General features: G+C 56.6%; 36 protein-coding genes and 1 tRNA gene (1 of these 37 cut by a window edge). 20 read left to right on the top strand and 17 right to left on the bottom strand.

Annotation, left to right across the window (positions count from 1 at the left end; all coding sequences use genetic code 11):
* Positions 1 to 140 precede the first annotated feature (140 nt).
* From cirA to yieE, 3 genes are all read right to left on the bottom strand, one after another.
* Positions 141 to 2,111 (bottom strand): catecholate siderophore receptor CirA, encoded by a 1,971-nt coding sequence (gene cirA, locus FHC48_RS12920; RefSeq protein ID WP_025913183.1) that lies wholly within the window; start codon positions 2,109 to 2,111, stop codon positions 141 to 143.
* 224 nt (positions 2,112 to 2,335) lie between these two features.
* Positions 2,336 to 3,805 (bottom strand): amino acid permease, encoded by a 1,470-nt coding sequence (locus FHC48_RS12915; protein WP_008500931.1) that lies wholly within the window; start codon positions 3,803 to 3,805, stop codon positions 2,336 to 2,338.
* 158 nt (positions 3,806 to 3,963) lie between these two features.
* The gene (gene yieE / locus FHC48_RS12910; protein ID WP_008500932.1) at positions 3,964 to 4,830 is read right to left on the bottom strand and encodes a DNA-binding transcriptional regulator YeiE; all 867 of its coding nucleotides are present in this window, start codon (positions 4,828 to 4,830) and stop codon (positions 3,964 to 3,966) included.
* A 97-nt stretch (positions 4,831 to 4,927) separates the two neighbouring features.
* On the opposite strand from yieE, the gene FHC48_RS12905 reads away from it, so the two are divergent.
* The gene (locus FHC48_RS12905) at positions 4,928 to 5,974 is read left to right on the top strand and encodes a YeiH family protein (protein ID WP_023294037.1); all 1,047 of its coding nucleotides are present in this window, start codon (positions 4,928 to 4,930) and stop codon (positions 5,972 to 5,974) included.
* A gap of 64 nt (positions 5,975 to 6,038) precedes the next feature.
* Positions 6,039 to 6,896 (top strand): deoxyribonuclease IV, encoded by an 858-nt coding sequence (nfo, locus tag FHC48_RS12900; protein WP_023294038.1) that lies wholly within the window; start codon positions 6,039 to 6,041, stop codon positions 6,894 to 6,896.
* Positions 6,897 to 6,942: 46 nt separating this feature from the next.
* On the opposite strand, the gene fruA is transcribed toward nfo, so the two are convergent.
* The 3 genes from fruA to fruB are packed head-to-tail and all read right to left on the bottom strand — an operon-like array spanning position 6,943 to position 10,713.
* Positions 6,943 to 8,628 carry a PTS fructose transporter subunit IIBC gene (gene fruA / locus FHC48_RS12895; RefSeq protein ID WP_021241512.1) on the bottom strand — a complete coding sequence of 562 codons (1,686 nt, stop codon included), beginning with the start codon at positions 8,626 to 8,628 and terminating at the stop codon, positions 6,943 to 6,945.
* A gap of 16 nt (positions 8,629 to 8,644) precedes the next feature.
* Complete coding sequence (fruK, locus tag FHC48_RS12890) at positions 8,645 to 9,583, bottom strand: 1-phosphofructokinase (protein ID WP_008500936.1); 939 nt, start codon at positions 9,581 to 9,583, stop codon at positions 8,645 to 8,647.
* Positions 9,583 to 10,713 (bottom strand): fused PTS fructose transporter subunit IIA/HPr protein, encoded by a 1,131-nt coding sequence (fruB, locus tag FHC48_RS12885; protein WP_008500937.1) that lies wholly within the window; start codon positions 10,711 to 10,713, stop codon positions 9,583 to 9,585. Before fruB ends, fruK begins: the two co-directional genes overlap by 1 nt.
* Before the next feature lie 361 nt (positions 10,714 to 11,074).
* Here fruB and setB point away from each other — a divergent pair, with 361 nt between their 5' ends.
* On the top strand, positions 11,075 to 12,256 hold the full coding sequence (gene setB / locus FHC48_RS12880; RefSeq protein WP_059363840.1) for a sugar efflux transporter SetB: 1,182 nt from the start codon (positions 11,075 to 11,077) through the stop codon (positions 12,254 to 12,256).
* Here setB and FHC48_RS12875 read toward each other — a convergent pair.
* The gene (locus tag FHC48_RS12875) at positions 12,253 to 12,507 is read right to left on the bottom strand and encodes a YkgJ family cysteine cluster protein (RefSeq protein WP_021241515.1); all 255 of its coding nucleotides are present in this window, start codon (positions 12,505 to 12,507) and stop codon (positions 12,253 to 12,255) included. The two genes, setB and FHC48_RS12875, sit on opposite strands and share 4 nt — an antisense overlap.
* Before the next feature lie 164 nt (positions 12,508 to 12,671).
* Here FHC48_RS12875 and yeiP point away from each other — a divergent pair, with 164 nt between their 5' ends.
* Entirely contained in the window at positions 12,672 to 13,244 is a 573-nt protein-coding gene (gene yeiP, locus FHC48_RS12870; RefSeq protein WP_008500940.1) for an elongation factor P-like protein YeiP, read from the top strand.
* Between the two features lie 117 nt (positions 13,245 to 13,361).
* Here yeiP and uxuA read toward each other — a convergent pair whose 3' ends face one another.
* A complete protein-coding gene (gene uxuA / locus FHC48_RS12865; protein WP_025913180.1) occupies positions 13,362 to 14,552 on the bottom strand; it encodes a mannonate dehydratase in 1,191 nt (396 codons plus the stop codon).
* Positions 14,553 to 14,755: 203 nt separating this feature from the next.
* On the opposite strand from uxuA, the gene FHC48_RS12860 reads away from it, so the two are divergent.
* The 9 genes from FHC48_RS12860 (at position 14,756) to yejF (ending at position 26,346) form a co-directional block, all read left to right on the top strand.
* Entirely contained in the window at positions 14,756 to 16,222 is a 1,467-nt protein-coding gene (locus FHC48_RS12860; protein ID WP_059363839.1) for a mannitol dehydrogenase family protein, read from the top strand.
* A 122-nt stretch (positions 16,223 to 16,344) separates the two neighbouring features.
* Positions 16,345 to 17,331 carry a GTP-binding protein gene (locus FHC48_RS12855; RefSeq protein ID WP_008500943.1) on the top strand — a complete coding sequence of 329 codons (987 nt, stop codon included), beginning with the start codon at positions 16,345 to 16,347 and terminating at the stop codon, positions 17,329 to 17,331.
* 33 nt (positions 17,332 to 17,364) lie between these two features.
* On the top strand, positions 17,365 to 18,078 hold the full coding sequence (locus tag FHC48_RS12850; RefSeq protein ID WP_023618663.1) for a phosphatase PAP2 family protein: 714 nt from the start codon (positions 17,365 to 17,367) through the stop codon (positions 18,076 to 18,078).
* Positions 18,079 to 18,493: 415 nt separating this feature from the next.
* A complete protein-coding gene (mepS, locus tag FHC48_RS12845; RefSeq protein WP_008500946.1) occupies positions 18,494 to 19,063 on the top strand; it encodes a bifunctional murein DD-endopeptidase/murein LD-carboxypeptidase in 570 nt (189 codons plus the stop codon).
* Positions 19,064 to 19,190: 127 nt separating this feature from the next.
* Positions 19,191 to 20,747 carry a cyclic di-GMP phosphodiesterase gene (locus FHC48_RS12840; protein ID WP_008500947.1) on the top strand — a complete coding sequence of 519 codons (1,557 nt, stop codon included), beginning with the start codon at positions 19,191 to 19,193 and terminating at the stop codon, positions 20,745 to 20,747.
* A 73-nt stretch (positions 20,748 to 20,820) separates the two neighbouring features.
* Positions 20,821 to 22,626 carry an extracellular solute-binding protein gene (locus FHC48_RS12835; protein ID WP_008500948.1) on the top strand — a complete coding sequence of 602 codons (1,806 nt, stop codon included), beginning with the start codon at positions 20,821 to 20,823 and terminating at the stop codon, positions 22,624 to 22,626.
* A 9-nt stretch (positions 22,627 to 22,635) separates the two neighbouring features.
* Positions 22,636 to 23,730: a microcin C ABC transporter permease YejB gene (locus FHC48_RS12830; RefSeq protein ID WP_008500949.1), complete on the top strand. Its 1,095-nt coding sequence runs from the start codon at positions 22,636 to 22,638 to the stop codon at positions 23,728 to 23,730.
* A complete protein-coding gene (locus tag FHC48_RS12825; protein ID WP_032663181.1) occupies positions 23,730 to 24,755 on the top strand; it encodes an ABC transporter permease in 1,026 nt (341 codons plus the stop codon). Before FHC48_RS12830 ends, FHC48_RS12825 begins: the two co-directional genes overlap by 1 nt.
* Position 24,756: 1 nt before the next feature.
* Positions 24,757 to 26,346 carry a microcin C ABC transporter ATP-binding protein YejF gene (yejF, locus tag FHC48_RS12820; RefSeq protein WP_059363836.1) on the top strand — a complete coding sequence of 530 codons (1,590 nt, stop codon included), beginning with the start codon at positions 24,757 to 24,759 and terminating at the stop codon, positions 26,344 to 26,346.
* A 3-nt stretch (positions 26,347 to 26,349) separates the two neighbouring features.
* Here yejF and FHC48_RS12815 read toward each other — a convergent pair whose 3' ends face one another.
* The 3 genes from FHC48_RS12815 to rsuA all read right to left on the bottom strand — a co-directional run bounded on the left by FHC48_RS12815 (position 26,350) and on the right by rsuA (position 28,892).
* Positions 26,350 to 26,694: a YejG family protein gene (locus FHC48_RS12815; RefSeq protein ID WP_008500952.1), complete on the bottom strand. Its 345-nt coding sequence runs from the start codon at positions 26,692 to 26,694 to the stop codon at positions 26,350 to 26,352.
* A gap of 278 nt (positions 26,695 to 26,972) precedes the next feature.
* Positions 26,973 to 28,169 (bottom strand): Bcr/CflA family multidrug efflux MFS transporter, encoded by a 1,197-nt coding sequence (locus FHC48_RS12810; protein ID WP_059363835.1) that lies wholly within the window; start codon positions 28,167 to 28,169, stop codon positions 26,973 to 26,975.
* Positions 28,170 to 28,184: 15 nt separating this feature from the next.
* Positions 28,185 to 28,892, bottom strand: a complete 708-nt coding sequence (rsuA, locus tag FHC48_RS12805; protein ID WP_021241522.1) for a 16S rRNA pseudouridine(516) synthase RsuA — start codon at positions 28,890 to 28,892, stop codon at positions 28,185 to 28,187.
* Positions 28,893 to 29,173: 281 nt separating this feature from the next.
* Here rsuA and FHC48_RS12800 point away from each other — a divergent pair, with 281 nt between their 5' ends.
* Positions 29,174 to 30,934, top strand: coding sequence for a DEAD/DEAH box helicase (locus FHC48_RS12800; RefSeq protein WP_023325683.1), 1,761 nt, complete (start codon positions 29,174 to 29,176; stop codon positions 30,932 to 30,934).
* Between the two features lie 125 nt (positions 30,935 to 31,059).
* Entirely contained in the window at positions 31,060 to 31,344 is a 285-nt protein-coding gene (rplY, locus tag FHC48_RS12795; protein ID WP_008500956.1) for a 50S ribosomal protein L25, read from the top strand.
* Positions 31,345 to 31,394: 50 nt separating this feature from the next.
* Here rplY and yejK read toward each other — a convergent pair whose 3' ends face one another.
* Positions 31,395 to 32,402 carry a nucleoid-associated protein YejK gene (yejK, locus tag FHC48_RS12790; RefSeq protein ID WP_008500957.1) on the bottom strand — a complete coding sequence of 336 codons (1,008 nt, stop codon included), beginning with the start codon at positions 32,400 to 32,402 and terminating at the stop codon, positions 31,395 to 31,397.
* Between the two features lie 134 nt (positions 32,403 to 32,536).
* Between yejK and FHC48_RS12785 the strand changes: the two genes are divergently transcribed.
* The 3 genes from FHC48_RS12785 to FHC48_RS12775 all read left to right on the top strand — a co-directional run bounded on the left by FHC48_RS12785 (position 32,537) and on the right by FHC48_RS12775 (position 34,693).
* A complete protein-coding gene (locus FHC48_RS12785) occupies positions 32,537 to 32,764 on the top strand; it encodes a YejL family protein (protein WP_059363833.1) in 228 nt (75 codons plus the stop codon).
* A gap of 19 nt (positions 32,765 to 32,783) precedes the next feature.
* Positions 32,784 to 34,544 carry an LPS biosynthesis-modulating metalloenzyme YejM gene (gene yejM / locus FHC48_RS12780; RefSeq protein WP_023294051.1) on the top strand — a complete coding sequence of 587 codons (1,761 nt, stop codon included), beginning with the start codon at positions 32,784 to 32,786 and terminating at the stop codon, positions 34,542 to 34,544.
* 72 nt (positions 34,545 to 34,616) lie between these two features.
* Positions 34,617 to 34,693 (top strand) — tRNA-Pro (locus FHC48_RS12775).
* 37 nt (positions 34,694 to 34,730) lie between these two features.
* Here the strand turns inward: FHC48_RS12775 and FHC48_RS12770 are convergent.
* Entirely contained in the window at positions 34,731 to 35,918 is a 1,188-nt protein-coding gene (locus FHC48_RS12770) for an MFS transporter (protein WP_059363832.1), read from the bottom strand.
* A 124-nt stretch (positions 35,919 to 36,042) separates the two neighbouring features.
* Entirely contained in the window at positions 36,043 to 36,303 is a 261-nt protein-coding gene (locus FHC48_RS12765) for a DUF2534 family protein (RefSeq protein ID WP_008500962.1), read from the bottom strand.
* Between the two features lie 209 nt (positions 36,304 to 36,512).
* Here FHC48_RS12765 and eco point away from each other — a divergent pair, with 209 nt between their 5' ends.
* Entirely contained in the window at positions 36,513 to 37,016 is a 504-nt protein-coding gene (gene eco, locus FHC48_RS12760; RefSeq protein ID WP_039024004.1) for a serine protease inhibitor ecotin, read from the top strand.
* A 93-nt stretch (positions 37,017 to 37,109) separates the two neighbouring features.
* On the opposite strand, the gene mqo is transcribed toward eco, so the two are convergent.
* Complete coding sequence (gene mqo / locus FHC48_RS12755) at positions 37,110 to 38,759, bottom strand: malate dehydrogenase (quinone) (protein WP_023325740.1); 1,650 nt, start codon at positions 38,757 to 38,759, stop codon at positions 37,110 to 37,112.
* Positions 38,760 to 38,946: 187 nt separating this feature from the next.
* On the opposite strand from mqo, the gene FHC48_RS12750 reads away from it, so the two are divergent.
* Complete coding sequence (locus FHC48_RS12750; protein ID WP_059363831.1) at positions 38,947 to 40,236, top strand: SulP family inorganic anion transporter; 1,290 nt, start codon at positions 38,947 to 38,949, stop codon at positions 40,234 to 40,236.
* On the opposite strand, the gene mgtE is transcribed toward FHC48_RS12750, so the two are convergent.
* Both mgtE and FHC48_RS12740 read right to left on the bottom strand, forming a co-directional pair.
* On the bottom strand, positions 40,199 to 41,635 hold the full coding sequence (gene mgtE, locus FHC48_RS12745) for a magnesium transporter (RefSeq protein WP_021241530.1): 1,437 nt from the start codon (positions 41,633 to 41,635) through the stop codon (positions 40,199 to 40,201). The genes FHC48_RS12750 and mgtE overlap by 38 nt on opposite strands.
* A 191-nt stretch (positions 41,636 to 41,826) precedes the next feature.
* Positions 41,827 to 43,401 carry the 3' portion of a multidrug ABC transporter permease/ATP-binding protein gene (locus tag FHC48_RS12740; RefSeq protein ID WP_059363842.1) on the bottom strand. It continues 69 nt past the right edge of the window, so 1,575 of the gene's 1,644 nt are visible here — the last part of the coding sequence; its start codon lies off the right edge, out of view — the gene reads right to left on this strand; its stop codon occupies positions 41,827 to 41,829.

Genomic DNA, 43,401 nt, shown 5'->3' with positions numbered 1-43,401 from the left:
AACGGAATAACGCTTGCGTACTACGACCGAAAAACCCAGAGTGTGGTGCGGATAGAGTAAAAGTGTTACCTATGTTCCCGGTCTGATCTGTCACCTATGTATCCGGTCATACAGAAGCGCCACCGGGCATCAAGGCTACATCAGAACTTATAATCCACGCCGACAAAGTAGCGACGGCCATCTTCCGTGTAGCTGTAATCGTCGCGGCTCAGATCTTTGTCCAGCAGGTTCTGCACGCCCGCGCGCAGCTTCACGCTTTTCGTCGCCTGCCACGCGGCGCCGGTATTCCAGATAACATAGCCACCCGGCGTTGGGTCGCTGCTGGTCAGCGCGCGTTTCTCACCGGTGTAGTTGCCCTGAACATAGAACGACCAGTCCTGCGTCGCCTTCCAGTCAACGGTCCCGTTGGCGGTGTGGAACGGCAGATCGGACAGCGGTTTGTTGCCGCCGTTGCTGATATCACGACCGTCGTTGTAGGTGTAGTTCAGCGTCACTTTCCAGTCGTCCGCCAGCGGGAATTTCAGCTCGGTCTCCACCCCGCGGATGCGCGCCTTGTTGACGTTGTAGTAGCGGAAAATCGGTTCACCGTCCGCATTCAGGCCAACGTAGTTAGGGTAGCTCTGCGCCTGCTTCGCATTGGCCGTACGGCTGATGCTGATGCGGTCATCGACGTTATTCTGGAAGGTGGTCACGCTGGCCTGCACGCCCTCTAACCAGCCCTCTTCCCCGCTGTAGTACAGGCCGAATTCGAAGCTCTCGCTGGTTTCCGGCTTCAGATCCGGGTTACCGACAATCTCACAGGCACCGCGGCACGAGCCGGTGACCCAGTCCGGGCTCAGCTGCAGCAGTGACGGCGCTTTAAACGCGGTCGCCCAGCCCCCTTTCACCGTGACGGTATCGGTCGCGTTGTAGACCAGATAGGCGCGCGGGCTCCAGTGGTCGCCGTAGGTATCATGGTCGTCCATACGGATGCCGGTGGTCAGCGCCAGAGGTTCAAAAATACGCCACTCGTCCTCCAGGAACAGGGCATACTGGCTTGTCGACGTACTGCTGCTGGAGCCGCCCGTCAGGTTGACCGGATCCTTCAGCTTATCGTGACGCCATTCGCCTCCGAAGGTCATCAGCTGGTTGATGTCGCCCAGCGGCAGCACGTATTTCCCGTCTACCGCGTTGCTCTCGGAGGTGATCGGATTGCTGTTGCCCGGGTTTTTGTTATCCACCTTCTCGCCGTAAACCTTCAGCTCGCTGTTGCCGACGCCCCAGCGGCCGTTGTGGCTGAGAGAGTAGTTCTGACGTTCAAGGCGGTTTTTGTCGAGGGAATCCGAGTCACGATCCTGACGGTCGAAACCGTAGCCCGCCGTAAAGTCGTGATTTTCAGACGGCGTCCAGGCGAACTCCACATTCGCATCGCGGCTGGTGAAGCCTTCAATGCGCGGTGTTTCACCGCTCGCCGTGGTAGAGGACTTCTGCTGACCGTCTTTCTCACGCTTTGCGAGGCTACCGTAGGCTTTCAGCCCCAGCAGGCCGTCCACCAGCGGACCGCTGGTATAGAACTGGCCGTCGTACGTATCACCACGATCGCGATGTTCCTGAATTGTGGAATCAGCGCTCAGGGTGCCCGTCCATTTCTGGCCGATTTTTTTGGTGATAATGTTCACTACGCCGCCCAGCGCATCGGAGCCATAAAGCGAGGACATCGGCCCGCGCACCACTTCGATTCGTTCGATGGCGTCAACCGGCACCCAGTTGAGGTCGAAATCATTATGGCGGAACACCGCGTTACGGGAATTGACGCGCTTGCCGTCGATCAGGATCAGCGTGTAGCTGCTGTCCAGCCCGCGAATACTTACCCCTTTACGGTTGTCCCCTTCGCTCGTGAGCTGCACGCCCGGCACATCCCGTAACACATCTTTCAGGTTCTGAACGGGTTTGCGCTGCAAATCTTCCTGGGTAATCACGCTGATGCTTGCCGGTGCGTCTTTCAGGTTTTGCTCGGTCGCGGAGGCCGTAACAACCATTGTGTCGCCGGATTCCGCTGCGATAACAGGCAGGGCCAGGGACATTGCGGACGCACAAAGTCCTCCCCTGACGAAGGGATTCAACCTAAACATTCCATATCTCCATGAGGTAAATACAACTCAATCAAATCATCATTGCTCACAGCGTCTTCCTTGCCGCCCACATCTCCGGTGGGTCGGTGACACGCTTATTTTTGATAACGATAAAGCAAACGATAATTATTATCAATTAAATTGTTAAGAAATATATCTTTGTTACAGGAGGCGGAAATAAAAAAGCCCGCTCAAACGAGCGGGCTAAGAGAGAGGAAGTGCGATTATTGTTTAAATCGTTCCGGGAATTCCATTTCACTGTAGCGAACGAAGTGTGTTCCTTTCGTCAGCTTGTAGCCAAACCAGATGACGAGGAACAGCGGAATACCAATGTAGGTTGCCGTGACGGCGCCCCAGTCAATGGTGTCCGCCAGGAACGCTTCATAGTTCTGTCCCAGCGTAATAATCAGGCACAGAATGAAGGCGAAAATGGGACCCAGCGGGAAGAACCCTGAGCGATACGGCAGCTGGTTAACGTCATAACCCTGTTTGACGTAGCCACGGCGGAAACGATAGTGGCTAATGGCAATCCCCAGCCAGGCAATAAAGCCCGTCATCCCGGAGGTGTTAAGCAGCCACAGGTACACCGTCTGGTTGCCAAACATAGAGGTCAGGAAGCACAGACCGGCAATCACCGTTGTGGCGTACAGTGCGTTGCGCGGTACGCCGCCACGGGACAGTTTCGCGAAGATACGCGGCGCTTTACCGTCACATGCCAGCGTGTAGAGCATACGGGTGGACGCGTACATTCCGGAATTACCGGCAGAAAGTACGGCGGTCAGGATAACGGCGTTCATCACTGCTGCGGCTGAAAGCAGGCCGGCATGCTGGAAGACCAGCGTGAACGGGCTGACGCTAATGTCTTTGACGTCATTACGCAGCAGGCTTGGATCGGTGTACGGAATGATCAGGCTGATAATCAGGATCGCGAACACATAGAACAGCAGGATACGCCAGAAGACCTGACGAACCGCGCGCGGAATATTCTTCTCCGGGTTCTCTGACTCACCGGCAGCAATGCCAATCAGCTCGGTTCCCTGGAAGGAGAAGCCGACAATCATTGCCACGCCAATCATTGCCGACAGTCCACCGGCAAACGGCGCATCGCCTATTGTCCAGTTACTCCAGCCCGCAGGTTCAGCGCCTTTGAAAATACCAACGATCATCGCCACACCGACGACGATAAAGATGATGACGGTTGCCACTTTGATCAAAGAGAACCAGTATTCCGCTTCGCCGAAACCGCGCACGGAGATGTAGTTCAGCAGGAAGATGACGGCCAGGAACAGGGCGCTCCAGATCCAGCCCGGCGTATCCGGGAACCACCAGTTCATCACCAGCTGTGCGGCAACGAGGTCAACGGCAATAGTGACCGCCCAGTTGTACCAGTAGTTCCAGCCCAGCGCGAAGCCGAAGCCTTCTTCAACGTATTTTTGACCATAGGTCGAGAACGAACCGGATACCGGCATGTACGCGGCCAGTTCGCCGAGACTGGTCATCAGGAAGTACACCATCAGGCCAATCAGGATATAAGAGAAAAGTGCCCCACCCGGGCCGGCTGCCGAAATCGTTGCGCCAGAGGCAACGAAAAGACCTGTACCGATGGAGCCGCCAATGGCGATCATCGTCAGGTGACGCGCCTTGAGTTCACGACGTAGCGTGGGCGCTTCTGTGGTTTTAATTTCTGAAACCATATGAAAATGCTGTCCATTTAATAAATGAGGCGCGATTGTAGCAGACGATCCGCGTTCCTTCCGGCAGAAATACTCAGTTATAAGAGAGCTTCATGACGCGGCCAGGATTATAAGTAAAGCATAATTTTTCCCTCTTCCCTTTGGGGTGAGGGACGCTGTCAGATTTCGCAATAGCGCAGAAAACGCTGCAGGGAGCTGGAAAGGTGTTTCTGGCGATGATGAATGCACCACAGCGTGCGCACCAGTTTCGGGAGCGGAACGGGAATTTCCACCAGCGATCCGGTTTCCAGCTGTTCGGCAATAACGCGCCGGGAAAGACAGCTGATACCCAATCCGTGGCGCACCGCGTGCTTAATCGCCTCGGAGTTCCCCAATTCCATCCCCAGCTGGAAATGCGGCAGATGGGACAGCAGCAGGTAATCGACAATTTCACGCGTGCCGGAGCCCTGCTCGCGCAGGATCCACTGCGCCTGCGCCAGCCGCTCCAGCGTCACCTCGCCCTGCAATAACGATGAGGCCGGGGACGCAAACACCACCAGCTCGTCTTCCAGCCAGGGCTCGGCAATGATATCGACGTTGTGGCAGGGCCCCTCGATGAGGCCGATATCCACGCGGAAGTCGATCACCGCGTTGATGACGTCCTGGCTATTGCCCACGCTCATCTCCAGCGGCAGGGTGGGAAAATCCCGGCGGTAGCGGGCGATCACCTCCGGGAGAATGTAGTTCCCGATGGTGCTGCTGGCGTAGACGCGGATCGCGCCGTTATCTTCGCGGAACAGCTGTTCGATTTCGATAGCCTGCTCCAGCAGCGCCAGCGCGCGTGGATAAAGAAGACGACCGTGTTCGTTGACCACCAGACGCTTCCCTACCCTGTCGAAAAGCTGAACGCCCAGCTGTCCTTCAAGATCGGTCAACGCCGCGCTGACCGCAGACTGCGAGAGCGCCAGCATTTGTGACGCCTGGGTCGTCGAGCCGCTTTTCAGCACCTCGGCAAACACTTCCAGCTGACGCAAAGTAATGTGCATGGTTGCTTACCACTTATATAGATTGATTATAAGTATATAATCAATTTTATTTTTAAGCCAGACCGCCGTAACCTTTAGCCAGACAAAGGAGAAGGTTATGTCAGAAATCACCTTACAACATCATCGTACAGTGTGGCACTTCGTGCCGGGTCTTGCGCTCAGCGCCGCAGTGACCGCCGTCGCGCTGTGGGGCGGCAGCATCCCGGCCATCGCCGGCGCGGGTTTCAGCGCGCTGACGCTCGCCATTTTGCTCGGCATGGTCGTGGGTAACACCGTTTATCCACATATCTGGAAATCCTGCGACGGCGGCGTAATCTTTGCCAAGCAGCATCTGCTGCGTCTTGGGATCATTCTTTATGGCTTTCGTCTCACCTTTTCGCAGATTGCGGATGTGGGTGCGAGCGGGATCGCCATCGACGTTCTGACCCTGACCAGCACCTTTTTACTGGCCTGCTTTATCGGTCAGAAAGTGTTTGGCCTGGACAGGCAAACCAGCTGGCTGATCGGTGCCGGGAGCAGTATCTGTGGCGCTGCGGCGGTGCTGGCAACGGAGCCGGTCGTGAAAGCCGAAGCCAGCAAGGTAACGGTTGCCGTCGCGACGGTGGTGATCTTCGGTACGCTGGCGATTTTCCTCTACCCGGCCATGTATCCGCTGGTCGCCCACTGGTTTAGCCCGGAAACCTACGGCATCTATATCGGCTCGACCATGCACGAAGTGGCCCAGGTGGTCGCAGCAGGACACGCCATTAACCCGGACGCCGAAAACGCAGCGGTGATTGCCAAAATGCTGCGCGTGATGATGCTGGCGCCGTTCCTGATTTTCCTGGCGGCACGGGTTAAACAGCTGGCTCCGGCGGGCGGCAGCGAGAAGAGCAAAATCACCATTCCGTGGTTTGCGATCCTGTTCATCGTGGTCGCTATCTTTAACTCCTTCCACCTGCTGCCGAAAGCGGTGGTGGATATGCTGGTGACGCTGGATACCGTACTGCTGGCGATGGCCATGGCGGCGCTGGGGGTGACCACGCACGTCAGCGCGCTGAAAAAAGCCGGTGCGAAACCGCTGCTGATGGCGCTGGTGCTCTTCATCTGGCTGATTGTCGGCGGTGGCGCAATTAACCTCGCGGTCCATAGCCTGATGGCATAAACCACTACATCCTTCTCCTGTTAACCCGCTATCATAGGCATTTCGGGTTAACAGGAGTCCCTTTATGAAATATGTTGGAGCGCACGTTAGCGCTGCTGGTGGCCTTGCGAATGCCGCCATTCGCGCCGCCGAAATTGAGGCGACCGCTTTCGCCCTGTTCACCAAAAATCAGCGCCAGTGGCGCGCCGCACCGCTCACCGCTGAGGTGATTGATGATTTCAAAGCCGCCTGTGAGAAATACCGCTACGGGCCCGGCCAGATCCTCCCCCACGACAGCTACCTGATCAACCTCGGTCACCCGGTTGAAGAAGCGCTGGAAAAATCCCGCGAGGCGTTTCTGGATGAAGTGCAGCGCTGCGAACAGCTGGGGCTGACGCTGCTGAACTTCCATCCGGGCAGCCATCTGATGCAGATCGACGAAGATGCCTGCCTGGCGCGCATTGCGGAGTCCATCAACATCACTCTGGATAAAACCAAAGGCGTGACGGCGGTGATTGAGAACACCGCTGGTCAGGGCAGCAACCTCGGCTTTAAGTTCGAACATCTGGCGGCGATTATCGACGGCGTGGAGGACAAATCCCGCGTCGGCGTGTGCATTGATACCTGTCACGCGTTTGCCGCCGGTTATGACCTGCGCACCACCGAGGCAACGAAAAACACGTTTGATGAGTTCGAGCGCATTGTGGGCTTTAAATACCTGCGTGGAATGCACTTAAACGATGCGAAAAGCGCCTTTGGCAGCCGCGTTGACCGCCATCACAGCCTGGGCGAAGGCAACATTGGCCACGATGCGTTCCGCTTTATCATGCAGGACGCTCGCTTCGACGGTATTCCGATGGTGCTGGAAACCATCAATCCGGACATCTGGGCAGAAGAGATTGCCTGGCTGAAGGCACAGCAAACCGCTGAACAGGCGGCATAAAAAAAGCCGGGTTGCATCAGCACCCGGCTTTTTTATGGCTTACCGCTTACGCTGCTTTCGCCACAACTTCCGCTTCCGGACGTTTCAGCACCGCGTAAGAGAGGCCCGCCACCAGCGTACCGGCAACAATCGCCAGCAGGTAGCCCAGTACCGGGGTGATGGCGCCAGGGATCAGCAGCACGAACAGACCGCCGTGTGGTGCCATCAGTTTTGCGCCAATCGCCATGGAGATCGCCCCCGTCACCGCACCACCTGCGATACAGCACGGCAGCACACGCATTGGGTCACGCGCCGCGAACGGAATCGCGCCTTCGGTGATGAAGCACAAACCCAGCACCAGCGCGGCTTTACCACCTTCCTGCTGCGCTTTATCGAACTTACGACGGGCAATAATCGTCGCCAGGCCGAGCGCCAGCGGAGGCACCATGCCTGCCGCCATGATGGCCGCCATTGGCGCGTAGGTCTGGGTACTCAGCAGGCCCACACCAAAGGCGTACGCCGCTTTGTTCACCGGCCCCCCCATGTCGGTACACATCATGCCGCCGAGGATTGCACCCAGCAGAACCGCGTTCGCGGTGCCCATGGTCTGCAGCCAGTGGGTCAGACCCGCCAGGATGCCCGCAACCGGCTTACCAATCAGGTAAATCATCGCCAGGCCGACCACCAGGCTGGAAATCAGCGGGATGATCAGGATCGGCTTCAGCGCTTCCATACTCTGCGGCAGCTTCAGCTTCGAGCTAATCAGCTTCGCGACGTAACCGGCGAGGAAGCCCGCGATGATACCGCCGATGAAGCCAGAACCGGTGCTCACGGCCAGCATACCGCCGATAAGACCCGGGGTCAGACCCGGGCGGTCAGCAATGGAGAAGGCAATAAAGCCCGCCAGTACCGGCACCATCAGGGCGAAGGCTGAACCCCCGCCGATCTGCATCAGCGCAGCCGCCAGAGTACCTTGTTCTTTAAACGCGGTGATACCAAACGCGAACGAGAGCGCGATACACAGACCGCCCGCGACCACCATCGGCAGCATGTAAGACACGCCGGTCAGCAGGTGACGATAGGCGCCTGCGGACTCTTTCTTCCCTTCCGTCGCGGTCTGGCGGGCGCCGGTTGCCTGATACGGCTTCGCTTCCACCAGCGCTTTATCAAACTCCTGCGCGGTCTTTTTCAGCGCCAGGCCGGTGGAGGTACGGTACATTGGCTTACCGGCAAATTTCGCGAGGTCCACTTCGATATCCGCCGCCACAATCACCAGATCGGCCTCCGCCACTTCTTCAGGGGTGATCGCATTGCCGGCACCGACGGAGCCGCGCGTTTCAACTTTTACCCACCAGCCGCGTTTTTTTGCTTCGGTTTCAATGGCTTCAGCCGCCATAAAGGTGTGAGCCACCCCCGTCGGACAGGCCGTCACCGCAACAATGCGTTTCGGGCCCGTGGCCGCAGCCGGTGCCGTCGCGACAGGCGCGCTGTAGACAGACGCGTGACCTTTTGCTTCGCTCAGGAACAGTTCCGGATGTGCCACCGCGCGATTAATATCGCCCAGCCACACTTTTTTGCCGTTCAGCGCACTGTCAGCCGGGATGTTGTCGCCCAGGACAATGGCCAGTTCGGCATCGCCCGGGTTATCAGTCATCTCGAGATGTGCTTTGTTCGCCGCCGCTCCCAGCAAGGTCTTCGCCATATAGGCGCGTGCCTGTCCGAGACCGGAGTCAATGATCAGCAGCGTTTTCATTATTCCTCTCCTGCTGTTAGTTAAAAGGTTTTAAGTCAACGCGCGCCATCATCGCGGCTAACTGGGTACGATCGGTAATACCGACATTGCTCTGGCTGACGGCCAGGGCAGCAACGGCAGTGGCAAGACGTAAAGTATGTTCACTGGATTCCCGCATCAGCAGACCATAAATCAGTCCGCCAACCATGGAATCCCCTGCGCCAACGGTACTCACAACCTCCATTGACGGCGGTTTGGCGATCCATTCGCCAGACGCGTTAACCCACAACGCGCCTTCTGCACCAAGAGAGATCACCACGTGAGCGATACCCTGCTCGCGCAGCGCATGGGCAGCGTCAATCACATCTTTTAATTCTGGCAGCTTACGGCCCGCCCAGATCTCCAGCTCGCGGCGATTTGGCTTCACCAGCCACGGCGAGGCTTTCAGGCCCGCGACCAGCGCGTCACGGCTGCTGTCAAAAATAATGCATGGGCACTGGCTGCGCAGGCGCGTCATCCAGTCGGTAAACGCTTCCGGGCTGACGCCGGACGGCAGGCTACCGCTGACGCACACCATGTCGAACTGGCCCAGCCAGGTCAGCGAGTCGTTGACAAAGCGCTCCCAGTCTGACGGCGTCACTTCGAAGCCAGAGAAGTTCAGATCGGTCACTTCACCGTCTTTCTCCGTCAGCTTAACGTTGATACGGGTACGGCCCTGAACAACCTGGAAACGGTTGGCAATGCCCAGCTCGCTGAACAGCTGCTGGAAACCATCCTGGTTGTCTTTGCCGAGGAATCCGCCCACGGTGACATCGATACCGAGATCCTTGAGCACTTTCGCGACGTTAATCCCTTTGCCCGCAGCATGCAGGCCGGTGGTACGCACGAGGTTAACTTCGCCGCGCTCAATTTCCGGGCAAAACCCCACCAGGTCATAAGCCGGGTTCAGCGTAATAGTCGCAACACGTCTGCTCATTATGCGCCCTCCCCCAGACCCGCCGCGATGGCATCGCCAATCGCTTTCAGCGCCTGTTCAGCATCGGCACCCTGCGCGGTGAAACGCAGACGGTGGCCTTTCTTCACGCCCAGCGCGACCACTTTCATCAGACTACGGCCGTTGGCCGGTTTGCCCGTGCCGTCAAGATTCGCCACGGTAATCTCACTCTCAAATTGTTTAATGGTATTCACCAGCATGGTGCCCGGACGGGCATGCAGGCCGTGCTCGTTACGCACCACGAACTCCGCGGTTAGCACGTCATCCGTCAGCGCATCATCACTGGTCAGCAGTGCCAGCACGGTGGACGCATCAGCGTTCAGCAGTTTTTCAGCTTTGTTGTTCAGCAGCAGATCGCCAAGACGCTTCAGCACGGAAACCGGCTGTTCATCAGCCATCGCGACGGTCACCAGCATGGCTGCGCGCTCGCCTTCTACCTCAAACGCCGAGGCAGCACGGCTCACGGCAATCGCACTGCGCAGGTTGCCTTCAGCACTGTCGTTCAGCCAGATACCCTGACCCAGATTCAACGGCTTATCGTTAATCACGCGCGTCACAAAGGTGGCATCCGCCGCGCCGGCTTCTTTCAGACGACCCGCGTTAAGCGCCTGCAGCGTCACCAGATCGGAAGCAACCACATCCAGCGTCAGCGTTTCATTATCCAGTTTCAGCGCTTCACTCTGTTTTTCGCCCATCAGCAAGGCGCGCAGCTCTTCCGCGGTGGTGGCGGATTTAAGCTGTTCAGCCACCGCGTCATCGCTCAGAACATGCGTCAGCTGACGCAGCAGACCTAAATGTTCATCGCTGCTGGCCGCGATACCGATGGCCACATAGGCCACCTGACCGTCGCCCCAGAGCACGCCCTGCGGGAACTGATACACCTTAACGCCGGTTTTCAGCACCTGATCGCGGGTGTCGGTGGTACCGTGCGGAATGGCAATGCCATTGCCGAGGAAGGTTGAAGTCTGCTGCTCGCGGGCCAGCATGCCGTTGACATAGCCGTCCGCGACGTTACCCGCCTGCACAAGCGCAGCGGCAACCTGGCGAATAGCCTCTTCTTTATCCCCGGCCTGAGCGCCCGGGTGGATATCCTGAACAGATAACTGGAACATGGTTCTCCACTCCTGCTGAACTTGAATCGTTTCAGCTTTAATGAGAAAAAATGCGCTAGCCTGCTCCGTTTGTTAAAACAAGATAGCGCTGAAACGTTTCAAAAAGTCTTGCGCTTTCTGCTGTACCTTGCAAGTAAACTCGTCTTTCTGATATCAGAATTTAGAGATACAGCACATTTCTTCTTCATTGAGCTGAATTTTGCTGAAGTTCAGCAAGTCAGTTTCAGCTAAGGTCAGCAGCGTGAGAGGCAAGTTGAAATGCCATTTTGATTTTTCGTGGCATCATTGACCGCACCCACTGTTTATTTTTTAGCTGACGGCGTACACTCCGCCCCTCTCTGCTACTCGCTAATTATAAAACATGCATAACACCCCTGCGGCTGCCTCGCCAAAGCCCTTTGACTTGACCTCAGCGGCCTTCCTGATTGTTGCCTTTTTCACGGGCATTGCCGGTGCATTACAGACGCCGACGCTGAGCTTATTTCTGACCAATGAGGTTCATGTTCGTCCGGCGCTGGTTGGCTTCTTTTTTACCGGAAGCGCCATCATCGGCATCCTGGTCAGTCAGTTTCTGGCGGGGCGATCCGACAGAAAAGGCGATCGTAAAAGCCTGATCGTTTTCTGCTGCCTGCTGGGGGTCATGGCCTGCGTTCTGTTTGCCTGGAACCGCAACTACTTCATTCTGCTTTTCGTCGGGGTATTCCTGAGCAGCTTTGGCTCGACGGCTAACCCACAGCTGTTTGCGCTTGCCCGCGAACACGCCGACCATACCGGACGTGAAGCGGTGATGTTCAGCTCTGTCCTGCGTGCGCAGGTGTCGCTGGCGTGGGTGATTGGCCCGCCGCTGGCCTACGCGCTGGCGATGGGTTTTGGCTTTACGGTGATGTACCTGAGCGCGGCAGTCGCGTTTGTGGCGTGCGGCGCGCTGGTGTGGTTCTTCCTGCCGTCCATGCGCAAAGAGCCCAAGGTGGCAACGGGTGTGCTGGAAGCGCCGCGCCGTAACCGCCGCGATGCCCTGCTCCTGTTCGCGATCTGCACGCTGATGTGGGGCACCAATAGCCTGTATATCATCAATATGCCGCTGTTTATCATTAATGAACTGCACCTGCCGGAGAAGCTGGCGGGCATCATGATGGGCACCGCAGCCGGGCTTGAGATCCCGACCATGCTGATCGCGGGCTATTACGCCAGGCGCTTCGGGAAACGTTTTTTAATGCGCATCGCCGCCGTCGCCGGTCTGCTGTTTTATATCGGCATGCTGACGGTACATACGCCGGGGCTATTGCTGGCGTTACAGCTCCTGAACGCTATCTATATTGGTATTCTCGCCGGGATAGGCATGCTTTATTTCCAGGATCTGATGCCGGGCCAGGCAGGCTCCGCCACCACCCTTTATACTAATACCACCCGCGTGGGCTGGATTATTGCCGGTTCAATGGCCGGTGTCGTGGCCGAAATCTGGAACTATCACACGGTGTTCTGGATTGCGCTGGTGATGTGTACGCTGACGATTGGCTGCCTGGCGAGGATTAAAGACGTTTAAGGCGCGGTTAGCGCTTCCAGCTCAAGAAGGTACGTTATCGCCTGCTCTCGCGTGCTGCCGCACATTTCAGCCGTGGGCTGAAGCCCGGAGCAGACCTTCGGGCGCAACGGTGAGCCAAAGATCATGCACAGGTTCGTTTCCGAGAGCTGAACGCAGCGGGTATTGGCAGGTTTGCCCTCGGGCATTCCTGGAATGGGGCTTGAAATGGACGGTGCAGTACAGCACGCGCCACAATCGGGACGACAATCCATAAATGCTCTCTTTCGCTGGCGAATGCCCGTACGGTCGGGCATCGCGCGCACAGTAACACCTTTTGTGTATTGATAGCAAAAGCCACGAATTCCTCTTGCCTGAAAGGCCGCGCGCGAGTAATTTGGCGCGATATTTTTTACCTCCCGTAAACAGGATTACTGCAATGCCAAGAGCGAACGAAATTAAGAAAGGTATGGTACTGAATTACAACGGCAAATTGCTGATTGTGAAAGATATCGATATTCAGGCACCAAGCGCCCGTGGTGCAGCTACGCTGTACAAAATGCGTTTCGCCGATGTGCGTACCGGCCTGAAGGTGGAAGAGCGCTTTAAAGGTGACGATATCGTCGATACCGTGACCCTGACCCGTCGCTATGTTGATTTCTCCTACATCGACGGCAACGAATATGTGTTCATGGACAAAGAAGATTACACCCCGTATATCTTCACCAAAGACCAGATTGAAGAAGAGCTGCTGTTCATCCCTGAAGGCGGTATGCCTGATATGCAGGTTCTGACCTGGGACGGCGTGCTGCTGGCGCTGGAACTGCCTCAGACCGTCGATCTGGAAATCGTTGAAACGGCACCAGGCATCAAAGGCGCATCCGCCAGTGCCCGCAACAAACCGGCTACCCTGACCACCGGCCTGGTTGTGCAGGTGCCGGAATACCTTTCTGCTGGCGAGAAAATCCGCATCCATATCGAAGAAAAACGCTATATGGGTCGCGCTGACTGATCGCGGCGTTTGTCGGGTGGCGCTACGCTTACCCGACCTACGACAAAACCGGCCCAGAAGCCGGTTTTTGTGTTTTTGTAGGCTGGGTAAGGCGAAGCCGCCACCCGGCAATTCCGGTTACAGCAGCTCCGGATACTTCGTCATCTTCAGCGCCAGCTCAACGCCGCGCACTTCCGCCATCCCTTTAAGACGGCCAATCGCCGAATAGCCCGGGTTGGTTTTCTTACGCAGATCGTCCAGCATCTGGTGTCCGTGATCCGGACGGAACGGGATAGGACGCACATCGCCAGCCTGCTTGCGACGCGCCTCTTCCGCCAGAATAGCGTCTACCACCGCGACCATATTCACATCACCGCCCAGGTGCGCCGCCTCGTGGAAGGTTTTTGGATTCTCTTCACGGCAGGTCGCGCGCAGATGCGTAAAGTGAATGCGATCGCCGAAGGTTTCAATCATCCGCACCAGATCGTTATCGGCCCGCACGCCGTAGGAGCCGGTACACATGGTAAAGCCGTTGTGGATGCTGTCGACCGTCTCTTTCAGCCACTGCATATCTTCAATCGTAGACACGATACGCGGCAGGCCGAGGATAGGACGCGGGGGATCGTCCGGATGTACCGCCAGGCGAACCCCCACCTCTTCCGCAACCGGCACAATTGCGCGCAGGAAATACGCCATGTTTTCACGCAGCTGCTGCTTATCAATATTGCCGTACTCCGCCAGGCGGGCGCGGAACTGATCCAGCGTATACCCCTCTTCGGCACCCGGCAGGCCCGCAATAATATTACGGGTCAGCTTTTCGATATCCGCGTCGCTGGCGGCATTGAACCATTGGAGCGCCTGCTGCTGCTCTTCAGCGGTGTAATCCGCTTCTGCGCCAGGGCGTTTCAGAATGTGCAGTTCGAATGCCGCAAAGGCAATCTGATCGAAACGCAGCGCTTTTGAGCCGTCCGGCATTTGATATTCGAGGTCTGTACGCGTCCAGTCCAGAATGGGCATGAAGTTGTAGCAAACGGTATCAATACCGCAGGCCGCGAGGTTACGGATGCTCTGCTGATAGTTGGCAATCCAGGTCTGATACTCGCCGGAATGGGTTTTGATGTCTTCGTGAACCGGAATGCTTTCTACCACAGACCAGGTTAATCCCTTCTCCGCCAGCAGCGCCTGACGCGTCTGGATTTCCTCTACCGGCCAGACCTGACCGTTAGGAATATGATGCAGCGCCGTGACGACACCCGTTGCGCCAGCCTGACGCACATCATCAAGAGAAACCGGATCGTTCGGCCCGTACCAACGCCAGGTTTGTTCCATTGCCTCACCCTCTCAAGTTGTTATACCAATATGCGTTACTACAATGACGACTACCATACATGTTTACCGCGAAGGGTCAATACACCGCCACACATTGATTGATCAAACTCACATAACGGGGATATTTACGGCTCACCAATTTTATTTGCTGTCATATAACTTTACACTGGCATTGTTAATTAATGGTTAATCAGGTGTATCTCATGAAGACAATTGCCTCCACCGCCCTTCCTGCCCGGGTTCAGCAACCGCGCTACGATCGTCAGCAACTGCGCTCCCGCATCGTCCACTTTGGCTTTGGCGCGTTTCACCGTGCGCACCAGGCATTGTTAACAAATCGGGTGCTGAATGAAAAAGGCGGCGACTGGGGGATTTGTGAGATTAGCCTCTTCAGCGGCGATGTGCTGATGAGCCAGCTGCGCGCGCAGGATCATCTGTTCACCGTGCTGGAAAAAGGGGCTGAAGGAAATGAGGCGATTATCGTCGGTGCCGTCCATGAATGCCTGAACGCAAAGCTGGACTCCCTGCCCGCCATTATTGAGAAATTTTGCGAGCCTCAGGTCGCGATTGTCTCGCTCACCATCACAGAGAAAGGCTATTGCATCGATCCCGCGACCGGGAAACTCGACCTGAATAACCCCCGGATCGTCCACGACCTTGAAAACCCCTCAGAGCCACATTCCGCCCCTGGGATCCTGGTCGAAGCGCTCCATCGCCGCCGCGAGCGCGGCCTGCCTGCCTTTACCGTGCTCTCCTGCGACAATATCCCGGACAACGGGCACGTGGTGAAAAACGCCGTGCTGGGCATGGCGCAAAAACGTTCCGCAGGGTTATCTGAATGGATCGATACCCACGTAAGCTTCCCCGGAACGATGGTCGACAGGATTGTTCCCGCCGCGACGGAGGCCTCGCTGGCGGAAATCACCGACGCGCTCGGCGTGGAAGATCCGTGCGCCATCAGCTGCGAGCCGTTCATTCAGTGGGTAATAGAAGATAATTTTGTCGCCGGCCGTCCCGAGTGGGAAGTGGCGGGTGTCCAGATGGTGCAGGATGTTCTGCCGTGGGAGCAGATGAAATTACGCATGCTCAACGGCAGCCACTCTTTCCTGGCGTATCTCGGGTATCTTGCCGGCTACGCGCATATTAATGAATGCATGGAGGACACAGCGTTCCGCGAAGCCGCCCGTCGGCTGATGCTGAACGAGCAGGCCCCCACGTTACGGATTAAGGATGTCGACCTCACCGCGTATGCCGATAGCCTGCTCGAACGCTTTGCCAACCCGGCCCTCCAGCATCGGACCTGGCAAATCGCGATGGACGGTAGCCAGAAGCTTCCGCAAAGAATGCTGGACGGGATCCGCGTTCATCTTGAGCGAAACACGCCGTGGCCGCTGCTGGCCCTGGGCGTGGCCGGCTGGATACGCTACGTCAGCGGCACCGACGAGCGCGGCAACGCGATTGACGTTCGCGATCCCCTCAGCGATAAAATCCGCACGATCGTCAACGCCAGCAGCGACATCGACCGCGTCCCCGCGCTGCTGGGGCTGAGCGAAGTGTTTGGTCACGATCTCGCGCACAATCGTGTTTTTGTTGAGGCTGTTAGCCAGGCCTATCAGCGCATCACCCGTCACGGCGCACGTCAGGCTGTTATCGAAACGTTAAATATTTAACGATTGTTGCGCTTAACGCGAACGGATAAAGCCTCCGTTCGCCCTTCCCCTTCTCACAGGTCACGTTTTTCGCCAGGATAGAGAACAGTGTTATCGCATCATCATTCTCATCTGGAGCGCACGTGACCAAAACCAACCTCATCACCGGTTTTCTCGGCAGCGGTAAAACCACCTCAATTCTCCACCTGCTGGCGAATAAAGATCCGGCCGAGAAGTGGGCCGTGCTGGTCAATGAATTTGGCGAGGTGGGCATTGACGGCGCGTTACTGTCATCCAGCGGCGCGATGATTAAAGAGATCCCCGGCGGATGCATGTGCTGCGTCAATGGCCTGCCGATGCAGGTGGGGCTCAATACCCTGCTGCGTCAGGGCAAACCCGACCGCCTGCTGATTGAGCCGACCGGGCTGGGCCACCCGAAGCAGATCCTCGATTTACTGACCGCCCCGGTTTACGAGCCGTGGATCGATCTGCGCGCCACACTGTGCCTGCTCGATCCGCGTCAGCTTCTGGATGACAAGGCGGTGGCCAACGAGAACTTCCGCGATCAGCTCGCCTCGGCAGACGTTATCGTCGCCAACAAGGAAGATCGCGCCACGCCTGAAAGCCAGGCCGCGCTGGAGGCGTGGTGGCAACATTTTGGCGGCAATCGCACGCGGGTGCAGACCACCCAGGGGAATATTGATAGCACCCTGCTTGACCTGCCTCGTCTGAACCTCACCGAGCTGCCTGCCAGCGCGGATCATGCGCACAGCCATCCGGTTAAGCAGGGTCTGGCAGCCCTGAGCCTGCCGGAGCACCAGCGCTGGCGTCGTAACCTGAACAGCGGCCAGGGATACCAGGCCTGCGGATGGATTTTCGATGCTGAGACCGTTTTCGATACTATCGGGATTCTGGAGTGGGCCCGCCTTGCGCCCGTCGATCGCGTGAAAGGGATCATGCGCACGCCGGACGGATTGGTGCGGATCAACCGTCAGGGCGACGATTTCTTCATTGAAACGCAGAACGTGGCGCCGCCTGACAGCCGAATAGAGTTAATTAGTGCGGTTAACGCCGACTGGAATGCCCTCCAGTCCAGCCTGTTGAGGATTCGTTTAAGTTCGGGCGGCTAACGTTGCCCCAGTTTTCACTCTATGCAGAACGTTATGACAACTCGATTTCCCCTGATATTACTGCTTAATGTCGCCGGTCTGGCGCTTTTCTTCTCCTGGTATATCCCGGCGAATCATGGTTTCTGGTTCCCCCTGGATTCTGGCATCTTTCACTTCTTCAACCAGGCGCTGGTGAAGAGCGACGCATTCCTGTGGCTGGTGGCCATCACCAACAACCGCGCCTTCGACGGCTTCTCGCTGCTGGCCATGGGCTGCCTGATGCTCTCTTTCTGGCTGAAAGAGGATAAAGCGGGACGTCGGCGTATTCTGATTATCGGTCTGGTAATGCTGCTGTTTGCTGTCGTCATTAATCAGCTGGCTACCGCGATTATTCCGGTTAAGCGTTCCAGCCCTACGCTCTTTTTCACCGATATTTATCGCGTCAGTGAGCTGCTGCATATTCCAACAAAAGATGCGTCGAAGGACAGTTTCCCCGGCGATCACGGCATGATGCTGCTCATTTTTTCCGCAGTCATGCTTCGCTATTTCGGCCGAAAAGCGTTTGCCATAGCCCTGATTATTTTTGTGGTTTTTGCCTTCCCGCGCGTAATGATTGGCGCTCACTGGTTCACCGATATTGCTGTCGGTTCGCTCTCCGTTGCGCTGATTGCGCTGCCGTGGTGTTTAATGACCCCGCTGAGCGACAGGATAATAGCGTTGTTCGATCGCTATCTTCCCGGTAGAGCGCAACAACAATTAAACAAATAACTCACCTAAATTAACGTGAGCTATCAGGGATCGACATGATCCCCGATAGCCTTCCCGCCACGATCTTTTCCCTCTGTCATATTCCTGTCATCACATTCATGATAAAAATGAAGCAATTGCGCGATCACGCGTCGGATCTGACCGCATTTTAAGCAATTACGGATTTTTACTTTCTGTATCACATTTTCTTATAAAAAAAAGGCTTTTTTTACTCGCAATACCCCTGGCAATCGGTTAATCTCGAACTCGTTTTGCCCCATAGGGATAATTATTTCGATGGTGAATAATTTTGTGCGCTATGCCACAAATGTGACCAGAAAGAATTGTCTCGATGTGAACAGATAATTAGTCTCGTCACGTTTGGCATTTTTATAACGATATTTGTCGTTAAGGACTTCAAGGGAAAATAAACAAAATGGTCAAATCTCAACCGTTTCTGAGATATATCTTGCGGGGGATCCCGGCGATAGCAGTCGCGGTACTGTTATCTGCATGTAGTACATCGAACACCGCGAAGAATATGCATCCTGAGACGCGTGTTGTGGGAATGGAAGATTCCTCTTCACTGCAAGCCTCTCAGGATGAATTTGAAAATATGGTACGTAATCTGGACGTGAAGTCCCGCATTATGGACCAGTATGCTGACTGGAAAGGCGTGCGTTATCGTCTTGGCGGCAGCACGAAAACAGGTATTGATTGTTCCGGTTTTGTACAGCGTACGTTCCGCGAGCAATTTGGGTTAGATCTTCCGCGTTCAACCTATGAACAGCAGGAGATGGGCAAGTCGATTTCACGTACCAAACTGCGCACCGGTGATTTAGTACTGTTCCGTGCCGGTTCTACAGGTCGACATGTTGGCATTTACATTGGTAATGACCAGTTCGTACATGCCTCCACCAGTAGCGGTGTGACCATTTCCAGCATGAACGAACCGTACTGGAAGAAGCGTTATAACGAAGCGCGCCGCGTACTGACCCGCAGTTAATATAACTATTGTATCGTTGGTTATCCCTTGGCTGGCGATATGATGAAAAAAAGCACTGCTTCGGCAGTGTTTTTTTTTGCCCGTTACACTGAATACATCAAGCGGCTTTTCAGGAATCACGACGTCTATGCTCACCCGCTACTTTTCCAGTAATCGTAAAATACTGATCCTCAGTATTATCACGGGTCTCATCACTGCCCTGCTTCTGGGTTCCCTGCAATTTTCGTGGAGTTACCACAAGCGGGAAGTCAAATTCGACACCCTGGTGAATGATGTGAGCGCCTACATGGGGAGCTATTTCGAAGACCTAAAAAAAGCGGTCAATGTCCTCCAGCCTCTCACGCTGAACACGTGCCAGGACGTCAACCAGGAACTCACCTCACGCGCGGCCTTCAGCATTAACGTTCGCGCCTTCCTGCTGGTCCGGGACAAGATGGCATTCTGCTCCTCGGCAACAGGCCCGATGAATGCCCCGATGGAGACGCTCATACCTGAGCTGAACATCAATAAACAGATCGATATGGCGTTGCTTCCGGGTACCCCCATGCTGCCTGATGAACCTGCGATTGCGATCTGGTACCGCAACCCATTAGTGAAGGACGGCGGGGTGTTCACTTCTGTGAATATTAATCTGACGCCTTACCTGCTCTATACTGAGCGCCAGGACGAGTTCGCGGGTATCGCTATCATTATCGGCGATAACGCCTTGTCGACGCGGTCCAGCACGCTGGTTCATACCCGCGACTTGCATGACATCCCGGTCCGCACGGCGACGCTGAAAGACCTCCCCCTGACCATCAACCTGTATGCGGACGCATGGACCAGCGATGAAATTCTCTACGCGCTGTTCTTCGGGCTGGTATGCGGGATTTGTGCCGGATCGCTTAACTACTACATCCTCAGCATTCGGCTCAACCCGGGTAAAGAAATTTTAAGCGCTATAAAGCGCGGTCAGTTTTATGTGGTTTATCAGCCCGTCGTCGATGCCAAATCGCTCAGGATGACCGGGCTCGAAGTCCTGATGCGCTGGAAACACCCGACAATGGGGGAAATTCCGCCGGACGCGTTTATCAATTTTGCCGAAGCACAGAAGCTGATTGTCCCGCTGACGCTGCATCTCTTTGACCTTATCATTCACGATGCTCCCGTGTTACAAACGCTGTTACCTCCGGGCGCAAAGGTGGGTATTAACATTGCACCGGGGCATCTGCATGCGGAAAGCTTCAAGGACGATATGCGCACCTTCAAAGCCCTGCTGCCGCCGGATTACTTCCAGATCGTGCTGGAAATTACCGAGCGCGATATGCTCAACCATCGGGAGGCCAACACCCTTTTCGAATGGCTGCATAACGAAGGGTTTGAAATCGCCATTGATGATTTTGGTACCGGCCACAGCGCGCTGATTTACCTTGAGCATTTCACCATGGACTACCTCAAAATCGACCGTGGTTTTGTTAATGCGATCGGTACCGAGACCGTGACGTCGCCGGTGCTGGATGCCGTTCTGACGCTGGCAAGACGACTGAATATGTCGACCGTCGCCGAAGGGGTAGAGACGCCGGAACAGGCGGCCTGGCTGCGCGAACACGGCGTTAACTTCCTGCAGGGATACTGGATTAGCCGCCCGATGCCGCTGGCGCAGTTCCGCGAATGGCGGCCTGATATTTCGCCCGAAGGCGATTAATTTCACATTGCCCGTGACGTCACTTATTATTCAGCTTAACCGAGCCGGTCTGTAGAGAGGGAGCTGCCGCGAGATGCTTATGCGCTTTATGTTGCTGATGTTGGCATTCACGAGCCTGTCCAGCCAGGCGCAAACCATCAAAGAGAATATCGCCTTCGCGGTGATTGGCGAGCCGAAATACGCGGTCAATTTTACGCACTTCGATTACGTCAACCCAGCCGCGCCAAAAGGCGGTAAGGTCACGCTTTCCGCCACGGGAACCTTCGACAACTTCAACCGCTACGCCCTGCGCGGCGTGGCGGCCGCGCGAACGGAATCGCTTTACGATACGCTCTTTGTCACCTCCGATGACGAGCCCGGCAGCTACTATCCGCTGATTGCCGAGAACGTACGTTACGCCGATAACTTCGCCTGGGCGGAAATCTCGCTGAATCCGCGGGCACGTTTTCACGATGGCACACCGGTGAAGGCCAGCGACGTTGCGTTCACCTTCCATAAATTCATGACCGAAGGCGTCCCCCAGTTCCGCATCGTGTATAAAGGCGCGTCGGTCAGAGCCATCGCGCCGCTCACTGTGCGCATTGAGCTGAGCGAACCAAACAAAGAGAATATGCTCAGCCTGTTCTCGCTGCCGGTGATGCCGGAATCGTTCTGGAAAAATCATAAGCTGAGCGACCCGCTTTCAACGCCTCCGCTGGCTGGCGGCCCCTACCGCATTACCGACTGGCGAATGGGGCAATATGTCGTCTATTCCCGTGTCAAAGACTATTGGGCGGCCAATCTGCCGGTCAACCGCGGACGCTGGAACTTCGACACCCTTCGCTATGATTACTACCTCGACGATAACGTGGCGTTTGAAGCGTTCAAAGCCGGGGCATTCGATTTGCGCGTCGAGAGCAGCGCTAAAAACTGGGCGACCCGCTATATCGGCAAAAATTTCGCCAAAGGCTATATCGTCAAAGACGAACACAAAAATGAATCTGCCCAGGACACCCGCTGGCTGGCGTTTAATATTCAGCGTCCGGTATTTAATGACCGCCGGGTGCGGGAAGCCATCTCCCTGGCCTTTGATTTTGAGTGGATGAACAAAGCGCTGTTTTACGGGGCTTATAGCCGCGCCAACAGCTATTTTCAGAATACCGAATACGCTGCGCGTGATTATCCGAAAGCCGACGAACTGGTTCTGCTGGCCCCCCTTAAAGCAGAGGTACCGCCAGAGGTGTTTACAACGGTGTTTCAGCCGCCCGCATCGAAGGGTGACGGTTACGACCGCGACAACCTGCTCAAAGCCAGCAAGCTGCTGGATGACGCAGGCTGGCACCTGAAGAATCAAAAACGTGTGGATGCCAAAACGGGCAAGCCACTCAGCTTTGAACTGCTGCTCTCGTCCGGGGGCAACGACCAGTGGGTGCTGCCGTTTAAGCACAACCTTGAGCGGCTGGGCGTGACCATGAACATTCGCCAGGTTGATAACGCGCAGATCACCAGCCGCATGCGCAGCCGTGATTACGACATGATGCAGCGCCTGTGGCCCGCCCAGCCGTGGCCTAGCTCGGACCTGCAAATCTCCTGGGCCTCCAGCTACATCGACTCCTCGTACAATGCGCCGGGGGTAAAAAGCCCGGCGATTGATGCGCTGATTGCGAAAATCGTGGCGGCGCAGGGGGATAAAGACAAGCTCGTGCCGCTCGGGCGCGCCCTCGACAGGGTCTTAACCTGGAACTACTACATGCTGCCGATGTGGTATATGGGCGAAGATCGCCTTGCGCGCTGGGATAAGTTCTCCGTGCCTGCCGTGCGCCCGGTCTATTCTCTGGGCTTTGACACCTGGTGGTATGACGTTAACAAAGCCGCCAGACTTCCCGCTGAGCGGCGATAAGGAATTATCATGGGTGCCTATCTTCTCCGCCGTCTGCTGCTGGTCATCCCCACCCTGTGGGCCATCATCACGATTAACTTTTTTATCGTGCAAATCGCTCCCGGTGGGCCGGTCGATCAGGCCATTGCCGCCATTGAATTTGGCAACAGCGGCGGCATGCCGGGCGGCGGCGGTGAAGGGATGGGCGCCAGCCATGCGCGAACTGGCGTAGGGAATATCAGCGAAAGCCATTACCGCGGCGGACGCGGGCTGGATCCGGAGGTGATCGCCGAGATCACCCACCGCTACGGCTTTGATAAACCGATTCACGAGCGCTATTTCAAGATGCTCTGGGATTACATCCGCTTTGATTTTGGCGATAGCCTGTTTCGCAGTGCGTCAGTGCTGACGCTGATCAAGCAAAGCCTGCCGGTTTCGATCACGCTCGGGCTGTGGGGTACGCTGATCATCTATCTGGTCTCTATACCGCTTGGGATCCGCAAAGCGGTGTACAACGGCAGCCGGTTCGATATCTGGAGCAGCACGTTCATCATTATCGGCTATGCCATCCCGGCGTTTCTGTTCGCCGTTCTGCTGATCGTCTTTTTTGCCGGGGGCAGTTATTTTGATCTCTTCCCGCTGCGGGGGCTCGTCTCCGCCGATTTCAGCTCCCTGCCGTGGTACCAGAAAATCACCGACTACCTCTGGCATATCACGCTGCCGGTTCTGGCCACGGTCATTGGCGGGTTTGCGGCCCTGACCATGTTGACCAAAAACGCCTTTCTCGATGAAATTCGTAAACAGTACGTCGTCACGGCCCGCGCTAAAGGCGTGAGCGAGAAGCAGATCATGTGGAAGCACGTGTTCCGCAACGCCATGCTGCTGGTGATCGCCGGATTTCCGGCCACGTTCATCAGTATGTTTTTTACCGGCTCGCTGCTGATAGAGGTGATGTTCTCGCTTAACGGTCTGGGCCTGCTGGGCTATGAGGCCACCGTGTCGCGTGATTATCCGGTAATGTTCGGCACGCTCTATATTTTCACCCTGATTGGCCTGCTGCTGAATATCATCAGCGATATCAGCTATACGCTGGTCGATCCCCGAATCGATTTTGAGGGCCGATGATGCCGCGTTTAAGCCCCGTCAACCAGGCCCGCTGGGCCCGCTTTCGCCACAACCGCCGCGGCTACTGGTCGCTGTGGATTTTTGCCGTGCTGTTTGTCTTAAGCCTGTTTTCAGAACTGATCGCTAACGATAAACCGCTGCTGGTGCATTTTAACGACCGCTGGTACGTGCCGGTCATCGCCAATTACAACGAAAGCGACTTTGGCGGCCCGTTTGCGACGCCGGCGGAGTATCAGGATCCGTGGCTTCGCCAGCAGATTGATCAGCACGGCTGGGCGCTCTGGGCGCCGGTGCGTTTTGGCGCAAACAGCATTAACTTCGCCACCACGACCCCCTTCCCTTCCCCGCCCTCCGCGCAAAACTGGCTGGGAACGGATGCTAACGGCGGCGACGTGCTGGCGCGCATCCTGTATGGCACGCGTATTTCGCTTCTCTTTGGGCTGATGCTGACGATCTTCTCCAGCGTGATGGGCGTCGTGGCGGGCGCCATTCAGGGCTACTACGGCGGGAAAATTGACCTCTGGGGCCAGCGGGTGATTGAGGTCTGGTCAGGCATGCCGACGCTGTTTCTGATCATCCTGCTTTCCAGCGTCGTACAGCCCAACTTCTGGTGGCTATTAGGCATCACCGTCCTGTTCGGCTGGATGGCGCTGGTCGGTGTGGTCAGGGCCGAGTTTCTGCGCACCCGTAATTTCGACTATATTCGCGCCGCGCAGGCGCTTGGCGTGAGCGACCGCGGGATCATCTTCCGCCATATGCTGCCCAACGCCGTGGTGGCAACGCTCACCTTCCTGCCGTTTATTCTGTGCAGCTCCATCACCACCCTCACCTCACTGGATTTTCTCGGTTTCGGGCTACCGTTGGGTTCCCCGTCGCTCGGCGAACTGCTGCTGCAGGGCAAGAACAACCTGCAGGCGCCGTGGTTAGGCATCGCCGCCTTTCTTTCCGTGGCCGTGCTGCTGTCGCTGCTGATTTTTATTGGCGAAGCCGTGCGCGATGCCTTTGATCCGAACAAGGCGGTTTAAAATGACCCAGCCCCTGCTCCGTATTGATAACCTGTCGATTGCCTTTTCAAAACAGGACGAGACGCGCACCGTGGTCAGCGACCTGACGCTGCAGATCCAGCGCGGTGAAACGCTGGCCCTGGTGGGTGAGTCGGGTTCAGGCAAGAGCGTTTCGGCGCTCTCCATCCTGCGGCTGCTGCCTTCTCCGCCGGTGAGCTACCCGCAAGGGGATATCCTTTTTCACGGCCGTTCGCTGCTGCACGCCGACGAACAGACCCTGCGCGGCATTCGCGGCAACAAAATCGCGATGATCTTCCAGGAGCCGATGGTGTCGCTTAACCCTCTGCACAGCCTGGAAAAACAGCTCTATGAAGTGCTCTCCCTGCACCGTGGGATGCGCAAAGAGGCCGCGCGGGGAGAAATTCTGGATTGTCTTGAGCGCACAGGCATACGCAATGCGGCCAAACGGCTGAATGATTTTCCGCATCAGCTCTCCGGCGGCGAACGCCAGCGCGTGATGATCGCCATGGCGCTGCTGACGCGCCCCGAGCTGTTGATTGCCGACGAGCCCACAACGGCGCTGGACGTGACGGTACAGGCGCAAATACTGACGCTGCTGCGGGACCTGCGTGACGAGCTAAACATGAGCCTGCTGTTTATCACGCACAACCTGAGCATTGTCAGAAAGCTGGCCGACAGCATCGCGGTGATGCAAAACGGCCGCTGTGTTGAACAGAATGCGGCGTCCACGCTGCTGAGCGCGCCGCAACACCCCTATACGCAGCGCCTGCTCGACAGCGAACCCTCCGGGGACCCGGTTCCCCTCGACGCTGACAGCACGCCGCTGCTGCGCGTTGAGGATCTGTCCGTCTCGTTCCCGATCCGCAAAGGTATTCTGCGGCGCATTGTCGATCGCAACCCGGTGCTGAAAAACCTCCGCTTCTCGCTGCGCCCGGGAGAATCCCTGGGGCTGGTGGGCGAATCCGGCTCGGGTAAAAGCACCACCGGTCTGGCGCTGCTGCGCTTAATTGCCTCACAGGGCGAAATCCTGTTTGACGGCATGCCGCTGCACCGCTGGAACTGCCGCCAGATGCTGCCCGTACGTCCTCGCATGCAGGTGGTCTTTCAGGATCCCAACTCCTCGCTTAACCCGCGGCTCAGCGTGTTACAGATTGTCGAAGAGGGCCTGCGCGTCCATCAGCCCGGCCTGAGCGCGCAGCAGCGTGAGCAGGAGGTCATGCGGGTAATGGTTGAAGTGGGTTTAGATCCCGAGACGCGCCACCGCTATCCTGCGGAATTTTCCGGCGGGCAGCGCCAGCGTATCGCCATTGCCCGCGCGCTGATCCTGAAACCAGAGCTAATTATTCTGGATGAACCGACGTCGTCTCTGGACAGGACCGTACAGGCGCAGATCCTGGCGTTGCTTAAAGGGCTACAGGAAAAGCACCGGCTGGCCTATATCTTTATCAGCCATGATTTGCAGGTGGTGCGGGCGCTATGCCATCAGGTGATTGTGTTGCGACAGGGAGAGGTGGTCGAGCAGGGAGAGTGCCAGCGCGTATTTAGCGCGCCAACGCAGCGCTACACGCGCCAGCTGTTGTCGTCAGACTAGCGCTCAGAATGGATACTGGCCGGAGAAAGGCTCTGCAATAGCAACGCCAAAATTTTTCAGGCGGCAGGTGGCAGCAAACTCGTCCTGGCTTTTCACAAACAGGCACGGCTCCCCTTCGCATTCCAGCACGGAGCTGTCCACTTCGATATCCGTCAGGGCCTGACTGAGACGCTCCATCACCCGCCATGCATTTTCATCGCTCGGGCTCAGCAGCTTGAGCGCCACCAGGCAGTTTTCACAGCCCGCGACGTTTTGCGGAATCGGTTCAACTTTCGAACCAGCAAAACCCGCCGACCAGCGATAGCTCTGGGGCAAGCGATGGACAATAGAAAGTTGTAATGTATTCACGTTCGTTCCCCGGAAGCAAAATTTACTTCACAATTTATTTACATTTATAGTAACACATCATCGCCAGCCTGCACTATTCAGCACTTTTTTATCGGTATTCAGGCTCGCGTCGGCGCTATATGTACCCGTTTCTGCGATCTAACTCAACCTTTTTGAATACAATGATGTGACTTTTTACACAAATAGATTTTACATAAAATAAACAAACACAGCATAAACGAACGGGGTTTGGTTGATATGTATCAACAAAAAAGGCCCTGCCGGGCCTTCTCTGTGTTTTAGTGGGCCGCTTTTCGCGGTCGACTGGCGTAAAGATAGAAGAGTATCGAGCTGGTTGCGCAAAACGCCATCGCCCACAGCATTGGCCATGCCGTCGTAAAGGTGGCCATCGCAAGCAACGCGCCAACGATAGCGCCAATGCCGAAGCGGAACGTCCCCGCCAGGGAAGAGGCGGTCCCCGCCATGTGCGGGAACTCATCCAGGATCACCGCCATCGCATTGGACGACACCATCGACACGCAGCCGACAAAGGCCGCTACGCCGACCACCAGCGCCCAGAAGCCCACGCCCAGAAACGCGCTCACCACCAGCCAGATCGCCATCACAAACTGGATCCACAGCCCCGCGCGAAACATGTTCAGCGCCCCCACCCGCCGGACAAAGCGGCTGTTGATGATGGTCATGATGAACAGGAAGACGATGTTAAGCGCAAAGTAATAGCCGAAGTGCTGCGGCGACACGTGGTTAAGCTCGATGTAGACAAACGGCCCGGCGCTCAGGAAAGAGAACATTCCGGCAAAGCTGAACCCGCTTGCCAGCATATAGCTGAGCACGCGCTTGTGGCGAAACAGCGAGGCAAAGTTGCCGATGGTGGTACGGATGTGAAACTTCTGGCGGCGCTCGACGGGAAGCGTTTCATCTATAAAGAAGAAGATCATTGCCGAGGCCAGCAGCGCGGCCAGGGCCAGGATCCAGAAAATCACATGCCAGCTGAACCACACCAGCACCGCACCACCCGCCATTGGCGCCACCAGCGGCGCAATCGTCGTCACCAGCATCACGAACGACATCATGCGGGAGAACTCTTCCTTCGGGTAGATATCGCGCATCAGGGCGTTAATCACCACGCTTGCCGCTGCCGCTGCCAGACCGTGGAAGAAGCGCATGATGATCAGATGATCGATGGTCTGGGCCAGCGCGCAGGCAACCGCAGCGGCCGCAAAGACCAGCGTCCCGCCCAGAATGACGGGCTTGCGTCCAAGGCTGTCCGCCATCGGGCCATAAAACAACTGGCCGAGGGCAAAGCCGAGAATATAGGTGCTGAGCGTCATCTGCGCGCTGCCCGCCGGGACGCCAAACTGCGCGGAAATGACCGGCAGCGCGGGCAGGTACATATCAATAGACAGCGGCATCAGCATGGCCAGCAGGCCAAGAATGAAGACGATTTTGAACGACGAGTGTGGCCTGATGGTCACAGGGTTCTCCTGAAATTAGTGCGAAGGCAGACCGACGCTGGCGATCTCTTCTTCCGTTAACGGACGGTATTCGCCTGGCGCAAGGTCGGGATCGAGTTCAATCGCACCAATCCGTTCGCGATGCAGGCCAACAACGTGGTTCCCCACCGCGGCAAACATACGTTTCACCTGATGGTAGCGCCCTTCGCTGATGGTCAGACGGACCTCCGTCGGGGTGATGACTTCAAGCACCGCCGGCTTAGTCAGATCTTTTTCATTATGCAGCTGCACGCCTTTCGCGAAGTGCTCAGCCGTGTCATCCGACACCGGTGACTCCAGCGTCACGAGATAGGTTTTCTCGCAGTGGTGGCGTGGAGAGGTGATGCGGTGCGACCACTGACCGTCGTCGGTCATCAGCACCAGACCGGTGGTGTCGATATCGAGGCGGCCTGCGGCATGCAGCTTGTGCGCCACCGGTTCGTCGAGGAAATAGAGCACCGTCGGGTGATCCGGATCGTCCGTTGAGCAGACGTAGCCTTCCGGCTTATTGAGCATGAAGTAGCGAGGACCGTGCTGCTGGGTCAGCGGATTGCCGTCATACTCCACCTGATGGTCAGGTTGCAGTTTGAACGCGCTGTCTCTCACAATGTCGCCATCCACGGTAACGCGGCTGGCGCGAATTTCGCGCCCGGCAATAGCGCGGCTTACGCCGAGTTGCTGAGCGATAAACTTATCAAGTCGCATGAAATCTTTTTAGCCTTAATGGTGCAGGAAGTCGGACAACAGGTCCGAAAATAGAAGCAGTCTGGAACGGTTCAGTATAATGGTCTGGTTGCGCCACTCAAGGGAAAAAGTTTCGTGGCATACTATCTATACCCTAAATAATTCGAGTTGCATGAAGGCGGCAAAGGAGTGAATCCCCGGGAGCTTACATAAGTAAGTGACCGGGGTGAACGAGTGCAGCCAACGCACAGGCAACTTGAAGTATGACGGGTATATGTGCGGAATAACAAAACCGAGACCCCATGACTTTTACACTTCGTCCCTATCAGCAGGAAGCCGTTGACGCCACCCTCGCCTGGTTCCGTAAACATCGCGAGCCGGCGGCGATTGTGCTCCCGACCGGCGCAGGCAAAAGCCTGGTCATTGCCGAGCTGGCGCGTCTGGCCCGCGGCCGCGTGCTGGTGCTGGCGCACGTTAAAGAGCTCGTCGCGCAAAACCATGCCAAGTATTGTGCACTTGGACTGGAAGCCGACATTTTCGCCGCCGGTCTAAAGCGTAAAGAGAGCCACGGCAAGGTGGTGTTTGGCAGCGTGCAGTCGGTGGCCCGCAATCTGGATCTGTTTCGCAGCGAATTTTCGCTGCTGATTGTCGACGAGTGTCACCGCATCAGCGATGACGACGACAGCCAGTATCAGCAAATCCTGACGCACCTGAAGGACGTGAACCCTCACCTGCGCCTGCTGGGCCTGACGGCGACCCCGTTTCGTCTGGGGAAAGGCTGGATCTATCGCTACCATTATCACGGCATGGTGCGCGGCGATGACAAGGCCCTGTTTAGCGACTGCATCTACGAGCTTCCGCTGCGCTACATGATTAAACATGGCTACCTGACGCCACCTGAACGGCTGGATATGCCGGTGGTGCAGTATGATTTCAGCCGCCTGCAGGCGCAGAGCAACGGGTTATTCAGCGAAGCGGATCTTAACCAGGAGCTGAAAAAGCAAAAGCGCATTACGCCGCATATCATCAGCCAGATTGAGGAGTTCGCCGCGACGCGCAAAGGGGTGATGATCTTTGCCGCCACCGTTGAGCACGCGCGAGAAATCACCGGGTTACTGCCCTCCGGCGACGCGGCGCTCATCACCGGCGAGACGCCCGGCCCCGAGCGCGACCGCCTGATTGAGGCCTTTAAAGCCCAGCAGTTCCGCTATCTGGTTAACGTGTCGGTGTTGACCACCGGCTTTGACGCCCCGCACGTCGACCTGATCGCTATCTTGCGCCCGACCGAATCGGTCAGTCTGTATCAGCAAATTGTTGGCCGCGGCCTGCGTCTGGCGCCGGGGAAAACCGACTGCCTGATTCTGGATTATGCCGGTAACCCGCACGATCTCTATACGCCTGAGGTCGGCGCGCCAAAAGGAAAAAGCGACAACGTGCCCGTGCAGGTCTTTTGCCCTGCCTGCGGGTTTGCCAACACCTTCTGGGGCAAAACCACCGCCGACGGCACGCTGATCGAACATTTTGGCCGCCGCTGTCAGGGCTGGTTTGAAGATGATGAAGGGCATCGCGAGCAGTGCGATTTTCGTTTCCGCTTCAAAAACTGCCCGCAGTGCAACGCCGAAAATGACATAGCCGCTCGCCGCTGTCGGGAGTGCGACACGGTGCTGGTTGACCCGGACGACATGCTGAAAGCGGCGCTAAAGCTGAAAGATGCGCTGGTGCTGCGCTGTTCCGGCATGGCGCTGCAGCCCGGCGCGGATGAAAAAGGCGAATGGCTGAAAATCACCTATTACGACGAGGACGGGGCGGACGTCAGCGAGCGCTTCCGGGTCCAGACGCCTGCCCAGCGAACGGCCTTCGAACAGCTGTTTATTCGCCCGCACACCCGCACCCCGGGCGTGCCCCTGCGCTGGATCACCGTGGCCGATATCGTGCGCCAGCAGGTGTTGTTGCGCCATCCGGATTTTGTCGTCGCCCGTAAGAAAGGCCAGTACTGGCAGGTGCGCGAGAAGCTCTTTGACTACGAAGGTCGCTTCCGTCGCGCCAACGAATTGCGCGGTTAGCGGGACTTTTCATTGATGTGAGGGGCATTTGAGTATAAAATGCCGCCCGCTTCACATCCGTGAGGCAGAACACTCACCTGCTGCTGGGTCGCCTGTAGTAGGGTTTTAAATACAGAGAGAAATCAATGTTCACTATCGAAGCAGAAGTACGTAACGTGCAGGGTAAGGGTGCGAGCCGCCGCCTGCGTACCGCTAACAAGTTCCCGGCTATCGTTTACGGTGGCGAAGCTGCTCCAGTTGCAATCGAACTGGATCACGACAAACTGTGGAACCTGCAGACCAAAGCTGAATTCTACAGCGAAGTTCTGACCATCGTTGTTGGCGGTAAAGAAGAAAAAGTGAAAGTTCAGGCTGTTCAGCGTCACGCGTTCAAGCCAAAACTGACTCACATCGACTTCGTTCGCGCGTAATCGCAAACCTGTCGAAAAAAACCCCGCTTCTGCGGGGTTTTTTGTGCCTGCTATTTACCGCCCGAGGTGCGGCGCTGAAGCTGATCGCGCAGATTCGGCGGCGTCCCCTTAATGGTCAGCGTATCGGTGGCCGGATCCCAGAAGATACGTTCCCCCAGCAGCATCGCATCAAAGTTGATGGTTAACCCGCCGCCGCTGCCGGCAAACTTGGTTAACTGACGCAGCGTGCTGCGATCCGCCGGGAAGCTCTCTTCAAGCTCATAGCCCTTCTCTGCGGTAAATTCCTGGAAGCTGACTTCGCTGACGCCCGCCAGCTCTTTTGACAGCGACTCCAGCTCAATCTCTTCCCCAGCCTGCAGCTGTTCGTTGCAGTAGCTGTAAACCTGCTGACGCACCGTCTGGCGCTCAGATTTATCGAGCTGCGCTTCGGCTGTGAAATCGTCAACCGCCTGGAGCAGCCCTTTGTTCTGCGCTTTGGCGTTAAGCCCTTCACTGGCACCGAGGAAATCCATAAAGAAATCCGCCACTTTTCGGCCCACGCGTCCCTTCAGGAAAGTCAGGTAGCGGGTCGACTCCGGGTTGGTTTCCCACTCGGTCAAATCTATACGCGCCACGATATCCGCATGGTTAATGTCCAGATAGTGCGTCGAGCTGATATCCAGTTGCTCGTTCACGCGCATGCTGCTTAAGTTATTCAGCACGGTAACCAGCAGGTACTCGACCGCCAGATAGCGGTAGTGGCAGAACAGCACGATCCCGCCGTCAGCGAACGGATATTTCGCCAGCTCGTCGCGCAGGCGCCCGGTTGCCGCACGGCTAAACGCCAGGAAATCCTCTTCACCCTGGCGCTGCAGGCGCAGGCTATCGGCCAGTTCACTCTCTTCGCTGAACAGCCCATAGGCTTTATTTTTGGCGCTGTAGACGCGATGCAGCTCTGCCATCATCTCCACAACGGTCGCCGTGGGTTCCAGTAACGAATCGCGCAGCACCACTTCAAGGGTTTGCTCATCGCGCTTGATAAGCTGGTGCAGGGCAATCTGGTTGATTTCCAGACTCATGATAAACTCTCCTTTTAGACCGGGCGGTATTCAACCACCACCAGGACATGTGTGCAACAACAGATAAAAAAGGGGAAAAAAAGCTGTTGCTACGGTAATATGTTGCCCTTTCATCAACAAACTGATTTTGATTTATGCCACAACATTCCCGCTACAGTGATGAACACGTTGAACAACTGCTCAGTGAGCTGGTCAACGTACTGGAAAAACATAAAACGCCGACCGATCTCTCCCTGATGGTTTTGGGAAATATGGTCACCAACCTGATTAACACCAGCGTTGCTCCGGCTCAGCGTCAGGCGATCGCAAAATCTTTCGCCCAGGCTTTACAGACGTCCGTCAGCAACGACCCGGCCCATTAAGGGATACGAACAACAGTTTATGGTGACGAATCGTCAGCGCTACCGTGAAAAAGTCTCCCAGATGGTCAGCTGGGGGCACTGGTTTGCCCTGTTCAACATTCTGCTGGCGACGGTCATTGGCTGTCGTTATCTGTTTGTCGCAGACTGGCCAACAACGCTCACCGGGCGTATCTACTCCTGGATAAGCGTTGTCGGTCACTTTAGCTTTTTGGTTTTCGCCACCTATCTGCTGATCCTGTTCCCCCTGACGTTTATCGTCATGTCGCAGCGTCTGATGCGATTCTTGTCCGCCATCCTTGCGACGGTGGGGATGACGCTGCTGCTTATCGACAGTGAAGTGTTCACCCGCTTCCACCTGCATCTCAACCCCATCGTCTGGGAGCTGGTGATTAACCCCGACCAGAACGAAACGGCCCGCGACTGGCAGCTGATGTTTATCAGCGTCCCGGTGATCCTGTTGATTGAGATGCTGTTTGCCACCTGGAGCTGGCAAAAACTGCGTAGCCTGACCCGCCGACGCCACTACGCGAAGCCCGTCGCCGCGCTCTTCTTCGTCTCCTTTATCAGTTCGCACATCATGTATATCTGGGCGGATGCGAACTTCTATCGTCCTATTACTATGCAGCGCGCGAACCTGCCGCTCTCGTACCCGATGACGGCCCGTCGCTTCCTCGAGAAACATGGCCTGCTTGATGCGCAGGAGTACCAGCGCCGTCTTATCGAGCAGGGTAACCCGGAAGCCGTCAGCGTGCAGTATCCTCTGAGCGACCTGCGCTATCGCGATATGGGCCGCGGGCAAAACGTCCTGCTCATCACCGTCGACGGCCTGAACTATTCCCGTTATGAGAAGCAGATGCCAGCCCTGGCCAATTTCGCGAGTCAAAACGTCACGTTTACTCAGCACATGAGCTCCGGTAACACAACCGACGCGGGCATCTTTGGCCTCTTCTATGGCATTTCAGCCGGATACATGGACGGCGTACTCTCTACCCGCACGCCTGCGGCGCTGATCACCGGGCTGAATCAGCAGGGCTATCAGTTAGGGTTGTTCTCATCCGATGGCTTTAACAGCCCGCTCTACCGCCAGGCGCTGCTGTCCGATTTTTCACTGCCGGCGGCACAGAATCAGTCCGATGCGCAGACCGCCAGCCAATGGATAAACTGGCTGCAGCGCTATGCCCAGGAAGATAACCGCTGGTTCTCATGGGTTGCCTTTAACGGCACAACGCTTGCTAACAGCAATAAGAGTGATTTCGCGCGCCGCTACGGCCGCGCGGCGGGTGATGTTGATGCGCAGATTGCCCGCGTGCTTGACGCGCTACGTGAGTCCGGCAAGCTGGACAACACCGTGGTGATCGTGACGGCAGGCCATGGCGTCCCGTTAGGTGACGAGACGAAGAGCATGAGCTGGTCACGGCCTAACCTGCAGGTTCCGCTGGTCATCCACTGGCCGGGCACCCCGGCGCAGCGCATCACTATGCTTACCGAGCATAAAGATGTGATGACCACCCTGATGCAACGCCTGCTGCACGTCAGCACGCCGGCAAACGAGTATTCGCAGGGCCAGGATCTCTTCAGCGCCGCGCGCCGCCATAACTGGGTTACGGCAGCAGGGAATAATACGCTGGTGGTAACCACGCCGAAGCTGACGCTGGTGCTGAACAGCAACGGGAATTATCAGACGTATAACCTGCAGGGTGAGCGGCTGAAAGACCAGAAACCGCAGCTGAGCCTGCTGCTGCAGGTCCTGACGGATGAGAAGCGTTTTGTCGCTAACTGATTAATAATAAACCAGTTAGCGACGGATTTCCTTGCATTCAAAACGGAATCGAGTAGTATTCTTTCTATGCGTCGGCACGTAGCGCAGCCTGGTAGCGCACCGTCATGGGGTGTCGGGGGTCGGAGGTTCAAATCCTCTCGTGCCGACCAAAAATACATTGAAAACCAGCCTCTCATGGCTGGTTTTTTATTTCGCCTCGTCCGGCGTTTTGCGCAGGTACACAAGCGTTACCAGACAAATCACTGCCCCGGCATAAAACGTATATTCCGCCCCAAACGTTTCCCAGATGGCTCCTGCCCCCAGGCTGGCGACTAACAATCCCACGCCGCTGACCAGACTAAAAATGCCGTAGGCGGTACCGCGCAGATCCGCAGGCGCCGTTTTTGCGATCATTGCCGCCAGCAGCCCCTGCGTCATCCCCATATGCACTCCCCAAAGCGCAACGCCCAGAAGCATTCCAGCCCAGTGGGTGCTCAGCGCCAGCACAATATCTGCTCCAATCAGCATCACCAGACCCCACTGCAGTAGCCTGGTGTGGCTCATCCGGTCCGATAACTTGCCAAACGGATAGGCAGAGAGGAAATAGAGCAGATTCATGGCCACCATCACCAGCGGGATCAGCGCCAGCGGCACCCCCGACTGCTGTGCGCGCAGGACAAGAAAGGCTTCACTGAAGCGTGCGAGCGTGAAGATGGCCCCCAGACCAATAACCCACCAGCAGCCTTTCCCGAGACGCCTGAGGTTCTCTTTTTTGATGGGGTTCGTGCGTTTATGTTCGACGGGCGTTTTCGGCTCATGCAGGCCGAAGAAAAGCAGCGCCACGGCGAGCACGCCGGGGATCACCGCGATCCAGAAAATCGTGCGGAAATCATCGTTCCACACCAGCATCAATCCTACGGCCAGCAGCGGCCCGAGAAATGCGCCGATGGTGTCCATCGACTGACGCAGCCCAAAGGCCGCGCCGCGAAGTTCCGGCGGCGTAACGTCAGCAACCAGCGCATCGCGCGGCGCTCCCCGGATCCCCTTCCCGACCCGGTCGATTAAGCGTGCCCCCAGAATCATGCCGGAAGAAGAGGCGATAGCGAACAACGGTTTACTCAACGCGCCAAGACCGTAGCCCAGAACCGCCAGTCCTTTACGCTTGCCCAGATAGTCACTGATGGCGCCGGAAAACACCTTGATAAACAGCGCAGTGGCCTCAGCCAGGCCTTCAATCAAACCAATGAAAATCACGCTGGCGCCCAGCGTCGTGACCATAAACAATGGCAGCAGGCTGTGAATGATCTCCGAAGAGATATCCATTAACATACTTACTCCACCGACCACCCAGACACCTTTTGGGATCTGGCGGAGCGTGGCAAACCGGGATTGCATTAAGCCTCTCCTGCTTTCTGTAAAAAAAGGTGCTCTCAACAGAATATCCTGGAAAGGCGAATAAAAATTATCAGGCATAAAAAAAGCCACCCCGCAGGATGGCTCAGTTATCGCAAATCGGTGCTTAGTGCTTCTCACGTCCGCCCAGGAAAAAAATACCCAGCGGTATAGCCAGCAGAACGGTGAATACCAGGCTGTAGACAAAGATCATCGCCGATTGCAGGACATACATGCTGGTTGTCCAGGCAGAGAGAGGAATGTTGTACTGTTCGATGACGCCAACAATCGTGGCCCGCCCCACGCACGCGGCAGCAATCATAAACACGACCAGCAGCGCCAGGAGGAACTTGCGGCCTTCAGGCGTTTTCAGTTTTGCACGAACCATCTCTCTTCCCTTTTACAGATGAATAACATTATAGAGGTTCTAAAATAACACAAACGCCTGCCGGACTCCACGCCAGTACAAATCTCCACTTAAGTGGCAAATATATGGTTTATTACGCTATTAATATTGAAAATGTAAGTAAATAACACCAATCATTCACAGTCGCTATGTTAACCTGTGCAAGATCGTTTTGACATAAAGGAATGACAATGAAAAACGCACCTAAATTTGCCATCGCACTCATCGCTGCCGCGTGTGTCAGCACCAGCGCTTTCGCCAGCGAAACCCCTAAAGAGCAGCCGCTGGAAAAAGTCGCCCCGTATCCGAAAGCGGATAAAGGGATGACGCGTCAGGTGATCCAGCTTCCGGTTCAGCAGGATGAAGCGAACTACAAAGTGGAGCTGTTAATTGGCAAGACGCTGGAAGTGGACTGCAACCAGCATCGTCTGGGTGGTCAGCTGGAAAGCAAAACGCTGGAAGGCTGGGGTTACGACTATTACGTCTTTGATAAAGTCACCTCTCCGGTCTCCACCATGATGGCCTGCCCGGATGGCAAGAAAGAGAAGAAATTTGTGACCGCCTATCTGGGCGACAACAGCCTGCTGCGCTACAACAGCAAGTTGCCGATCGTGGTCTATACGCCTGAAAATGTGGAAGTGAAGTATCGCGTGTGGAAGGCTGAAGAGAAGATTGAGCAGGCTGTCGTACGTTGAAATTAAGTCGGGCGGCGGCTTCGCCTTACCCGACCTACAAAACAACACCGAACATAGGCCGGGTAGGCGTCAGCGCCACCCGGCTTTTTTACCTTACAGCGCGATATCCGCAACCGGTTTGTTTTCCGGCTGAGGCTTCAGCTCCGCTTTTGGCGCAGCATCCGCAGCCTGCGGTTTGATGTACTGCAGCTGCAGTACGCGGCTGGTGTATTCCAGCTCCTGCTCCGTCGCGCTCACGTTACCGTTCAGCTTCGTGCCGTAGGATGGAATAATGGTCTTCAGCTTCGCCTGCCATTCCGGACTGGCGACTTTATCTTTAAACACTTTTTCCATCAGGTGCAGCATGATTGGCGCAGCGGTAGACGCACCCGGTGACGCACCCAGCAGCGCGGCGATGGTGCCGTCCTTATCGCTCACCACTTCGGTGCCCAGACGCAGCACGCCACCCTCTTTCGGATCGCGCTTGATGATCTGCACGCGCTGACCCGCCTGCCACAGGCGCCAGTCTTCTTTCTTCGCCTCAGGATAGTACTCTTTCAGCGCTTCGAAACGGTCGTCGTCAGAGAGCATCACCTGGCTAATCAGGTATTTCACCAGATCGAAGTTATCCAGCCCCACGTCCATCATCGGCTTGACGTTAGAGGTGGTGGTTGCGCTCAGCAGATCCCACAGGGAGCCGTTTTTCAGGAATTTAGTGGAGAAGGTCGCGAACGGGCCAAACAGCACCACGCGTTTGCCGTCAAGCATACGGGTATCGATGTGCGGAACAGACATTGGCGGCGCGCCCACGGAAGCCTGACCGTACACTTTTGCCAGATGACGATTCACCACTTCCGGGTTATCGGACACCAGGAACTGACCGCCCACCGGGAAGCCCGCGTAGTCATCCGCTTCCGGAATACCGGACTCCTGCAGCAGTTTCAGCGCGGCACCGCCCGCACCGATAAAGACAAACTTCGCCTTGATGACGTGCTCGGCTTCGTTGTTTTTCAGATCGGCAACGGTCACGCTCCAGCTGTTATCCGCGTTGCGCTTGAAACCGCGCACTTCGGTGCTGAGCTGCAGGTTGAAGTTCTCTTTTTTCTTCAGAGACGTCACCAGCTGACGGGTAATTTCACCGTAGTTGACGTCGGTACCAATTTCGGTACGGGTCGCCGCCACTTTCTGGTTCGGGTCACGACCTTCCATGACCAGCGGAGCCCACTCTTTAATCTGCGCGTGGTCTTCAGAGTATTTCATTCCGCGGAACAGCGTGCTCTGCTGCAGTGCGGCGTAGCGCGCGCGCAGGAAGTTGACGTTCTGCTCGCCCCACACAAAGCTCATGTGCGGTACGGTGTTGATGAAAGAGTGCGGGTCGTGCAGTACGCCGCTGTTGACCTGGTGAGACCAGAACTGGCGAGAAACCTGGAACGCCTCGTTGATCTCTACCGCCTTCTCGATACTAATGGAACCGTCCTTTTTCTGCGGCGTATAGTTCAGTTCCATGAGTGCCGAATGGCCGGTACCGGCGTTGTTCCAGCCGTTCGAACTCTCCTGCGCCACGCCATCAAGGCGCTCGACCATGGTCATTGACCAGTCCGGCTGCAGTTCTTGCAGATAGGTTCCCAGCGTGGCGCTCATGATACCGCCACCGATTAAAAGGACGTCCGTTTCCTGCTCTTTTGGTGCGTCAGCTTTCGCCGCCATAGAGACGGTGTTAAGCCCCACGGCCAGAGAAAAGAGCATGGCAGTCATTTTTTTCATAATTTATGCCTTAGTGTAAAAGTGCTTGATGCGTGGAAATTGCAGGTGAAACAAGCTGCGGGGGCACGGTAACAACTTTTAAATATTGTTTAAAGGTTACGAAATTATTGTAATTGTGAAATTTAATGATGGATTGTTTGTGAGGAATTATCGAAGCGTCTGGTAAAGCGCGGTTTAACGGGCTAGTATGTTGCGTTTTGTGATCGCGCGCACGGAAGCCTGCCCTAACCAGCGAAACGTTATGTCCCTACCCCATTCTGCTGTCTCTCCCGAAAACCGTGTCGCCAGCGTGCTGCGTTCCCCTAAGCAGCTGACGCGTGAAACGCTGGCTGGCGTGATTACCGCCCTGGCGCTGATCCCCGAGGTCATCTCATTTTCGGTGGTGGCGGGCGTTGACCCGAAGGTCAGCCTGATCGCTTCCGTGGTGCTGTGTCTTGCCCTGTCTGTACTGGGCGGTCGTCCGGCGATGGTCACGGCCGCGGCCGGTTCCGTGGCGCTGGTTATTGGGCCCATGGTGCATCAGCACGGCGTACAGTACATTCTTCCCGCCGTGCTCATGGCTGGCGTAATTCAGATTCTGTTTGGCCTCCTCGGCATGGCCAGACTGATGCGCTTTATTCCCCAGTCGGTCATGACCGGATTTGTTAACGCCCTCGGGATATTGATTTTCTTTGCGCAGGTTCCGCATTTCTGGAGCCGAAGCCCGCTGATTGTGGGCCTGTTCGTGCTGACGGTACTGATCGTGCTGTGGGTGCCGCGCTATTTCAAAAGCATCCCTTCCCCGCTGATTGCGATTGTGCTGTTAACCTTGTTTACCGTTTCAACCGGGCAAAACCTGCCGACCGTGGGCGATGAAGGTGCCATGAGCGGCGGCTTGCCGGATCTTAGTGAACTTCTGGTCCCCCTCAATTTACAGACGCTGAGCATAATCTGGCCGTGCGCGTTGAGCATCGCGTTTGTCGGCCTGCTGGAATCCCTGCTGACCGCAAAGCTGGTGGATGAGCTGACCGCGACGCCGTCAAGTAAACGCCGCGAAAGCATTGGATTAGGCGTCGGCAATATCCTGGCCGGATTTTACGGTGGTATTGCGGGCTGCGCGATGATCGGACAAACCATCGTTAACGTAGAGATGGGGAAAGGCCGAAGCCGCATTTCAACCTTCGCTGCGGGCATCGTGCTGCTGATCCTGGTGACGGCGCTCAGCGACGTGATGGCCAACATCCCGATGGCGGTGCTGGCGGGCATAATGGCGATCGTCGCCGTTAAAACCTTCAGCTGGCACAGCCTTCAGCCGGCCACGCTGAAAACGGCCCCGATTGCAGAAACGGTCGTCATGCTGGTCACCGTTGCCGCCACGGTATCAACCGGCAATCTGGCGATTGGCGTGCTGGGCGGGATTATCGTCATGGTGCTGCTTCCCGCCCGCATTAAGCGTCGGCTTAAAGCAGAAAAATCGTCGCCAGCCCAAGAAAAATAAAGAAACCGCCGGTATCGGTGATGGCGGTGATCATCACGCTCGACCCCACCGCGGGGTCGCGCCCCAGTTTGGTCATGGTCAACGGGATAATGACGCCCATCATCGATGCCACGAGCAGATTCAGCACCATCGCCAGCATCATCACGCCGCCTAACGCCATATCGTCATACAGCCACCAGGTGATGCCGCCCATAATGCCGCCCCACACCAGGCCGTTGATCAGCGCCACGCCCATCTCTCTGAAGATCAGAAAGGCGAAGTTGCCGGGCTGAATATTCTCCAGCGCCAGCGCGCGGACGATCATGGTAATGGTCTGGTTTCCGGTGTTGCCGCCAATCCCGGCCACAATCGGCATCAGCGAGGCCAGCGCCACCAGCTGCGAAATGGTGTGTTCAAAGCCGTCAATCACGCGGGAGGCGATAAACGCGGTACACAGGTTAATGGCCAGCCACGCCCAGCGCGTTTTCACCGCCTTGCCGACGGAGGCATGGACGTCATCTTCCGCGCTGATCCCCCCCAGCGCACGCAGGTCGTTATCGGTTTCTTCATAAACCACGTCAACGATCTCGTCGATGGTCAGACGCCCCATCAGTTTGCCGACGGAGTCCACGACGGCGGCACTCACGAGGTCATCACGTTCGAAGGTACGCGCCGCTTTTTCCGCATCGTCCTCTGGGGAGAAGACCATCGGCTCGTTTTCCATCACCTCGCTCACCTTCCGCTGGGTGCTGTTGAGCAGGATGGTTTTCAGCTCCAGCTCGCCAAGGAGGGTTTTATCCCGGGAGGTGACAAACAGCTTATCGGTGTTATCCGGCATTTTGCCCAGGCGGCGCAAATAGCGCTGCACGGTGCCGAGCGTCACGTCCGGGCGCACCGTGATAACGCCGAACTCCATAATCGCGCCGACGCTGTTTTTCTCGTAATGCATCACCTGACGCACGCGCGCGCGTTCATCGGCAGGCAGTGACGCCAGCAGGCGGCCGGTCAGGTTTCGCGGCAGGTGTTGAACCAGGTAAATCTGTTCGTCGATATCCAGCGTTTGCAGTGCGTCGAGGATGTCCCGATCGCTCATCTCATCGATCAGGTCGTCCCAGACGTTTTCCGAGGCCTCAAGCAGCACCTGTCCGCGCTCGTGATCCTGCACCAGCCTCCACAGGGCATGACGCTCTTCCGAGGGAAGCGCTTCAAGGGTGTCCGCCAGATCCGGCGGGGGTAAGTGAGCAACCAGCGCACCTACCTCAGCAATATCGTCGGCTAACGTGCCGACATCATATTGCTCAGCCAGGGTCAGTTTGCCTAATAGCGTAGACGTGACCGCTTTATCGGTCGTGAGAAGCCAGATCAGTCGCGCACGTTCCTGGTCACGCTGTCTGGCGCTGTTTTTCTTTAATACCGACATCAATCATAAATCCATGAAATAAGTTGGTATTAAGCATAGCGCGAGGATATGTAAATAAGAATAAACAACGGGCCGGGATGGAGAAAAAAGCGGCATATCGTGCAAATCATTGTGCCCGGCGGCGCTACGCTTGCACGGGCCTACAAAATCCCAGGCCGGGTAAGGCGAAGCCGCCACCCGGCACACGGGCATCAGGCCGTGCGCGCCACCGCGTCACGCGAGGCCGCATCGCGCGCTTCACCGGTCAGCTCGCTCAGCCTGCCCTCGCGCATCTCCAGCAAGCGGTCAGCGTGAATAAAGTAATGATCGTCGTGGCTGATGGCGAAAATGGTTTTGCCCATCTCCTGCATCAGCGGCAGCAGCACCTGATAAAACTCGCGGCGGAAGTGCGGGTCCTGATCCGCCGCCCACTCGTCGAGCAGAATGATGTCACGCTCTTCCGCCAGCGCAAGCAGCAGCGCCACGCGTTTTTTCTGCCCTTTGGAGAGTTTGAGGTTAAGGATCTTGCCGTCCTGAAGTTCCAGCTTGTGCGACATCTGCAGGTGCGCCAGCCATTTTTCCACCAGCGCAGGATTGGCCTGCTGCCCTTCCGGCCCCAGCAGCCGATCAAACAGCCAGACGTCGGTGAACACCGCCGAGAAAAGCTTGCGGTAATCCTCGGGCTTCTCCGCGCTCAGCGCTCTGCCATCCAGTAAAATCTCGCCCGACTGCGGCTGATAAAGGCCAGTGAGCAGCATTGCCAGCGTCGATTTACCGCTGCCGTTGCCGCCAATCAGGAACAGCAGCTCGCCGCGGCGGATCGTCAGATTGAGCGGCTCCACGGAGAAGGCGCTGTCCTGATAGCGGAACGTGACGTTACGCAGCTCGAGCGTCTGCCAGTTCGGGAAGGCCTGCGGGCGCGGGAATTCGGGCTTAAACGGCGCGAGATCGAATTTTTTGAGTTTATTAAAGGCCACCTGCGCACTCAGCAAGGTGGGCAATGCGCCGACCGCCGAGAGCAGCGGCGTGCGCAAAAACAGCAGCGTCAGTGAGTAGGTTGCCGCGACGTTGGTATCCGCCCAGCCCAGGCTGTTCGCCATCCAGAACACCAGGCCAATGGCGCCCAGCATCATAATGTTTGACCAGTTCACCGCGCTCAGGTGGAAGGTATCGGCGCGAATGATATGGTGCCGGTATTCGCGCGCGTCCGGAATATAGAGATGGTTAAAGATATACTCGGCGCGCTCGCGGTTCAGGGTGAGCTCTTTGCGCCCTTCCAGTACCGTCTGGTAATCGTTATAGAGCTTATCTTCGGTTTCGCGCAGGACCGCCATGTGTTTATAGACGCGGGACACCAGCACAAAACCGCCCCAGATGGTGATGGCAATCCACAGCGCAGTCACCGCCAGCATTTTGCTGGAGAGCCAGGCGAGATAGGCCGCCGAGCCGAAGGTCAGAATGATCCCCTGCACCAGCTCCGGCAGACGAACGAACGCGATAGTAATGGCGCGAACGTCGCTGGTCAGCCCCGCCAGCAGGGAGGCGCTGCCGAGCTGCTCGACGCGCTCGACCTGAGTGTCCAGGATGCGCTTGATAAACTCGCTGCGCAAACGAAAAACGAAATGGTGCCCGAGCGCGGTCAGCGCCAGCTGGGAACCGAGCGTAACCGCCATCAACAGAAGCAGCAGGCCGAGAAACTCCGGCAATACGGAGAGCGAGGTGTCGACCATTTCAATCAACCGCACGTTAATAAACGCGATCAGGCCAATACCCAGCGCGGCGCTGGC

Origin of the sequence: Enterobacter sp. EC_50, assembly GCF_019584525.1 — a bacterium.
Lineage (GTDB): Bacteria > Pseudomonadota > Gammaproteobacteria > Enterobacterales > Enterobacteriaceae > Enterobacter > Enterobacter roggenkampii.
The sequence above is the reverse complement of the archived record's forward strand: the minus strand, read 5'-3'. Positions and strand labels throughout refer to the sequence as shown.

Bases quoted from the DNA above. Each gene is read 5' to 3' on its own strand.
- FHC48_RS12840 (WP_008500947.1), top strand. From the start codon at position 19,191: ATGCTCACCCGCTACTTTTCCAGTAATCGTAAAATACTGATCCTCAGT.
- FHC48_RS12750 (WP_059363831.1), top strand. From the start codon at position 38,947: ATGTTGCGTTTTGTGATCGCGCGCACGGAAGCCTGCCCTAACCAGCGA.
- yejM (WP_023294051.1), top strand. From the start codon at position 32,784: ATGGTGACGAATCGTCAGCGCTACCGTGAAAAAGTCTCCCAGATGGTC.
- FHC48_RS12860 (WP_059363839.1), top strand. From the start codon at position 14,756: ATGAAGACAATTGCCTCCACCGCCCTTCCTGCCCGGGTTCAGCAACCG.
- FHC48_RS12835 (WP_008500948.1), top strand. From the start codon at position 20,821: ATGCTTATGCGCTTTATGTTGCTGATGTTGGCATTCACGAGCCTGTCC.
- FHC48_RS12850 (WP_023618663.1), top strand. From the start codon at position 17,365: ATGACAACTCGATTTCCCCTGATATTACTGCTTAATGTCGCCGGTCTG.
- FHC48_RS12800 (WP_023325683.1), top strand. From the start codon at position 29,174: ATGACTTTTACACTTCGTCCCTATCAGCAGGAAGCCGTTGACGCCACC.
- rsuA (WP_021241522.1), bottom strand. From the start codon at position 28,892: ATGCGACTTGATAAGTTTATCGCTCAGCAACTCGGCGTAAGCCGCGCT.
- fruA (WP_021241512.1), bottom strand. From the start codon at position 8,628: ATGAAAACGCTGCTGATCATTGACTCCGGTCTCGGACAGGCACGCGCC.
- FHC48_RS12770 (WP_059363832.1), bottom strand. From the start codon at position 35,918: ATGCAATCCCGGTTTGCCACGCTCCGCCAGATCCCAAAAGGTGTCTGG.
- fruK (WP_008500936.1), bottom strand. From the start codon at position 9,583: ATGAGCAGACGTGTTGCGACTATTACGCTGAACCCGGCTTATGACCTG.
- FHC48_RS12830 (WP_008500949.1), top strand. From the start codon at position 22,636: ATGGGTGCCTATCTTCTCCGCCGTCTGCTGCTGGTCATCCCCACCCTG.
- cirA (WP_025913183.1), bottom strand. From the start codon at position 2,111: ATGTTTAGGTTGAATCCCTTCGTCAGGGGAGGACTTTGTGCGTCCGCA.
- yieE (WP_008500932.1), bottom strand. From the start codon at position 4,830: ATGCACATTACTTTGCGTCAGCTGGAAGTGTTTGCCGAGGTGCTGAAA.
- FHC48_RS12765 (WP_008500962.1), bottom strand. From the start codon at position 36,303: ATGGTTCGTGCAAAACTGAAAACGCCTGAAGGCCGCAAGTTCCTCCTG.
- yejF (WP_059363836.1), top strand. From the start codon at position 24,757: ATGACCCAGCCCCTGCTCCGTATTGATAACCTGTCGATTGCCTTTTCA.
- mqo (WP_023325740.1), bottom strand. From the start codon at position 38,759: ATGAAAAAAATGACTGCCATGCTCTTTTCTCTGGCCGTGGGGCTTAAC.
- rplY (WP_008500956.1), top strand. From the start codon at position 31,060: ATGTTCACTATCGAAGCAGAAGTACGTAACGTGCAGGGTAAGGGTGCG.
- yejK (WP_008500957.1), bottom strand. From the start codon at position 32,402: ATGAGTCTGGAAATCAACCAGATTGCCCTGCACCAGCTTATCAAGCGC.
- FHC48_RS12915 (WP_008500931.1), bottom strand. From the start codon at position 3,805: ATGGTTTCAGAAATTAAAACCACAGAAGCGCCCACGCTACGTCGTGAA.
- FHC48_RS12905 (WP_023294037.1), top strand. From the start codon at position 4,928: ATGTCAGAAATCACCTTACAACATCATCGTACAGTGTGGCACTTCGTG.
- nfo (WP_023294038.1), top strand. From the start codon at position 6,039: ATGAAATATGTTGGAGCGCACGTTAGCGCTGCTGGTGGCCTTGCGAAT.
- eco (WP_039024004.1), top strand. From the start codon at position 36,513: ATGAAAAACGCACCTAAATTTGCCATCGCACTCATCGCTGCCGCGTGT.
- FHC48_RS12875 (WP_021241515.1), bottom strand. From the start codon at position 12,507: ATGGATTGTCGTCCCGATTGTGGCGCGTGCTGTACTGCACCGTCCATT.
- yeiP (WP_008500940.1), top strand. From the start codon at position 12,672: ATGCCAAGAGCGAACGAAATTAAGAAAGGTATGGTACTGAATTACAAC.
- uxuA (WP_025913180.1), bottom strand. From the start codon at position 14,552: ATGGAACAAACCTGGCGTTGGTACGGGCCGAACGATCCGGTTTCTCTT.
- mgtE (WP_021241530.1), bottom strand. From the start codon at position 41,635: ATGTCGGTATTAAAGAAAAACAGCGCCAGACAGCGTGACCAGGAACGT.
- setB (WP_059363840.1), top strand. From the start codon at position 11,075: ATGCATAACACCCCTGCGGCTGCCTCGCCAAAGCCCTTTGACTTGACC.
- fruB (WP_008500937.1), bottom strand. From the start codon at position 10,713: ATGTTCCAGTTATCTGTTCAGGATATCCACCCGGGCGCTCAGGCCGGG.
- mepS (WP_008500946.1), top strand. From the start codon at position 18,494: ATGGTCAAATCTCAACCGTTTCTGAGATATATCTTGCGGGGGATCCCG.
- FHC48_RS12825 (WP_032663181.1), top strand. From the start codon at position 23,730: ATGCCGCGTTTAAGCCCCGTCAACCAGGCCCGCTGGGCCCGCTTTCGC.
- FHC48_RS12785 (WP_059363833.1), top strand. From the start codon at position 32,537: ATGCCACAACATTCCCGCTACAGTGATGAACACGTTGAACAACTGCTC.